Source organism: Methanothermococcus thermolithotrophicus DSM 2095, from assembly GCF_000376965.1.
GTDB classification, from domain to species: domain Archaea; phylum AGJL01; class Methanococci; order Methanococcales; family Methanococcaceae; genus Methanothermococcus; species Methanothermococcus thermolithotrophicus.
In genome coordinates this window covers 57,672-99,433 of record NZ_AQXV01000053.1, presented here as the reverse complement: position 1 = coordinate 99,433, position 41,762 = coordinate 57,672, and the positions used below count along the sequence as shown (strand labels likewise).

At 32.6% G+C, this 41,762-nt stretch carries 42 protein-coding genes (1 of these 42 only partly in view); 14 read left to right on the top strand and 28 right to left on the bottom strand.

What is annotated here, in order from left to right:
* The 4 genes from F555_RS0106940 to cobQ form a co-directional block, all read left to right on the top strand.
* The coding region (locus F555_RS0106940; protein WP_026182999.1) for a right-handed parallel beta-helix repeat-containing protein at window positions 1–291 on the top strand (291 nt) is incomplete at its 5' end.
* A complete protein-coding gene (locus F555_RS0106935; protein ID WP_018154498.1) occupies window positions 288–3,395 on the top strand; it encodes a CARDB domain-containing protein in 3,108 nt (1,035 codons plus the stop codon). The genes F555_RS0106940 and F555_RS0106935, both read left to right, overlap by 4 nt.
* A gap of 34 nt (window positions 3,396–3,429) precedes the next feature.
* Entirely contained in the window at window positions 3,430–4,380 is a 951-nt protein-coding gene (locus F555_RS0106930) for an S-layer protein (RefSeq protein WP_018154497.1), read from the top strand.
* 127 nt (window positions 4,381–4,507) lie between these two features.
* The gene (gene cobQ, locus F555_RS0106925) at window positions 4,508–6,007 is read left to right on the top strand and encodes a cobyric acid synthase CobQ (protein WP_018154496.1); all 1,500 of its coding nucleotides are present in this window, start codon (window positions 4,508–4,510) and stop codon (window positions 6,005–6,007) included.
* A 65-nt stretch (window positions 6,008–6,072) separates the two neighbouring features.
* Here cobQ and F555_RS0106920 read toward each other — a convergent pair whose 3' ends face one another.
* The 9 genes from F555_RS0106920 to glnA form a co-directional block, all read right to left on the bottom strand.
* Complete coding sequence (locus F555_RS0106920) at window positions 6,073–6,465, bottom strand: Zn-ribbon domain-containing OB-fold protein (RefSeq protein ID WP_018154495.1); 393 nt, start codon at window positions 6,463–6,465, stop codon at window positions 6,073–6,075.
* Window positions 6,465–6,638: a CooT family nickel-binding protein gene (locus F555_RS09335; RefSeq protein ID WP_018154494.1), complete on the bottom strand. Its 174-nt coding sequence runs from the start codon at window positions 6,636–6,638 to the stop codon at window positions 6,465–6,467. The genes F555_RS0106920 and F555_RS09335 overlap by 1 nt, the downstream gene beginning before the upstream one ends.
* Window positions 6,639–6,653: 15 nt before the next feature.
* On the bottom strand, window positions 6,654–7,832 hold the full coding sequence (locus F555_RS0106910) for a thiolase domain-containing protein (protein ID WP_018154493.1): 1,179 nt from the start codon (window positions 7,830–7,832) through the stop codon (window positions 6,654–6,656).
* 46 nt (window positions 7,833–7,878) lie between these two features.
* Window positions 7,879–8,928 carry a hydroxymethylglutaryl-CoA synthase gene (locus F555_RS0106905; protein ID WP_018154492.1) on the bottom strand — a complete coding sequence of 350 codons (1,050 nt, stop codon included), beginning with the start codon at window positions 8,926–8,928 and terminating at the stop codon, window positions 7,879–7,881.
* A gap of 87 nt (window positions 8,929–9,015) precedes the next feature.
* The gene (locus tag F555_RS0106900) at window positions 9,016–9,705 is read right to left on the bottom strand and encodes a helix-turn-helix domain-containing protein (protein ID WP_018154491.1); all 690 of its coding nucleotides are present in this window, start codon (window positions 9,703–9,705) and stop codon (window positions 9,016–9,018) included.
* Between the two features lie 146 nt (window positions 9,706–9,851).
* Window positions 9,852–10,922, bottom strand: coding sequence for a DNA double-strand break repair nuclease NurA (locus tag F555_RS0106895; RefSeq protein WP_018154490.1), 1,071 nt, complete (start codon window positions 10,920–10,922; stop codon window positions 9,852–9,854).
* A gap of 156 nt (window positions 10,923–11,078) precedes the next feature.
* On the bottom strand, window positions 11,079–12,311 hold the full coding sequence (locus tag F555_RS0106890; RefSeq protein WP_018154489.1) for a translation initiation factor IF-2 subunit gamma: 1,233 nt from the start codon (window positions 12,309–12,311) through the stop codon (window positions 11,079–11,081).
* A gap of 403 nt (window positions 12,312–12,714) precedes the next feature.
* Window positions 12,715–13,092 (bottom strand): 30S ribosomal protein S6e, encoded by a 378-nt coding sequence (locus F555_RS0106885; RefSeq protein ID WP_018154488.1) that lies wholly within the window; start codon window positions 13,090–13,092, stop codon window positions 12,715–12,717.
* 314 nt (window positions 13,093–13,406) lie between these two features.
* Window positions 13,407–14,753 (bottom strand): type I glutamate--ammonia ligase, encoded by a 1,347-nt coding sequence (glnA, locus tag F555_RS0106880; RefSeq protein WP_018154487.1) that lies wholly within the window; start codon window positions 14,751–14,753, stop codon window positions 13,407–13,409.
* 169 nt (window positions 14,754–14,922) lie between these two features.
* On the opposite strand from glnA, the gene aroA reads away from it, so the two are divergent.
* The 5 genes from aroA to ecnA all read left to right on the top strand — a co-directional run bounded on the left by aroA (window position 14,923) and on the right by ecnA (window position 19,930).
* A complete protein-coding gene (gene aroA, locus F555_RS0106875) occupies window positions 14,923–16,215 on the top strand; it encodes a 3-phosphoshikimate 1-carboxyvinyltransferase (protein WP_018154486.1) in 1,293 nt (430 codons plus the stop codon).
* A gap of 240 nt (window positions 16,216–16,455) precedes the next feature.
* Entirely contained in the window at window positions 16,456–17,481 is a 1,026-nt protein-coding gene (locus F555_RS0106870; protein ID WP_018154485.1) for a M24 family metallopeptidase, read from the top strand.
* Between the two features lie 122 nt (window positions 17,482–17,603).
* Window positions 17,604–18,713, top strand: coding sequence for a cobalt-precorrin-5B (C(1))-methyltransferase CbiD (cbiD, locus tag F555_RS0106865; protein WP_018154484.1), 1,110 nt, complete (start codon window positions 17,604–17,606; stop codon window positions 18,711–18,713).
* A 94-nt stretch (window positions 18,714–18,807) separates the two neighbouring features.
* On the top strand, window positions 18,808–19,308 hold the full coding sequence (locus F555_RS0106860; protein WP_018154483.1) for a hypothetical protein: 501 nt from the start codon (window positions 18,808–18,810) through the stop codon (window positions 19,306–19,308).
* Window positions 19,295–19,930 (top strand): calcium-activated nuclease EcnA, encoded by a 636-nt coding sequence (ecnA, locus tag F555_RS0106855; RefSeq protein WP_018154482.1) that lies wholly within the window; start codon window positions 19,295–19,297, stop codon window positions 19,928–19,930. Before F555_RS0106860 ends, ecnA begins: the two co-directional genes overlap by 14 nt.
* 26 nt (window positions 19,931–19,956) lie before the next feature.
* Here the strand turns inward: ecnA and F555_RS0106850 are convergent, their stop codons facing one another.
* A complete protein-coding gene (locus tag F555_RS0106850) occupies window positions 19,957–20,361 on the bottom strand; it encodes a metal-dependent transcriptional regulator (RefSeq protein WP_018154481.1) in 405 nt (134 codons plus the stop codon).
* Between the two features lie 248 nt (window positions 20,362–20,609).
* Between F555_RS0106850 and F555_RS0106845 the strand changes: the two genes are divergently transcribed.
* Genes F555_RS0106845 through feoB form a run of 3 tightly spaced genes read left to right on the top strand, consistent with a single transcriptional unit; the run spans window position 20,610 to window position 22,952 of the window.
* The gene (locus F555_RS0106845; protein ID WP_018154480.1) at window positions 20,610–20,816 is read left to right on the top strand and encodes a FeoA family protein; all 207 of its coding nucleotides are present in this window, start codon (window positions 20,610–20,612) and stop codon (window positions 20,814–20,816) included.
* A gap of 35 nt (window positions 20,817–20,851) precedes the next feature.
* Window positions 20,852–21,007 (top strand): hypothetical protein, encoded by a 156-nt coding sequence (locus F555_RS09455; protein WP_018154479.1) that lies wholly within the window; start codon window positions 20,852–20,854, stop codon window positions 21,005–21,007.
* 4 nt (window positions 21,008–21,011) lie between these two features.
* On the top strand, window positions 21,012–22,952 hold the full coding sequence (gene feoB, locus F555_RS0106835) for a ferrous iron transport protein B (protein ID WP_018154478.1): 1,941 nt from the start codon (window positions 21,012–21,014) through the stop codon (window positions 22,950–22,952).
* Window positions 22,953–22,963: 11 nt separating this feature from the next.
* Here the strand turns inward: feoB and F555_RS0106830 are convergent, their stop codons facing one another.
* The 7 genes from F555_RS0106830 to frhD all read right to left on the bottom strand — a co-directional run bounded on the left by F555_RS0106830 (window position 22,964) and on the right by frhD (window position 28,809).
* Complete coding sequence (locus tag F555_RS0106830) at window positions 22,964–23,347, bottom strand: hypothetical protein (RefSeq protein ID WP_018154477.1); 384 nt, start codon at window positions 23,345–23,347, stop codon at window positions 22,964–22,966.
* 147 nt (window positions 23,348–23,494) lie between these two features.
* Window positions 23,495–24,808, bottom strand: coding sequence for a diaminopimelate decarboxylase (gene lysA, locus F555_RS0106825; protein ID WP_018154476.1), 1,314 nt, complete (start codon window positions 24,806–24,808; stop codon window positions 23,495–23,497).
* A 130-nt stretch (window positions 24,809–24,938) separates the two neighbouring features.
* Window positions 24,939–25,793 carry a phosphate signaling complex PhoU family protein gene (locus F555_RS0106820; protein ID WP_018154475.1) on the bottom strand — a complete coding sequence of 285 codons (855 nt, stop codon included), beginning with the start codon at window positions 25,791–25,793 and terminating at the stop codon, window positions 24,939–24,941.
* 43 nt (window positions 25,794–25,836) lie between these two features.
* On the bottom strand, window positions 25,837–26,604 hold the full coding sequence (locus F555_RS0106815; RefSeq protein ID WP_018154474.1) for an ABC transporter ATP-binding protein: 768 nt from the start codon (window positions 26,602–26,604) through the stop codon (window positions 25,837–25,839).
* Between the two features lie 15 nt (window positions 26,605–26,619).
* On the bottom strand, window positions 26,620–27,381 hold the full coding sequence (locus F555_RS0106810) for an ABC transporter permease (protein WP_018154473.1): 762 nt from the start codon (window positions 27,379–27,381) through the stop codon (window positions 26,620–26,622).
* Window positions 27,382–27,772: 391 nt separating this feature from the next.
* Window positions 27,773–28,318, bottom strand: a complete 546-nt coding sequence (locus F555_RS0106805) for a hypothetical protein (RefSeq protein ID WP_018154472.1) — start codon at window positions 28,316–28,318, stop codon at window positions 27,773–27,775.
* Entirely contained in the window at window positions 28,318–28,809 is a 492-nt protein-coding gene (gene frhD / locus F555_RS0106800; protein ID WP_018154471.1) for a coenzyme F420-reducing hydrogenase, FrhD protein, read from the bottom strand. Before frhD ends, F555_RS0106805 begins: the two co-directional genes overlap by 1 nt.
* Window positions 28,810–29,212: 403 nt before the next feature.
* On the opposite strand from frhD, the gene selB reads away from it, so the two are divergent.
* Window positions 29,213–30,628 (top strand): selenocysteine-specific translation elongation factor, encoded by a 1,416-nt coding sequence (gene selB, locus F555_RS0106795; RefSeq protein WP_018154470.1) that lies wholly within the window; start codon window positions 29,213–29,215, stop codon window positions 30,626–30,628.
* 2 nt (window positions 30,629–30,630) lie between these two features.
* On the top strand, window positions 30,631–31,608 hold the full coding sequence (mvk, locus tag F555_RS0106790; RefSeq protein WP_018154469.1) for a mevalonate kinase: 978 nt from the start codon (window positions 30,631–30,633) through the stop codon (window positions 31,606–31,608).
* Here the strand turns inward: mvk and F555_RS0106785 are convergent.
* From F555_RS0106785 to aroC, 11 genes are all read right to left on the bottom strand, one after another.
* The gene (locus F555_RS0106785; RefSeq protein WP_018154468.1) at window positions 31,605–31,898 is read right to left on the bottom strand and encodes a nucleotidyltransferase family protein; all 294 of its coding nucleotides are present in this window, start codon (window positions 31,896–31,898) and stop codon (window positions 31,605–31,607) included. The genes mvk and F555_RS0106785 overlap by 4 nt on opposite strands.
* A 100-nt stretch (window positions 31,899–31,998) precedes the next feature.
* On the bottom strand, window positions 31,999–33,126 hold the full coding sequence (locus F555_RS0106780) for a GTPase (RefSeq protein WP_018154467.1): 1,128 nt from the start codon (window positions 33,124–33,126) through the stop codon (window positions 31,999–32,001).
* Window positions 33,127–33,429: 303 nt separating this feature from the next.
* On the bottom strand, window positions 33,430–36,492 hold the full coding sequence (locus tag F555_RS0106775) for a type I restriction endonuclease subunit R (RefSeq protein WP_018154466.1): 3,063 nt from the start codon (window positions 36,490–36,492) through the stop codon (window positions 33,430–33,432).
* A gap of 53 nt (window positions 36,493–36,545) precedes the next feature.
* A complete protein-coding gene (locus F555_RS0106770; protein ID WP_018154465.1) occupies window positions 36,546–36,866 on the bottom strand; it encodes a HepT-like ribonuclease domain-containing protein in 321 nt (106 codons plus the stop codon).
* Window positions 36,867–36,913: 47 nt separating this feature from the next.
* The gene (locus F555_RS0106765) at window positions 36,914–37,222 is read right to left on the bottom strand and encodes a nucleotidyltransferase family protein (protein WP_018154464.1); all 309 of its coding nucleotides are present in this window, start codon (window positions 37,220–37,222) and stop codon (window positions 36,914–36,916) included.
* A 29-nt stretch (window positions 37,223–37,251) separates the two neighbouring features.
* Window positions 37,252–37,344 (bottom strand): ribonuclease HepT family protein, encoded by a 93-nt coding sequence (locus F555_RS09450; protein ID WP_245547913.1) that lies wholly within the window; start codon window positions 37,342–37,344, stop codon window positions 37,252–37,254.
* Window positions 37,345–37,540: 196 nt separating this feature from the next.
* Window positions 37,541–37,696, bottom strand: coding sequence for a HepT-like ribonuclease domain-containing protein (locus F555_RS09550; protein ID WP_018154463.1), 156 nt, complete (start codon window positions 37,694–37,696; stop codon window positions 37,541–37,543).
* Window positions 37,680–37,985, bottom strand: a complete 306-nt coding sequence (locus F555_RS0106755; protein WP_018154462.1) for a nucleotidyltransferase family protein — start codon at window positions 37,983–37,985, stop codon at window positions 37,680–37,682. Before F555_RS0106755 ends, F555_RS09550 begins: the two co-directional genes overlap by 17 nt.
* A gap of 93 nt (window positions 37,986–38,078) precedes the next feature.
* A complete protein-coding gene (locus F555_RS09245) occupies window positions 38,079–39,344 on the bottom strand; it encodes a restriction endonuclease subunit S (protein WP_018154461.1) in 1,266 nt (421 codons plus the stop codon).
* A 42-nt stretch (window positions 39,345–39,386) separates the two neighbouring features.
* Window positions 39,387–41,006, bottom strand: a complete 1,620-nt coding sequence (locus F555_RS0106745; RefSeq protein ID WP_018154460.1) for a type I restriction-modification system subunit M — start codon at window positions 41,004–41,006, stop codon at window positions 39,387–39,389.
* Window positions 41,007–41,066: 60 nt separating this feature from the next.
* Window positions 41,067–41,762, bottom strand: the 3' portion of a protein-coding gene (gene aroC, locus F555_RS0106740) for a chorismate synthase (protein ID WP_018154459.1). Its footprint extends 450 nt past the window's final position; only the last 696 of its 1,146 coding nucleotides appear in the window; its start codon lies off the right edge, out of view — the gene reads right to left on this strand; its stop codon occupies window positions 41,067–41,069.

Here is a 41,762-nt window from a genome sequence, read left to right as displayed (position 1 = left end):
AAGGATCTGCATTTAGCGCATAATGGATTTGGATTAAAGCTTTTAAGAACAAATGATTCAAAAATAGAAAATATAACTGTAAGCTCAAATGATTGTGGAATATCCCTCTGGGGTTCAAACAATAATATATTAACAAACATAACTGTAAGCTCAAACGATTACTGTGGGATACTCCTTGACTGGAACTCAAACAATAATATATTAACAAATAGCAATATAACGAATAATTGGCATGGTTTGTACATTGGATGGGATTCAAATAATAACACAATTATTTCAATAACTTCTTGAACAATTCAGCGAATATATATGCAAACTATTATTCAATAAATAGATTTTACTCACTGGATATGGTTAATTACACCTATGCTGGAAAATATTTCACAAACTACTTAGGAAACTACTATTCAGATTACAATGGAACAGATAATGATGGAGATGGAATTGGGGACGCACCTTACAACATTTCAAACAACTATTATTATTTAATAAATAATCATATAACCAAAGACACAATACCGCCATATATTGAAAATAAATTTAATGCATATGGGTATACAAAACATATATTATCGAATGCTTCAAACTCAATAGTTGAGTATCCAATAGACAACTATCCGTTAATTATGCCGGTAGAGAATTATACGATCGGAAATATTGTCGAAACTACAAATACAACAAATCAACACATCGACTTGTTAGGAAACCTAACTTATAGAATTATAAACGAAACAGAAAATATAACGACCTTTGAAATAACATTAATAGTAATAAATGATGGAAACTCGACTAGTAACGAGTTTAATACAACGATTTATGTAAACAATAACTCAATAAAAACCGAAAGATTATCATTAAACGCAGGAGAATCAAAAGAAATTAAAATCAACTATACAACAAATTTAACAAATAATATTGAAATAAAAGCAATCATTGATACAAATAAAGAAGTTGATGAAGTTGATGAAAATAATAACATTATCATAAAAACCATAACATTCCCAGATGTTGGAATTACATGGGCATACATGCCAACAGCAGTAAAAATAAATGAAACCAAAGATTTAAGATTTGATTTAAGAAAAGATGGCTATGGAACTGTTGAAGCAAACTTAACAGTAAAATTAGACGATAAAATAATACACAATGAGAAAATAACATTTAATGAATGGTATCACGATTATAGATACCGAGAACTACCAATAACATTTAACGAATCTGGAGCTCATAACATTACAATAACCATAACTCCAATAGGGACAAAAGACAGAAATATGGCAGATAACACAAAAACTATAAGTGTTACAGTAAAAGAGGCAAAGGCAGATATTGAAAAAGTTTATGGATTACCATACAACAATATATTAAAGGCGGATGGAGAGTACTGGATAGATGTTCGCTACAATGTCTCAGTTCCAAGTTACTATACAATTAAAATAAACACGACAAAAGGTATCCAAATAATTGGGGATTCTGAAAAAACAAGATACACTTGGAGACATGGATGGACATACTTCAAAATAAAAGCAGTGGATATTTCAAACAATGAAAGTATATCAATAGAGATATTTGACCATAACAACAAATTATTGGCAAATGAAACACTGACTGGTATAAAAATAACTGACCATCCAGTTGAAATTAAATATTCAAACATAACTTACACAAATTCATCAGCGAATTTAACATTTAGAGTATTCAATACAACAGAATACGATATCGATAGGCATGTTGAATATGTGGTAATGATTGGGGAACAAGGAAGGGTTTTAAAAGGAATTGAATATCTTACAGGATATCCACACGGATGTATTGAGCAAACAACATCACCAATGGTTGCATCCATCTATGTTAAAAAATACTGTGATCAAAACAACATTTCAACAACCATTGACTTTGGTTCTAATGTAAATAATGGAATTGAGAGATTAACAACCGGAACCAATAAACCAGAAGTAATCTCAAGTTATGAATACGCATGGGGACTTTGGGGAGCATCATATCCAAATCCAATCCATACAGGTTACGTGTTATATGGATTAACCACTGCAAAAATGAATGGTTATGATGTAAATATGACCCATATTGAAAATGGAGCCAGATATTTGGTAAATTCACAAAATGATGATGGAAGCTGGAACACTGGTTGGACATACTATATGAGAGATGAATATTCAAGCAATGCATTAATAACAATAAGTTTGGCACAAACATACAACATAACAACCAATGAAACCCTAAAACAAGAAATATTCAATGCAACAAACAAATCAGTAAGATACTTAATCAGTCAAACTGTCTATGAAAACAACATCTACGACTTAGGATTCAAAGCATGGGCATTATCAGAAGCATACAATATGGGAATTAACGATTCAGAAGTTAAAGAAGCATTAAACGAAACAATCATTGCGATAGGTAACTGGAAAAATGAACATAAGAATGATGAAGCCATCTCATTATTCAGAGGAACTTCAAGCTACAGCGTCTATGGTGTTGCATCAGAAAGTATTGCAGTAGCTTCAATTGGATGTCAAAAAGCAAATGGCATTATAAACAACAGTGAATATGGAACACTAAACAGCATGCTAATAAACATATACAGTAGATATGGAGGTTCAGGTTGGGGTTCAACAAAATCCACTGGCTTAGCATTAAGGGCATTAACTGAATCAGGAACTGCAACAAACACCAACAATATCCAAATAACGGTAAAAGTTGATGGAAACGAAATAAATACAATAACTGTAAATGCAACAAATCCAAAATTCGTAGGAAAATACTACAACAACACACTCTTAACAAGCGGGAAACATGAAATAGCATTTGAATTTAGTGGAAGTTCCAAGATATTATGTGGAGCTCTAGTATCACAAACAACACCATATTCAATAGCAATAAAGAGTGATGGTAAGGATTATATCGACCCATTGGCAGAAGACTTTAACCTAACAATAACAACAACGAAAGCCATTGTTGGTAGGGAATTTAATGCAACATTTACCATAACTAACAAAGCTACTGAGCCTATTGAAGTAGGAATTATAAAAGTAAAATTACCAAAAGGAATGAATTACACAAACATGACAAAATACATGAATGAATCATATAGTATTAGCTTCAACTCAACAACAAATGAAACAACACTATACATCTATCCTGAAATAGTAAAGGCATCAAGCAGTTTATCAATAACAATTCCATTAAATGTAACAGAAGAAAATGCGAACGATATTGAAGCTGTATTCTACCCAATGTATAATGAAGAAACAATAGCTCCAGCAAAAGCAACAACAACCGTAATCCCAATAAGAAAAATGAATGTAGCACTTCCAACAGGATGGGTAATGGATGTTGAAGAAAAAGAAGATAAAACAATAATAACCATTAAATAAATATTTTCTTTTTTTAAATTTTGAGGTGAAATTAATGAAGTATATTATATTGGGAATGATGCTTTTATTATTGATTCCAGTGGTTGTAGGGGAGGTTAGAGAGATACCTCAAGGGAATGTTGAAATAAATATAATCCAATATAATGTATCGTTCAACTACACGCTTGAAGAAAATAAAAACCTAACAATATTGGAACTAAACACTTCAAAAGAAAGTGATATTGTAGCATATTTTGATAATGAGCCATTATTTTCATATGAAGTTTCTAATGATTCATCAACAAAGACGTATAACACCCATTTATTAAATGGAACAATTGTAATAGCGGGAGTTAATGCATCAAATTATAATAAAATTGAAGGAACCGCAAATTGTACTTTTATAGGATGGAATAAAACACTTGGATATGCATTTTTCTTATTTGATAATATCGGAGAATCAAAATCAGGAATTATTAAGTTAAAATATGAAGAACCACAAGCACCAACAAACGACAACACACCTCCAACTGGTTTTTCAGGTGGTGGGGGTGGAGGAGGTGCTGCTCCAGAGACCCCAACCTACGAGGGGGTATCAGAAGAGATAAAATCCATTAAGATAAAAGAATTCGTATTTAACGCAAAAATGATAGCAGGAAACAATATCGATGGAAATTTCTCAAAAGGACTCAAAAACGCAACAGAATTAGTAAATAAATCACTTGACATAAAAGAAGACTGCATCTTAGTTGGAGGACCTGTGGCAAACCCGCTGGTTAAAAAATACGCATGGACCTTTAAAGTAAAAGTAACCAATGACTATCCAGGAGCTCACAAAGGAGTGATACAAAAACAGATTATTAATGGGCATACTGTAGTACTCCTAGCAGGTTCTGACAGATGGGGGACAAAGGCAGCAGTTGAATACTTCAAAACTTTAGATGATATTCCAGACGAACCTATAATCGTAGAATGGAAGGATGGAAAACCTGTTAAAATAGAATAAATATCTTATTTTTCTTTTTGTATTTTTATGTATTTTAAAGTACTATTGTAATTTATAAATAATGTGTTGTTATATTATTATAAATTTAACTTTAACGTAGTTAATTTTTGGCAAATATGGTGAAATTATGGCAAAGTTTATAATGGTTGTAGGTACTTCCTCAAACAGTGGGAAGACTGTACTGGTTTCAGCATTATGCAGGTTGTTGGCAAATAAGGGGTATAAAGTAGCCCCTTTTAAATCTCAAAACATGAGTTTAAACTCAAGGGTAAGTGTTGAAGATGGTGAAATAGCAGTTGCCCAATACACTCAAGCAAGAGCTGCAAAAACCGAACCTTCCATCCATTTCAATCCGATACTTTTAAAACCAAAAGGAAATTTTGTGTCTCAAGTTGTGGTCCATGGAAAGCCTTACAAAGATATGGATTATAATGAATATAGAAAAAATAAAGATTATTTTTTAGATAAGATAACGGAAAGTCTCGAATATCTAGATAACAATTACGACTATGTGGTTATGGAGGGAGCAGGGAGCTGCTGTGAAATAAACTTACTTGAAGACGATATAGCAAACTTAAGGGTGGCTGAAATTGTAGATGCCGATGCTATTTTAGTTTCTGACATCGATAATGGAGGGGTTTTTGCATCAATCTATGGAACGATTGAATTACTACCAGAAAACTGGAGAAAACTAATAAAAGGGTTTGTAATAAATAAATTTAGGGGAAATGTTGATGTTTTAAAAAGCGGTTTTAAAAAAATAGAGGAGCTCACTGGCATACCTGTTTTAGGTACGATACCTTACGACGAAAGTCTAATATTACCTGAAGAAGATAGTCAGGCACTACAAGGTAGAAAGGTTTTCGGCAATTCAGAAAGCCCTATAGAGGTTAACGTCCTAAGATTTTCAAAAATTGCCAATTTCACAGATGTTGACCCTATTTCAAACGATGTATTGGTAAAGTTTATAGATTTTAAAGAGAACATTACTGGAGATATTTTAATACTTCCAGGAACTAGATGTTCAACTGTTGAGATGTCCTTAATTAAAAAATACGGCATGGATGAAAAAATCTGGGAATTTATAAGGAATGGGGGTATAGTTTTAGGTATCTGCGGTGGTTATCAGATTATGGGGAAGAAGTTAATCGATGAAAAAAACACGGAGGGCGATGTTGGAACAATTGAAGGTCTTGGTATCTTTGACCTAGAAACACACTTTGGAAACGAAAAAGCCATTAAGAACTCAAAGGGAATTTTAAAAATAGATGATATGGAAATTGAAGTTTCAGGTTATGAACTACATGAAGGAATCACCACTTCAAAGGAGGAACCACTTATAAAACTTTTTAAAGGATTTGGAAATAATGGGGACGGTTTTGACGGTGCGGTGAAGAGAATAGGTGAATCTTACGTAATTGGAACTTACTTCCATGGAATTCTAGACAACTATCGATTTAGGAATTATTTGATAAACCTTGCGATAAAAAAGAAATACGAGTCCAATGGCTCCAATAAAGACTTTGAACTCCTTGAACATGACAGCTACAAGGACACCTTTGAAAAGAACATGGATAAGTTGGCAAAAATAGTTAGTGAAAATGTAAACTTGAGCAATATTATTTAACACTGACAAAATTTAATTAAATTATTTATATGTAATTTTTTAAAATAGAAAAGAATTTATTTATTTTATTCGGTAATAGGTACGAATTTATAACCGTAGCTTATTATTCCATCCTTACCATCTTCTTTTATTCTCCTAAATGCTGCTTCCACGGGTATTCCAATAGATATCTTATTAATATCACAATCCACTTGAGCTGTTACTTTAGGGCCCTCTTCCAACTCAACAATTGCTATTACATAGGGCGTTAATTTATTGAACTCTTTTGGCGGTGCGTAAACTATTGAGTAGGTGTAAATCTTACCTTTTCCACTTAACTGAAATTCTTCCAATTCTCCTTTTCTTCTACAGTCTGGACATACGGTTCTTGATGGGAAGTAAACCTTACCACAGGTTTTACATCGTGTACCTATTAAGTTATACCTTTCTTTCATATGCCTCCAGGATCTCACTACCATTATTTCACCAGAAGTATTTTATTGTTATTTAAATCTATTTTTTTTATCTCCCCTTCGAATTCCTTAGTATCTCCAAATAAATCAATCGCTATTATTTTGTCCTCTTTTTTTTCAACTAGCAAGACGTCTTCCATAACGAGTTCATCGTTTAAATATAAGTTAATATTGCACATGATATCACTTTGTGTTTATCTCTTGTCTGAGAGTAAATGAACACATACGGTTCCCCCAGTACCTCCAACATTTGCTGCAATACCGTATCCATTTTTAATTGTAGCCTGTCTATCCTTACATTCTTTATCTTGCTTTAACTGCCAGTATAATTCCCCAACTTGCCTAATTCCAGTGGCACCAAGTGCGTGACCAGCTGCCTTTAAACCACCACTTGGGTTTACAGTTACAAAGTCGTCGTAATCTATTCTTATTTTTCCTTCATCAATTACTTTTCCAGCATCTCCCTTTTTACAGAATCCTAAATCCTCTACTAAGATTAAACCATTTATTGCAAAACAGTCGTGAACTTCTGCAACATCTATTTTTTCAGGAGCTATTTTAGCCAGTTTGTAAGCCTTTTCAGACGCTACTTTTGCAGCGTTTAAAGTTGTCATATCTTCCCTATCGTGTAAAGCTATTGTATCTGAAGCCTGAGTTGAAGCTTTTATATATATAATTTCATCCTTAGGGGCAAATTCTTCAGCTTTGTCTGCGTCACATACAATAAGAGCAGAAGCTCCATCAGAAACAGGTGAACAGTGCATCAATGTAAGTGGATCTGCTACAGGTGATGCATTCATTACCTGCTCAAGTGTAGTTTTAAACCCAAATTGGGCATACTTATTCTTTGTAGCGTTCTCGTGAGCAATAACACTCCACATTGAAAGTTCTTCAATAGTTAAGCCATATTGGTACATATATCTCCTTGCCATCATGGCATACAATGATGGAAATGTAGCTCCAAAGAAAGCTTCCCATTCCTGATCAGATGCTGAAGCTATCGCTGCAGTTGCATCTTCAACATCGGTCATTTTTTCTACTCCACCTGCTAAAACTACATCATGGTGACCACTCGCAACAGATAAAACAGCACTTCTTAAAGCCAAACTACCTGAAGCACATGCTGCCTCAACTCTTGTACATGGAACTGGATTAAGTCCTGCATGATCTGCGATTAATGATGCAATATGTTCCTGACCTACAAAGAGCCCGCCACTCATGTTACCTATGTACATGGCGTCAATATCGCCTCCATCTACATTTGCATCCTTTATTGCCTTTACACCAGCTTCAACAATTAAATCTCTAAATGAGTCTTCCCAGAGCTCTCCAAATTTAGTTTGCCCATAACCTATAATTGCAACATCTCTCATTTTTTCACCATATATTATTTAAGCCATCCGCTAGGTTAAAGTTTAATTAAATTTTAATTTTCCCCCTGTATTTGACATAAACTGCATAATCAATGTATTTTTTCCTGTTTAACAAATCCAATGTTTTAGGTGCTTTATCCACCACTTCTTTTATCCTTTCAGTTACCGTGATGTCAAATGCATCACTTCCTGCACCACTACCATAGGATACAGCGAGAATTCTTGCTCCTTCCTCTGCATGATCCAATATGTTTGACAACCCCAGTGGAACAGCTCCTGAGTATGTATTACCTAAGTAAGGAGTTAATAAACCGTATTTGTACTGTTCATTTGTAAATCCAAGAGATTTAGCAGCTTTTATGTAAAACTTCCCATTAGGTTGATGGAAAACACAGTAGTCATAATCTTTTACTGTAGTTCCCATTTTTTCCATTATTCCCTTTGCTGCATTTAAAACGTGTTTGAAGTAGGCTGGCTCTCCTGTAAATCTACCACCATGTTTTGGGTAAGATTGTCCTTCCCTTCTCCAGAAATCGGGAGTATCTGTTGTATATGAGTAGGTGCCATTAAAAACGGCAATCATTTCGTCCTTTTTATTTCCGATTATGTACGCTGCACCACCAGCTGAAGCTGTATATTCAAGGGCATCTCCCGGAGCTCCTTGAGCAGTATCTGCACCTATTGCCATACCATATTCTATAAGTCCACTACCAACTAAGCCCATACACATTTGAATACCTGCAGTTCCTGCCTTACATGCAAATTCTAAATCCGCCGCCGTAAGATCAGGTGTGGCACCAATAGCTTCAGCAACTGTTGCAGAAGTTGGTTTAACTGCATAAGGGTGACTTTCGCTACCTACATATACAGCACCTATTTTTTCAGCATTAATCCCTGCTCTTTTTACAGCATTTCTTGCAGCTTCAACTGCAATTGTTGCGGTGTCTTCATCTGGAGATGGGACACTCTTTTCATTAACTACCAGCCCTTTTTTAATAGCTTCTGGATCTTTTCCCCACACCTTTGCTATTTCTTCAACTTTTATTCGATATTTTGGAATATAGCTTCCATATCCAACAATCCCAATATCTTTCATTAACTCACCTTCTAATTTAATAACAAAATTATAAATAAATTTAATATCACTTTGTGATAAACAGTATAAAAATATATTATTTAATTATTATTTAATTTCATTGAGTTTTCCTAAAAGTTCATCAACTTCTAAATCTGTAACTAGAAGTGGTATGGCTTGAATCTCAGCTAGTTTTAAGGCCAGCCTATCCAATTCAGAAACACCTTGAAAAATAACAACTCTTGGTTTTATGTTACTTACCCTTATGGCAACCATTGGACTCCTTCCAGAGGAAACTTCTGTAAAAATTAGCGCCCTTTCAGTTGTCCAACCGTATAAATTTAAGAAATCTTGACCATCCATTTCTAAAATTGCCTTTATACTATCAACAACAGTATGGCCAAATATTTGGTTATTTAAGTTCTCTCCATAGATTACTTCCGCATCAATTGTATCTAAAAGGTCTCCTATAGTTATCGGGCTAGCGTATTCCCTAATATTGAGGATGGCTTTCATCGAAGATGGCACATTTAATATCCTCTTCAGAGCTCTTACCATGTGCCCTCCGTTTTCTTTGTCAACCTCAATTAAGGCATTTACATATTTCCTTACCAGATTTACCCCGGGATTTTTTCTCCTACCTACTTCATAGTCACTTATTACAGATGGAGATACTCCCAGGTATCTAGCCATTTCTATTTGAGGTATGCTAAACATCTCCCGCCATTTCTTCATGGCTTTTCCAATGTCTTCAGATAATACAATGTCTCCGATTATATGTAACGCTATTTTTTCCATACTTTTTATTCTAATAACCTATTATAAAAACGTTTCGATTTTATCGTATAGTCATTCGTCATACGTCGACATCGAGGCAACCTCAGATTTCGTCGAGTAGATAAAAAAGGAAAATAAATTAAAAAGTAAGTTATAATAAAAGAAAATTAAACATTTAAATTGGTTTCTCTGTCTGTTTTTTCATATATTCCTACTAACTTAGCATACTTTTTAATGGATTCTTCACTTATCTTAACGCCTTCATGGGACTTCTTTAAAATGTAAGGATAGCCTGAAATAGATATCTCCCTAAGACTTGAAAAGAACTCTTCATTTAGTTTATCAAATGACGTAATTCCTATAACCCCACTATTATCTTCCAATCTAGCAAATTGATAATACAAGCTATCAATTGTCTGACCAAAGGTGTTTAGATATTTAACACTACTATACGAATTGCTATTTACTTCGTCATCTGCTAAATTCAAAGGTTTTGTGTATCCAATTCCCCTGCAATTCTTTGAAAATATGGCTATATCCGGAACCAGTGATTTTTCTTTTTTAAAATAGGCGTTCATCTTTGAAGTTTTTGATATTCCTACAATTTTTTCACGATAGTTCTTTAAAAGTTCCATCAACAATATAAGATACTCCAACTGCTCCAGAATAATTATTTTTTGGTCGTCAGTCTCTCCGTAATCAATTGTAGGGAGTATCATACTGTTATCCAAATCTTCTAAGATTTTATTTTTAATTTCCTTGCCGTAGTCCTTGTAGTACTTAAATATACCATCTTCTACCTTCTTACCTTCAGTTATAGATCCATAGGTATGAGTTTGGATCAATAGAGAGTACAAAGAACCATCAAAGAGATAATAATCAATATCATTATTTTTTAAATTCCAAAGGGCAGTTTTTAGTTCCATGTTTAGCATATAAAGCCTTAATCTATCTGAAACGTATTTGTACGGTAGGATAATATCTGCGTCCCAGTGTGATAATGATTCCTTTATTTTCTTTCCAGGTTCATGGATATAGGAGACCGTTCCAACAATATAAAGGCAATAACCAATATAGTCTATTTTATTGAAACTACCATCCCCCCCTGCAAACACGCAGCTCGAAGGATTATTAAAGTTGCAAGGTATCCAGTAATTTTCATAATCAAAATCCATATTTATGTTACTTATTTTTTTAGATATTGTATCCTTTTTCCCCATCAAATATGAAAAATCCATATGGGCACCCCAGTTTAAAGTGTTAACATATAGAACAACCATAATATAAGATTTAACGATTTTTATATAAATTTATGAAATTGAGGTATGAAGATAATAATAATCTTAATTTAAAAGAGAATAACCAAATTAAAGAACTAAAAAAATAATAAAAATTTACTGTATTATTCCGTAACCTATTAATCTCCATCTTGATCCTACTCTTCTACTCAAAGCAACCCTGTCTCCCTTATCAGCACATACTGGAAGTTTTAACTTGATTTCTGCAATATCGTCTCTCGCAGAGGTTATAACCCCAACTGTTGTAGCGGTCCCGATGTTTAACATTAAAACTTCATTCGTTTTTAGGGGTTCTATTGCAAGTTCGTCCTTTGAACCAACAACTCTATCTAAAAGTTTGGTTTTTATTGTTATTTCATCAAGTGTTGGTGGTAATGTACCAGGTTCTCCTGCAACACTTCCGCTTAATGCATCTGATTTTGTTAATGCAGGATCCAATTCAGTACCAACGCCGACTAAACCTCCTGGACAGGCTTTTTTAACTTTCTTTCCACCGACTCCAAGTGAAACGATTTTTGTAACTATAGGTTTCCAATATGTCTTATTTCCTTCTGAAACTTTAATTCCAGGCCTTATTTCAATTTCCTTTCCAACTTCTAAAACCCCTTGAATAATACTTCCTCCAATAACCCCTCCCTTCAAGCTTTTTATCTCAGAACCTGGCTTGTTTACATCAAAACTTCTTGCAATGTACATCCTTGGAGGCAAGTCTATGTCTTTTTCTGAGGTGTCTATTATATCTTCAATTGCCTTTAATAGAACATCCACGTTTGCTCCATGGTGGGCTGAAACAGGAATAATTGGTGCATTTTCCGCAACGGTACCTTTTACAAATTCCTTAATTTGTTTGTAGTTTTCCATTGCTTTTTCTTCATCCACTAAATCTATTTTATTCTGTACAATTATTACGTTTTTAACTCCTAAAGCATCTAACGCCATTAGATGTTCCTTTGTCTGTGGCTGAGGACATTCCTCGTTAGCTGCAATAACTAAAATAGCACCATCCATTAAAGAAGCTCCAGAAAGCATTGTGGCCATTAAAGTTTCGTGTCCTGGAGCATCTACAAAAGAAACCCTTCTTAAAACTTCGGTTTTTGAACCGCAAATTGGACATTTTGCCTGTACAGTATAGCACTCAGGTTCTGGACATTTTGGACATTTTTTTATCTCGCAGTCGGCATAACCTAATCTAATTGAAATACCTCTTTTCAACTCTTCGCTGTGTGTATCTGTCCAAACTCCAGTTAATTTCCTTGTTAAACTTGTTTTTCCATGATCTACGTGTCCTACCATTCCAATATTTACTTCTGATTGTTTAGCACATGCCATGATATCCCTCAATATATGTTTTACAATGCCTAAATTATTGTGGTGTGCAATTTTCATTTCCTTTGTAACCAAAGGTACCTGGAAGTGGACAACTTTTGCCCAACTAACTAATTGACATAGTATTTGACATATTATAAATCCAAAGATAATTATAATTATTCATTTTAAATTTTAAAAATCATTATTCATTGGAATTTCATTATATTATTTGTTTAGTATTATGCACACCATATTAATCGTAATTATAATAAAAAACGATCTAAGATTATATTCCCTTTATAGTTAATACTTTATATATTTTTATTACTCCATTAAATAACTTTCAAAATCGTGAAAAAAGTGCAAGTATTAAATTACAGAAAATAGAAAAAGATAACATAATATTAAATCGATTAATACAAACTTATTCAGATTGTGAAATTAATTCTGAGATTGGTTTTTCTCCGTATTCTACAACCTTCGTGTTTACTTGAACGATATCTGCGGATATAACATTTCCTCTTACGCTTTTTCTTCTTCTTATACCTTTGTCCTTTTGTTTGTATCCTGGACCTTTACTTAAAAGTACCCTTAACTTCATACTTCCATGGACATCATGTCTCATTGCAAAACCGCATTTGTCTGCTCCGCCTGTAATTTTCAATTTGTATCCTTCCAATCCTACAATAGAGCCGCTTATTTCATCACCAATTTTTTTACCTATTAAGGTATTGTCGTCTATTTCAAATTGGTATGATTTTGCTTCTTTTGGATCTGAAACCACTACTTTGAACTTTGCCATGTTTATTCCTCCTTTTTAACTACTATTGAATATAATTCAGTTTTTGAACATGTGTAGAATGTAAAACTTGTTGCAACAAACCGTTGACAACTCGGCGCTGTATTAAATATTATAATTCTCATGTTTCCATTTCGTTACCCGTCTTTAGATCTATTATAAATTATCATTTTTATACTTTTTCATACAATCTCTAAAAAAGCCTTAAGAAACCAATGATACACATAAAATTAACGCACATAAAATAAAATATAGATTGAATAATTATAAATTATTTGAATTTTATTTAAATAAAATAAAAAGAGTAAAATCTAAAATTAGATTTTTAAGTATGCTGTAGTTTCCCAGTCGGTTACTGAAGTTCTGAAGCTGTCCCATTCTGCGTTTTTGATTTCTAAGAAGCTTTCGAATATGTGTTTTCCTAATGCATTCTTCAATACATCGTTGTTTTCTAATTCATCTAAAGCAGCTTTTAAGTTAGCTGGAACTGATTCAATTCCAAGTTCTTTTTTCTCAGCTTCACTCATTGCGAAGATGTTTCTTTCAACTGGTTCTGGTGCGTCTAACTTGTTCTTTACACCATCTAAACCAGCAGCGAGCATTACTGTGAATGCTAAGTATGGGTTACATGATGGGTCAGGAGCTCTGAATTCGATTCTTGTTCCTTTTCCTCTAGCTGCTGGAACTCTGATGATAGCACTTCTGTTGCTGTTTGCCCAAGCAATGTTTACAGGAGCTTCGTATCCAGGAACCAATCTCTTGTAGGAGTTTACGGTTGGGTTTGTAATAGCTACTATAGCTTTAGCGTGCTTTAAGATACCTGCAACGTAGTTCATACAGGTTTCACTTAATTGGTATGGAGCGTTTTCATCGTAGAATGATGGTTCTCCGTTTAACCATATACTTTGGTGGCAGTGCATACCGCTTCCGTTCATTCCGAAGAATGGTTTTGGCATGAATGTAGCTTTTAAGCCGTGTTGTTCAGCAATTGTTTTAATTGTTGTTTTGAAGGTTATTACACTGTCTGCTGTTTTAAGAGCATCGTCGAATTTAAAGTCCACTTCATGTTGTCCAGGAGCAACTTCGTGGTGGGAAGCTTCTACATGGAATCCTAAGTTTTCAAGTGCAAATACTATATCCCTTCTGATGTCTGGAGCTTCGTCCATTGGTTCTAAATCGAAGTATCCACCATCGTCTGCAGGTATGTACTTGTGTGGGTTGTGTGGGTCTTTTTTCAATAAGAAGAATTCTGGTTCAGGACCTACAAAGTATTCTCCGTTGAATTCTTTTTTGAATTCTTCCATAACTCTCTTCAAGCATCCTCTTGGGTCTCCTTCGAATGGCTTACCCTTTGTTGTGTAAACGTCACAGATAACTCTTGCAACTGATTTTTCTGAAGGTCTCCAAGGGAGTACTGAGAATGTTGATAAGTCAGGTTTTAACATCATGTCTGATTCGTTAATGCCTACGAATCCTTCAATTGAGGAACCATCGAAGTATAAACCATTTTCTAAAACGTCTCTTAATTCTTCAATACCTTTTTCCCCAGCTTTTATAGGAAATGCCACGTTTTTTGGTACTCCGAGAATGTCTACAAACTGGAATCTCATGAATTTTACGTTGTTGGATTTTACATATTCCAATACTTGCTCCACAGTGCTCATTGTATACCTCCTCAAAAATATAATCGGAATTAGATTTCCGATTCTGAGTATATATATTTTACGGTTAGAATACCGCTAAACGAAACTTTTATTTAAAATTAAATAAGTCCTATATTATACTTTGTTTTAGTATGTTATATGATTATAGGTTTAAGTGTTAGGTGATCGAATGCTGGTAATTAGAAAAACTGAAAAAATAGAAGGAACTATAAATGCCCCTCCATCAAAATCATACACCCATAGGGCGGTGATATCTGCATCTTTAGCTGAAGGTACTTCAGAAATTAGCAGTCCTTTAGCCAGTGCTGACTGTTTATCATCTGTTCATGGATGTAAAATGTTAGGTGCAGAGATTGAACTCGAAGAAGAAAAATGGGTTATAAATGGGGGGAATCTAAAAACTCCTGAAAATATCATAGATATAGGTAACAGCGGTACCACTTTAAGAATACTAACTGGAATATCTTCTCAAATACCAAAAGGTTACACGATACTAACTGGCGATGAGTCCATAAGAAAGAGACCTATGGGGCCACTTTTGGATGCATTAGGACAGCTGGGCATCGAAGCTTTTTCTTCGAAATTAGACGGAACTGCTCCAATAGTGGTTAAAAGCGGAAAAATAAAAAATGATATTGTTAAGATAAGAGGTGACATGAGCTCCCAGTTTATAACATCTTTAATGATGACCTTACCATTCAGTGAAAAGGATTCAAAAATAGTTCTAACAACTCCTTTAAAATCAGAGCCGTATTTAAAAATCACAATGGATGTTTTAAGCAAATTTGGAATAAAAATAGATGAATTAAAAGAAAAGAACGAAAAAGGATTTTTCATAAAAGGAAATCAGTCATACAAACCTTGTAACTACACAGTTGAAGGAGACTATTCTTCAGCTTCCTACCTTGTGGCAGCAGGAGTTTTAATGAATTCAGACATAACTATAAAAAATTTATTTAAAGACTCTAAACAAGGGGATAAGGAGATAATAAATATTGTTAAGGAAATGGGGGCAGATGTCAAGGTTAATGACGATAAGGTTGTTATTAATGGACCATATAACTTAGAGGGAATAGACGTTGATGTGACCAATATACCGGATTTAGTTCCAACAATAGCAGTTTTAGGATGTTTTACAGAGGGAAAAACCACAATATATAATGGAGAACACGTCAGACTGAAGGAATGCGACAGATTACACGCCTGTGCAGTTGAATTAAACAAAATGGGAGCAAAAATAGAAGAAAAAAGAGATGGATTAATAATAGAAGGAGTAGGTAAGTTAAAAGGAGCAGAACTTGAAACTTATCACGACCACAGGCTTGTAATGGCATTTACCGTTGCCGGAATGATGGCAGAAGGTGAAACAATAATCAAAGGCGAGGATGCTGTTAAAATTTCATTCCCTAACTTTGTAGATACTATGAAATCTATCGGAAGTATGATCGTTTCACGAAGTTAATACATTTGTAGAACGACTTAATAATGAAAAAAGTATAGTCGTTTGCGCTATAACTACCAATCTTCAAGAATTAAGGTATAATTATTCTTTTTAAAATTTTGTTGTGGTTGAATAAGTGCAAAAATTCCGAAAACGACCATGCATGTTAGCGAGCTCCCAACATCCATAAACTTTTTTTATTTTCATAACGATACTTAGTCATGACTATATACCTTTATTATACATGTTGACGGTGGTAGAGTGAAACTAACTAATTTTTTAAACTATCTAAGTGAGAACAATATAAAAAAGGCAGTTATTTTAAAAAGAGAGAATATAAATTATTTTTTAGAGAGGTATCCGCCTAATTTTTCAGTTTTAATCTTTGATGTAAAAGAGAATAGGGCAATTCTAAAAGTTCCAAAGTTGGACTATAGAATGGCTGAAAGTTATAAAACTAAACATTTGGATATTGAATTATTTGAAAAATGGGAAGAGGTATTTAATGGCTGTGATGGAGTCGAAGAAACTCTTCCTATTAGATTTTTAAAATATCTGGATAAAAACTACAAAATAGTATCCGATAAAATAAACGAGATGAGAGAGATAAAAAATAAAAGAGAAATAGAGCTCATCGAAAAGGCTGCAAAAATTAGTGATAAAGCAGTTGAATATGTCATGGATCTCGTTGAAAATTCAAACAAACCAATCACTGAAAACCAGCTTGCCGCAGAGATTGAGTATGTCATGAAAAAAGAAGGAAGTATTAAACCTTCATTCGATACCATTGTTATATCCCATAAAAAAACTGCATTCCCCCATAGCATGCCGTCAGATGACACAGTTAAAAATATTCTCTTGATGGATATCGGAGCTACTTTTGAAGGTTACTGCTCAGATATAACTAGAACCATCATTTTAAATCCGAAAAAAGAATATTTAGATGTTTACGATTTAGTTCATGGTGCAAAAGTTGAAGCTGAAAAAAATCTAAAAGAGGGAATTTCAGTTAAAAAACTTGACTCCATAGCTAGGGAGTATATGGGAGAATTCAAAGAATACTTTATCCATTCTTTAGGGCATGGTGTTGGCGTTGAGGTACATGAAAACCCATCCGTATCTTCAAGAGCTCAGGAGGATAAGGTTTTAAAAGAAGGGATGATAGTTACGATAGAGCCAGGTATTTATTTAAAGGATTTTGGAGTTAGGATTGAAGATTTGTATTTGGTTAAGAAAAATGGATTCAAAAAACTCAGTAATGCGAAAATATGGTCGTTCTGCGAATGAATGCATAGATATATAATTTAAATTTCAATTAATACTAACTTAATACTTACTTGGAATTTTTACAATATATATTGCAGAGCACTTTTATGTACTAATTTTTAATTTTTCTTATGTGTGGTACTATGGAGTATGATTTTAGACGGGAAAAAAAGTTTGGATATACCACTGGCTCTTGTGCTACAGCCGGAGCCTATGCCGGACTTTATTGTTTAAAAGAAGGAATTAAATTAGACCATGTGGAAATAATCAACTGTAAAAATGAGACTTTAATAATACCAATAGAAAAAATCGAAATAGATAAAACAAACAATAAATCCATAGTTACAGTTAAAAAATTTGCTGGAGAAGACATTGACATAACAAATGGTATTGATATTGTTGTTGAAGTAGAGCTCTCAAAAAATATGGAAAATGAAAAAATTAATGGAAATAATAATGATGGGGTTATTATATTGGGGGGTCAAGGAATAGGGACAGTCACAAAGGATGGATTACAAATAAAAAAAGGAGAACCTGCAATAAACCCAAAACCAAGGGAAATGATTAAAAACAACTTATCAAGACTTTTAGACGAAAACGAAAAAGTTGTTGTGAAAATTTCTGTTCCAAAAGGTGAAGAACTGGCGAAAAAGACTTTAAATCCAAAACTCGGCATAGTTGGGGGAATATCGATCCTTGGAACAACAGGAATAGTTAGACCTATGTCCAATGAGGCCTACAGAGAATCCCTTGTTCCGCAAATTGATGTAGCTCTTGCAAATGGTTATAAAAATTTAATTTTTACGCCTGGAAATATCGGAACAAAGTATGCAAAAATACACTTAAATGCAAATGACGACCAAATAGTAGAAGTATCTAATTTTTGGGGATATATGCTCGATAAAGCCGCTGAAAAAGGTGTTAAGGAAATAACCATATTTGGTCACTCTGGAAAAATAGTTAAACTTGCTGAAGGAATATTTGATACCCATTCAAAAGTTTCAGATGCAAGGAATGAAATATTAACCGCTTATTCTTGTATGTATATTAATGAAAAGGAGATTTTAGAGAAGATACTTTATTCAAATACAACTGAAGAAATTATATATATCTTGAATGAGAAAAAAATATTAAATAAAGTTTTTAATCGTATTGCAGAAAGGGTCGTAGAAAGACTCTCCAGCAGATGGGAAGGCATAACATTCAATTGCATAATTATAGACATGAAAGGAAATATACTCGGTAGATGTTAATTTTTATATTATAATTTTTGTATATTTTTGATAACCAACTATGATAGTTAAAAAACGTACGTCCATATTTTTAACAAGTATATATGGTGAAAATATGTTCAAAAAAATGATTTCTTTAATTGGGATTCTGTTGTTAGTTGGTACAGTTTATGGAGAAGCAATATACATAGGAGATTTGACAATTAAAGATAGTAATAATTATGAAACTACAAAACCATTTACCATAAATAAGGTTGAAAATCAAGCATATGATTTAAGTTTTGTACATTATGGGAATGTGGACAATATAACCGTGGTTTTATATTTAAATAATTATTCCATTTTTATAATAAAAAAAGATCACCTAATCAATTTTGGCAATAAAAATAAACCAACAATTTCAATAGATATAACTGATAGAATTGTAAATGGGAAAAATAATATTTCATTAAAGTTAGTGGAAGGTAATCCCGCAAAGAACCAGTGGTATAAATTAAATAGGATAACTATATCAACACAAAATCCGCCAATAAAGACCCCAGTACCACTTGGAGCAATTGCCATCTCCTTAATTGGAGTGTTGATACTATTGGTGAGACATCATGAAAATAACTAAAATATATCCAGCTTTAATACTGTTTTTCATTTTATTGAGTGGATGTATCGAATTTAACGATAGTAACTACACTAGCGACAGTAGTTATAGTAGCTATGACAAATATAATTTTATACAAACACACGAACACTTTTATGGGTCGGTTTATAGGGTTGTAGATGGAGATACCGTTTATGTAGTCGCTCCAAATGGGACAGAATATAAAATAAGACTTCTTGGGGTGGATACCCCTGAAACATACATAAAAAATAAACCTTATGAATATTTTATAGATGAAAACACTGCTATGACAGATATAAACTATCTAAAAGAGTGGGGTTATAAAGCTACAGACTTTGCAAAGGAAAATCTAGAAAATAAAACTGTAATCGTAGTTTTCGATAAACTATCCCCTAGAAAAGGGAAATATGGAAGATATTTAGCTTATATATTTATAAATAACACCACCTATGGGATTCAAAAACCGAAGGTTTTCGTAAATTTCAACGAAGAGTTGGTCAAAAATGGGTATGCCAGGGTTTATATAAGTAATTTTGAACTAAAAGATGTTTTTTTAGAGTATGAAAAACATGCAAAGTCCCAAAGAATAGGAATGTGGAACTGGAGTGGTGCAAATAACTAACTTCCAAATTAATTAGTATCCACTTCCTATTGTTCACATATATCCTTACCATGGGGGCACTTTTTAGGCCGGCCCATAAATTCATGCAGCCTTTCAATAACTTCATCAGAAACCGCATGTTCTATTTTGCAGGCCTCCTCCTGAGCATAATCCAAATCAAATTTAAGATATTCTGTAAGAAACGTTTCAATTATTCTGTGTTTCCGTATAATCTTTTTGGCAATTTCCTCTCCTTTTTTATCCAGTCGTATTCCCACATAGGGCTCGTAAATTATATACCCCTCATTACTAAGTTTTTTAGCCATGCTTGTAATTGCCGCAGGTTTTACATCCAAAATCTTTGCCAATTCCGTAGTCCTCACAGGTCGTCCGTTTTTCTTTATAAATATGCATATTTTTTCAAGATAATCCTCTATATTTGAAGAAACCATATTATCACCATGGGGAAAACTATATATATTTGTAAAATTATTTTATATTTAAATTTAAGTGAACTTAAATTATTTAAACATTGTTAATATATATAATTTTGGTTCTCAAGATAGAAGCAAATTCCTTTGAATTGAACAAAAATTTGAGATAATTTTTTAGCTCATCAACGAAGTTGGTGATTTGCTGAGAAACGAGAGAATTTAAAACCGAAGGTTTTAAGTCACCTTCACTTCGTTCGGGTGATTATATGAAGAGCCTTTTAGAAATGGGTCCAGGATCCTATACAATTGTAAAAATAGACAAACACTGTAGAAGATTTTACGAACTTGGAATAGTTCCAGGTAGTAGGATAACAGTTATATCATCAAATCAAAGGGGTCCAATTCTTGTAAGAATCGGAAATTCAAAAATAGCACTTGGTAGGGGTATGGCAAGAGCTATTTTTGTTGAATAGAGTATTGAAACATATGGATGATTATTGGTGAAATTATGGAAAAAAACGGAGTAGGAGGGAATACTACATCAGGAGCTATTGAGAAACTTTTAACCAAGGTTTCAAAATTAATTGTGGGGTATTCATGTTCATGTTGTTCACATAAGGATAAATGTGGTAAGAAACATTGGAAGGATGATAAACAGAGGTGAAATAATGTCTAAGGGACACGACACTGTGGCTCTATTAGGTCAGCCAAATGTCGGAAAAACCACCCTTTTTAATTTATTAACGGGAATGAAACAACGAATCGGCAATTGGCCAGGAGTTACCGTTGAAAAAAAAGAGGGATCTTTTAAATACAAAGATAAGGAGTTTAATGTCATTGATTTGCCGGGGATATATTCTTTAATGTCCAATTCAATTGACCAGAGAATAGCCCGAGATTTTCTAATGGAAAACGATGATTTAATAATAGTCGATGTTATAGACACTCCGAATATCAACAGGAACCTTTACTTAACAATACAACTCCTTGAGCTCGGAAAATCTCCAATAATTTGTTTGAACTTAATAGATGAAGCTGAAAAACATGGTGTTTATGTTAACTATAAGAAACTAAGTGAAAAGTTGGGTGTCCCAGTAGTAAAAACCTCTGGAAGACTTAAAATAGGTGTGGATGACCTGAAAGAAGAAATATACAACTACGAATTTAAAAAACCAAATGAAATAAAATACTCCGAACTTTTAGAAAGAAATTTAGAAAAGATAATTAAAAAATTGGACGAGCATAATTTAACTGATAAATTCAAATCAATCCCAAAAAGATGGGTGGCCCTTTCTTTACTTGAAAACGATCCAGAGGTAGTATGTGAATTTGAAAACGATAAAGAATTTTTGGATTTTTTAGATAAAATAAAGAGTGACATAGAAAATGAGATAAAACACGACGTTGAAAGCTACATTGTTGAACAAAGATATAGAAAATGTGATGAGCTCCTTGAAGATGTTTTAATAGACAGCGAAATATACGAGGATATAGACACAATAATACTACATCCAATTTATGGTTTTGTAATATTCGGAATAGTTATGTACACAATGTACAACTTCGTTTTTGGAGTTGGTGGTGTATTTTCAGAACTTATTGCAGCATTTTTTAAATATCTTGGAAATATACTAACAAATACACTCCCACCAGCTTACGTGGGGGTAGTAGTTGATGGATTGTTGAATGGTGTTGGCGGTGTTTTAGAGTTCTTCCCCCAGATACTTTTAATAATGTTCTCATTGTCTATCTTGGAAGATTGTGGATACCTATCAAGGGTGGCTGCCTTAACACACTCTTTAATGTCTAAGATGGGATTAGGCGGAAAGTCATTTATTCCGTTAATCACAAGTTTTGGTTGTAGTGTTCCAGGTTTAATGGCTACAAGGTTCATATCAAGCCATAAGGAAAGATTAATAACATTACTTGTAGCCCCATTGATCCCGTGTTCAGCCAGGTTTGTAGTTATTGGATTTTTAGCTTCAGTGTTCTTCCCAAACCATACAAGCCTATTTACTTTAGGAATATTAGCAATAGTATTTAGTTTATTGTTTGGGGTGTCATACTTATTCAGTAAATTCATAAAAGGAGAAACAGAAGATTTAATATTTGAATTACCAACCTATAGAATTCCTGATTGGAATAATATTTTAAAAATGACTTGGGAAAGAAGTAAAGAATTTTTAAAGAAGGCAGGAACCATCATAGCTGCAGGTTCTCTTATATACTATTGGATCTCAAACTACCCCTCCCCAGATGCAAGCTATGCCATGACTATTGGAAAGATGCTTGAAAGTATAACATTGTTGATGGGGTTGGATTGGAGAGCTGCAATTTCGTTGGTATTTGGGATCTTTGCAAAAGAACTTGTTATATCCACTTTGAATATCCTGTACAATGGTGATATAAGCACACACATGACCCCATTAAAAGCCTTTGTACTTACTATTGTGTCTGTACTCTATATACCTTGTCTAGCTACATTGGCTTCACTGTATCTTGAAACAAAGAGTCTAAAATGGACTTTATTTGGGGCGGGATACAATATATTACTTGCAACTGTAGTTGGGATTGTGATTTATAATTTAGGAAAGTTCCTTGGATTTTAAATTATAGAAAATTATTTTCTTTTTTCTTCATTAATCGATGGCTTTTTTAGTTCAAAATCTTTCCAGTACTTATATGTTGGCTGAACATCCAATTCTTTTATAAATCTTACCTGCTTGTCAATTTCATCTAATTGCCGAGTATATAATTCTTTAATATAGTCTTCCAATTTACGATTGAACGGCTTTGGAACTATTGCGACCTTATTCCACAAATCCAATTCTATAATACAGTCTGTTTTCTTCAAGCATATAGTATATTCACTAATTTCAATATCTCTCAACAGGTATAACAATTCCAGGTTATCCCTCATACTTTCATATCTTGCACGGGCGAGATCTTTATCTTTCAACCGCATTGCTTTAATTATATGAATTTTATTTATTTTTGTTATCAAGTCAATCCCCCTAGAGATATTTCATATAATTAACCCTAAAAATTATCCACTGAATAATATATATGGATATTCAATAAACGTTATTTAAATAATAACAATCAAAAAAATAGAAATAATAGAAAAAAGAGAAAAGAAGTAAAAAAGGATTTATAATAAATGGTTAGGTATTAAGTCTTTAGCAACTAAATCAGCAAGTGTTTCTCTTTCTCTTATTATGTAAACCCCTTCTTCACTGGTTAAAATCATTCTTGGTCTTCCTCTTGCATTGTAGTTGTTGGCCATACTTATACCGTATGCTCCAACATCCAATATTGCTAAAACATCGTTTACTTCTACTTTAGTTAATTCCCTATCTCTTCCAAAGACGTCTGAACTTTCGCACAATCCCCCAGCAATATTTAAGACTTCTTTTTCGCCTTCTCTAATTACACAAGGTGTTATTTCATGGTAAGCTTCGTATATTGCAGGCCTCATCATATCGTTCATTCCTGCATCTATCATAACCCATTTAGCAACTGGTGTTTCTTTTATGTGGTGAACCTTACCAAGTAAAACCCCTGCAGTAGCTACAATACTTCTTCCAGGTTCTAAAATTAAGTTTGGCATTTCAACTTTATCTTCATATTCGAGCATTGTATTTATTATTGCATCTGCCAGATCATTTTGTACAGGTATTTCTTTGTCTTTGCTGTATGGTACTCCTAAACCACCACCTAGGTTAACATCCTCTATTTCTATTCCTTCTTTTTTCAGCTCTACCACAAAGTCCATAACTTTTCTTGTTTCTTCAACAAATGGACTTATGTCTGTTAATTGGGATCCGATGTGACAGTGAACCCCTACAATTTTAATATTTTCCATTTCTGTAGCCATTTTAATTGCCTTCATGGCAATTCCGCTTCCAACGTCTAAACCAAATTTATTTTTCTTTAAACCTGTTGATATTTTTGGATGGGTTTTTGCATCTACGTTTGGATTTATCCTAAATGCAACATTGGCTACCTTTCCCATTTCTTTCGCAGTTTCATTTATCAACATGAGCTCACTTATACTGTCAACGTTGAAAGCCCTTATGTTTGTTTCAATTCCCATTATTATTTCTTCTTTTAGTTTACAGTTTCCGTTAAAGACGATTTTTTCTGATGGAACTTTTGAAAGTTTTGCAGTGTAGAGCTCTCCTCCACTTACAACATCAGCACCACAACCTAATTTCGAGAGTAATCTAGTTACAGCCAAATTTGAATTTGCTTTGTAGGCAAAGGCTATGATAAATTCTTTTCCTGTTTTTTCTTCGTATTTCTTAAATGCATCCATGTATCTTGTGTAGTTTTTTGTAATCTGGGTTTCACTCATAACATAGAGTGGTGTACCATACTTCTCAGCTAGTTCAGTGGCATCATGACCATCTATTTTTAAGTTTCCATTTTCTATCGTTATCATTTCATTCCCTAAGAACCTCATATTTTCACCTATAAATGTATTAAATTATGTCCTTTAAAAACTATTGGATTAACAAATATAGTAAGTAGTAACAATTAATAGTATTTAATATTTAATTTTATTTAATTTTAAATTAATTATTATAATTTATTTAAATTTTGAAGTTCTTTACAGATTCTGGTACCTTATTTTGAGGAATATTATAATGGAACTCCCTTGCAGATTCAAATATTTTTATACATCTATCCCCAAATCTCTCAACGTCTTTTAAAAACATTCCAAATTGTATGTAGTAGTTAATATCTGCTGATCCTCGGGATTCATCTTTAGATATTTTCTCCATTATTTCACTCAGTTTTTCATGCAGTTTCGTCTCCAATTCATAAATTTTAAATTCCATTTTTTTGTTTTCCAATAAATTCATAGCATTTATGAACATTTCCCTTATTATTTGGTAAATTTCAACAACATCCTTCATAATACTTGGTTTTATGTTTAATCCATTAACAATTTCTTCAGCTATGTTTGAAATATAATCCCCACATCTCTCAATATTTGATGCTATAAATGAAATTAACATAGCCTGCTCTGTTGGAAAGTACTTTAGAGCATTCATTTTGAGGACAAGATTAACCTCATCTTCCATTTTATTCAACGCATAATCCTGGAGAATTATGCCTTTAGCAGTATCTAAATCTTGATTTTCCAATGCCTTGAAAACTTTGTCTAAATTTTGCAAAACATTATATCCCATTTTCTCAAATATGGTCGAAACATCGTCTAAAAACTTATTAATATCTTGGTAAATACCCAATTCAGATAATTTCTCAACATCTACCACATAAGGATGCTTAACGGCACCATTTTCCATTAAAGGTTTTAAAAGCTTTGCAACATATCTCCTGCTAACATTCAGTTTGTTTGCAATGTCATCCTGTGTTTCAGGTTCTTCTTCTATTATTACTTTTATTATTGCAGCCAAAGTGGCCTCTTTCCCTCTTAACATACTATCCACACTATTTTATTTTATAGATACTATATACTATTCATCATTTATAGGACTTAAATACTTCACTTTTTAACTCATCGATTATTCTCTTTTTATATTCCAAAAACTCTAAACTGGTTCTTTTTCTAGGTCTTTCCAAATCAATATCAATTACACTCTTTATTTTTCCAGGTCTTGCAGTCATTATAATTACTCTATCTGATAAATAAATAGCTTCTTCTACACTGTGTGTAACAAAAACAACTGTTTTCCTATCCTTTTGCCATATTTTTAGCAGATGATCTTGTAGTATAGCCCTGGTCTGTGTATCGAGAGCTCCAAATGGCTCATCCATCAACACAATTTTAGGATCGTTTGCAAGGGTTCTTGCAATTGCTACCCTTTGTTGCATCCCTCCACTTAATTCATAAGGGTAGGCCTCTTCAAAACCTTCCAAACCTACCATTTTTATAAATTTCCTTGCGATATCAATTCTTTCAGATTTGGGCATTCCCTTAACTTCTAAACCAAATGTAACATTTTCTAAAACGGTTCTCCAAGGTAGTAATGTATATTGCTGAAAAACCATACCCCTATCAGCGTCAGGTTCATTAACTTCCTTATTCTCAAGTAGTATTTTTCCAGAGGTTGGAGTTTCCAGACCGGCAATCATTCTTAATATGGTTGATTTTCCACATCCACTGGGACCTACAATTGACAGAAATTCATTATTTCTGACCTTTAAACTAACATTATCCACTGCTAAAATCTCTTTTTTCTGACTAAAAAACTTTTTTGTAATATTTTCAAGTTCAAGTATTACCGCCATACATCCACCTTAATCCTATTTCATCATTACTTTCCATTTGAAGTATTTACATTCAATAAACCTAAGTCCTTTATCCAAAAATATGCCAATTAACCCGATAATTACCATAGATGCTACGACAACATCCATTCTACTCAAAGAATAAGCATACATAATAAGATAACCTAAACCGGCATCACTACCTGGCAGCATTTCAGCGGCTACAACACACATCCATGCAATACCAGCTCCGACCCTTAACCCAGTTAAAATACTTGGTGAAGATGCAGGGATTACCACTTTTAAAAGGATATCCTTCCCCTTTCCGCCTAATGTTTTTGCAGCTTCAATCATTATTTTTGGAACGCCTTTAACTCCAGCAATCGTGTTTAGTAATATAGGAAAAAATGCACCAATAAAAATAATAAATAACATTGATATCTCCCCAATTCCAAACCATGCAAGTGCAAGTGGAACCCAAGCCAGTGGGGGAATTGGCCTTAAAAGTTCTATTGGAGTATCTAAAAGTTCACTTATCAATGAGTAATACCCCATAAATATTCCCAAAGGTATGGCAACTACTGCAGATATCAAGAATCCTGACAAAACTCGTTTAATACTTACTATTGTATTTTCCACCAAGTTTCCAGTACCTAAAATTCCAACATAGGGATGCATTAAGATGTTAATAACATCCTCTACCCTTGGTATTATAACAGGATTATTTAGATAAATGGCTATTGCTTCCCATGTAAAAACCCCCAACAATGGTAAGAATAAATTCTTTAGAATTTTCATATCTATCACCTAGAAGCCGAGAACTACAACTAAAAAGTTTTCGCTCAATTCTCCTTTCATGAAATGTAATATTTCTGTATGATATTCTCGTATGATTATGGTTAAACAAATTTATATTATTTATTAATATTTTAACTACATTTGAGCAAAACTTAAATACTTTTACATATCCGGAAAAATCGTATATAAACATATATGGCGAGGAAAAAAAGAAGCATACAAGTTGGGGCCAAATATGAGGTATTTAGAATATATTTGATTATAATACCAAACAATAGGTGAATTACCCTCCCTTACGGAAGGGACTTCTTGCGGAATAAGTTAAAAAACTAAAAAGGATCAAAAAGTTATACTGCCTCCTATAAAGACTGGAATAAACCTATACCCATTATTAATTCAATATGGCAATTATAAATCTCGTTTCAGCTTTATCAAGTTCTTCTAAGGAGTTTCCTTCAATTAAGAACGTATTGTTATATTTTTCAATTGTTGCAGATCTATTACCTCTAACTATTTCAATAACCATAGTTTTATTACTGGCCTTAACTGCATTTATTTCATCTGTGTCGTTAAATATACTTTTATCGGTTATAACATGTGGATAATAATTATTAAGGAATGTTAACTTCATTATTAAATCGGTGACCGTTACACCACCCTCATTATTTGGCAGGGATTCGTTAAATTCTAGATATATTATTTTATGAGCCATATAGTAATTTTTTATATCACTGTCATTTGTGTTTATTAACACAGTGCTCATTGAGTTATTTATAGTAGTTCTCAATGGAACTGGAACGGTATTGTTTCCCAACTCCGCATATAAAGTACTACCATATTTTTCAAGGTTTTTGTCGCCATTATCCTTTACATCAATACATAAACAGAAAAAACTACTCAGGAGAATTAATAAAATTCCCAGTGTTATTTCTTTCATTATTTCACCGGAGTTTTTATTTCATCCAGCACCATTTCAGCAGCTTTATCAACGGCTTTTTTAACTTCTTCAGTTAATCCCATCTTTATTTCTGGTGCAGATACTTCCTTTGCCTGACATCCTATGATAACAACCTCTATTCCTTTATTGTGAGCGTCAATTAAGTAAGTCGATAATGGCATGTCGTGGGCATCGAAGTTGTACTTCTCAATCTTTGGGAGCTCCTCAATACTAACCTTCTTTAAAGTACCTGGTGTTAGTTTAAAATCTATGACATCAACAATTATTATCTTTTTAACTTCAGAGTCTTCATCCATTATAGACATTAGATAGTAAGGAGCTCCGGTACCTGCATCTATGATTCCAACATTTTCAGGTAGGTCCATTTTTTCCAGTTTTGAAATTACCTCATAACCAAATCCATCATCTGCAAATAGTAAATTACCACAACCAAAAACCAATATCTCCTTTTTTAAAGAACTAGGAACCAAATTATCACCATACAATAAGTTTTATCAGAATTTTTACATTTTATTTTTTAATATAACATGAACTATATAATCAGTGAATGTATAGTGGTGTGTATTACTTAACTAATTAATAACAGGTAAGTTTTATTTAAACATATAATAAACTGTTAAATTAAATTGAACTTATTTACTATAATATTAATTTACAATATTATTAATTAGTTCATTTAAAATTACACATTACTATAAAATATCATTTATTATAAATTACTACAGTATGTCGTGATTGATAAAAATAGGCTAATTATAATCGTTCTACAACATGTAATATTCTAACATATTTAATATAATTATATCACCCATTCACAGAACGACTATATCTAGTCAAGATTACTATAATCATCATAATCCTGAGGCTGATATTATGGATAGTACAGGCATTAAAAACATTAACTTAGGTATTTTTGGACATATAGATCATGGAAAAACAACACTTGCAAAGGTTCTAACGGAAATAGCCTCAACTTCTTCATTGGATAAGCTCCCAGAATCTAAGAAAAGAGGAATAACAATAGATATTGGCTTCTCATCATTTAAAATTGAAAACTATAGGATAACCCTTGTAGATGCTCCAGGACATGCTGATTTGATAAGAGCTGTTGTAGGTGCTGCAGATATTATTGATTTAGCGTTGTTGGTTGTAGATGCAAAAGAAGGGCCAAAAACACAGACTGGAGAACACCTTTTAATATTGGACCACTTTAAAATACCAACAATTGTAGTTATCACAAAAGTATCAAATGCCGCTGAAGAGGACATTCAAAGAACGGAACATTTTATTAAATCAGTTTTAAGTTCAACTAATAACCTAAAAAACAGCAGAATTTTAAGAACCTCTGCATTAGAGGGGGTTGGAATTGAAGAATTGAAAAAAACTATAAAAGAAACACTGGATAACTTGGATATAAAAAGGAATGTTGATGATTACTTTAAAATGCCGATAGACCATGGATTTCCTATAAAAGGAGTAGGTACCGTAGTAACCGGAACAATACACAAGGGAAAAGTTAGTGTAGGGGATGAACTTACAATCCTACCTATAAATATGGACGTTAAAGTAAGAAGTATCCAATGTTTTAAAGAAAGTGTTGAAGAAGCTCATGCTGGAGATAGGGTAGGAATGGCATTACAAGGAATTGAAGCTAAGCAGATTTTTAGGGGATGTATTTTAACATCAAAGGATACAAAGTTGAATATTGTAGATAAAATCGTAGCAAAAGTGAAAATATCCGATATATTCAAGTACAACTTAACCCCAAAAATGAAGGTTCATTTAAACGTAGGAATGTTGATCGTCCCTGCCGTAGTTGTGCCATTTAAAAAAATAGAATTTGATGGAAAGTTAGAGAATATTATATTAACCGAAGTAGTATCTGGTGATGAATTCTACTGTGTATTTGAGTTGGAAGAAAAAGTAGTAGCTGAAGTTGGGGATAGAGTATTGTTAACAAGATTGGACTTACCACCGACAACATTAAGAATCTGCGGGCATGGAAATATAGTTGACTTTAAAGGAATAAAAGATCTCGATATTAAAAAAGAAGTAGTCAAAGAAGGTAGCGTTAAAATCGAAAAAAACAGAGTGGTAATTGAAGGTTTAGCTCAATCAAAAAAATCTGCAGAGAGACTGATTGGTGAAAAAATCACAATACCTTCAAAAAATATTACAGGAACCATAAAGGGAACATTTGGAACTAAGGGACTCTTGATGGCTGAATTTGATGGAGAAGTACAGAACAAAGACAAAGTTACTTTAAAAAGGTTGAGAAGATGGGGATAAATTTGAATCCGGTTAAGATAGAAACACCTTCAAAAGTCATATTGTTTGGAGAACATGCTGTTGTTGATGGATACAATGCAATTTCAATGGCAATAGATTTAAAAACATATGGAAAAGTATCCAAAAACAGTGATATCAATAGAATAATCATTAACCTTAAAAATCTAAACAAAAAAATTGAAGTTCCCATTGATGAAATATTTGATATAAAGAACAAGAACTACTGTAACGATTTAAAGTATGTGGCTTATGCACTAGAGAATACGTTTGAATATTTAGTTGAAAATAATTTATTAAATAAAATGGGCATAAAACCTTTTACATTGGATATTTCCTCCGGAATTCCTGTAAGCTGTGGTTTAGGCTCTTCTGCATCAGTTGTAATTACAACCATTAAGGCAATTTTAGCTATCCATGGTGTGGAATTGGAGAAAGATGAATTAATAAAAATCGCCCATGCAGTTGAAAAAGAAGTTCAGGGAAAAGCTAGTATTACTGATACTGCAACCATAACCTACGGCGGAATGTTAAAAATTAAAGATGGAGCTGTTGAACAGATTAAAGGAAACCTAAATGATATTATTAAAGGATGTGATTTTTTAATTGTTTATGCTGAAGAGAGAAAGAAAAAAACAGCTGAGCTCGTTAATGAAGTTGCAAACCATCCACAAAAAGATGAAATATTTAAATCCATCGGAGAAGTTGCAAACAAGGTTGAATCAGTGAAAAATATAACTGAGCTCGGAATACTGATGAGTAAAAACCATGAGTTATTAAAAGAACTTGGAGTCTCTACAGAAAAAATTGATAAAGTCGTAGAAGTTGGGAAAGAATACGGCTACGGTGCAAAACTAACTGGAGCTGGTGGTGGCGGAGCCGTCCTTATTTTGGTGGATGAAAACAATAAAAAAGAATTATTAAAACAACTTGATGTATTGGGAGTTATTGGAGTTTTTGAATGTAGAATGAGTGATTATTAAACGTATTCAATTTCTTTCAAAATATCTTCTTTTATATATTTTGATAAACTTTCTTTTGTTAATAAATCAATATCCTCTCCAAAAAGTTCTTTTAGATAATAATAAAGGTTTATAAAATTATCATAGTTCTTTTTACCTTCCTCAAATTCAACAACTATATCAATGTCACTACCTTCTTTTGCGTCATTCCTTACGTAAGAGCCAAATAAACCGATTTTTTTAACTCCAAATTTTTTAAACTCTTTTCTGTTTTCAATAAGTTTTTTTAATATCCTTCTTTTTGTTAACATTTCCCACCCGACCTTTTAAGATTTTTAAAATGCCTTCTTTTAATTTTGGCATTATAATTTTTTGGCATGTTAACGCCCCTTATTATATTTTCCCCATTTATTAATTCTTTTCTTCCCCAACGCCTATGAACATTCTATTTTTACCAACTCTTCCCTTAGCCATTGAGTACAACTCTATATTATTTTCTTTTGAATATTCTTCAACTTTTTTTCTTCCAGCATCTATTGTTTTTTCACCAAAGGATATAACTACGATAGAATCATCTATCTTTTTTGAACCTATTACTGGTTTTGTGGTCATGTTTGCCAATTCATCACTTTCACTTAGATGTGAAGCTATCATGTTTGCATCATCAATAAATGGAAAATCTTTAAGATACTTTACAATGAAATCTATATTTTTCTTTCTCTTTTGGCCATACTTTTTTATTTTAACCTGGTAGTAGTTGAGTTTTCCACTTTGAAAATCCTTAATTATGCTTTTAGCGGTTCTTTTTAAATCGATTTCCCCGTTTTTCCCTAAAAAGTTTAATTTTTTGCCTATTTTCTCGACTAAGTCTTCGTCTATTTCATCTATTTCATTTATGTCAATACCATAGTAGTTTTTAAGTATGTCTTTATTGAAGGTATGCAGTCTTTTCAATATCTTTAATGCAGGTGGGACAGGATTTTCAACTTTTTCATACCTCAGAGCTCCGGATATAACGAGCTCATCCTCATCTTTAGGTTCAATTACTCCAGGAGTATCGAGTAGTTTTATATTTTTTGTTAATTTTATCCACTGCTCTCCTTTTGTGAGTCCTGCAGTTAATCCACTTGGTGCACTCTTTTTTCCAGTTAAAGCGTTTATTATTGAAGATTTTCCAACGTTTGGATATCCGACAATTCCTACCTTTCCTTCCTTGATGTTGTTTATCTGGAGATAGTTCTTTATCTCATCCCTTAGTATTTTTGTCCCTATTTTATGTTTTGCACTTATAAAAACCACTGAAGAATTTGGATTCTGTGTTTTAATAAGATTTTTCCATTTTTCTAAAATATCTTTTGGCACTAAATCGGATTTATTTAAAACATAGATTAGTTTTTTATTTGAATCTATTATTTTATTCTCCAATTCTAAGTTTCTTGTAGTTTCTGGATCTCTTGCATCTAAGACCATCAAAATAATATGGCATTCTCTTATTATCCTGTTTGCTATTTTCTTTGCTGGAACTTTTTTATATCTCATAAAATCACCTAAACGTAATGAATGTAAGCTATGAAAATCTGAAGGAATTTGTTCAACCGTAGCTCACGAAGTGAGCAAAGGGCTACAAACACGAAGTGTTTGTTCAATCACCTAAACGTAGTGATGATGACTTAAAAAACCTTCGATTTTCATTCATCACTAAAATCTAAAATTGTTAAATGGTATAATCAACTAATAATTGCTCAAAATCTAAAGGTGTGTTTCTCCCTAATTTAATATGGATAATTATGACTATCGCTGAGCAACTATAAAAAGTTAAAAATAGAAAAACCAATATTTTGTTTATGCCATTAGTGGATAATCCCCATATAGTTCCACGGCCTGTTTAAAAATTATGTCTGTTAATTCATCCATGTTTTTCTGTTTTAATATTTTATGTTTTACTCTATATTTTCTCAATATGCGTTTTATGGATGCCCTAACTTTTGCCTTTGAGCTCTCATATTTAAACCAATCTGTGGATAGATTTTTCTTTATTTTTTCGGTAATTTCCCTTACAATTTCTATAATTATTTTCATTTCGTCGTCGTTTAAATTTGAATTGCCATATAAATATATTAAAGCATCATAAAATACTTCCTCTTCATCGGTTAAACCAAGTTTTTTAGCATTATCTGATGAATACCTCAATTCCTCGGCGATATTCATAAGCTGTTCTATCACCTGTTCAACAGTAATCAATCTATTGTTATACTTTCTTATAGCTTCCTCTATTTTTTCTTGAAAAGATTTTCTTTTAATTCGGTTTCGTTTAAGTAATACTCTTACTTGGTCATTTAGTAGTTTCTCTAAAACCTTAATTCGAACATCTTTAACCTCAATATTATCAAGGTATTTTAAGAATTCTGGATCAAATATAGATATGGGGTTATCATCTTTTAGTCCAAAAATATTAACAATATCTTTTGCTTTAATACTTCTATTTACGAGCTCAATAAGTGCATCTTCTAAGGAGTCGGATATTTCGTTATTTTTGGTGTAGATATAATTTCTAAGATTTCTTGCTACCAATTGGAAAAATTCTAAATCATCCCTAATTTTCATTGCCTCAGGGTGTGGGCTCACAAGTGCATAAACCTTTGTTAATTCCGATACTAATTTTAAATAATTTCTTAAAGTTCCTTTTTCTTTTTTATCCTCCTCTGTGATTTTATGATATGCTATCTGTATAAGTTTTGCGAGCTCCGTATTTGATAAAGATTTCCAATTGGAATAATCTATTTTATTTAAATACAACCTTACTATATCATACTTATCTTTCATTAGCTTTAACGCTTCATTAAGTGGGAGCATGGTTTCTTTTACAACCTTTCCGCTGTATCTATCAAGTGATTTTTTAAGGTCGTCGGTAATTCCAATATAATCTATTATCCAGCCCCCCACTTTATTAGGATAAACCCTATTTACTCTTGCAACTGCCTGTAATAGATTGTGATTTTTCATTGGTTTATCAATATACATTCTATCCACAACAGGCACATCAAAACCTGTGAGCCACATATCTACAACTATTACAATTTTTAAAGGGTCATCGGGATTTTTGAATCTTTCTGCGAGCTCCTCCAATTCATGCTTTGTTCTTATGTGCTCCCAAAATTTCTTAGGGTCGTGGCTTTTATTTCCAGACATTACTACGGCTATTTCCGGGCAATCTTTTATTTTTTTCATATAGTTATACATTTCTACGGCGGCATTTCTGCTTATACATACAACCATGGCTTTTGTGTCCAATTCTTTGCCGTTAAAGTGGGTAATAATATCTTTTGCTATTTTTTCCATTCTTGATGGTGTTGTAATAAGGGTTTCAATTGCTGAAAATCTCCTTTTTACATTTTCTTTCTTTGAATTTTCCAATTCTTTTGTGATGTCTTCAAAATCTAAATCTAAATATTCATTTGAAAGATGGAGCTCTGAAAATCTTGCCTCATAGTAAATAGGAACAATAGCTCCATCCTCTGTCGCATCCTTTATTGTATATATTCCTGCATAATCTCCAAAAGTATTTGTTGTAGATTTATCTTCAAGTTCTATTGGCGTTCCTGTGAATCCAATAAACATTGCATTTGGTAGAGCTCCCCTTATGTTCTGGGCAAGTTTTTTATACTGGCTTCTATGTGCCTCATCTGCAATTACTATGATATTATTTCGATCTGAGATTTTAGGGAATGTATTATTTTTATTCTCTAATTCATCCTTTGTTAGTTGGAATTTTTGAATGGTTGTAAATATTATGTCCCCTGATTTGATGTTTAACTTATTTCTAAGGTCTTCTATTGATTCTGCCTTTTTTCCGTATGCTCCTAACTCAGTTTTTATAAAGGTTTTATAGATTTGATCGTCTAAATCGTTTCTATCGGTTAAAATTAATACTGTTGGATTGTTTAGTTCTGGAAGTTTTATAATTTTTCTCGTGTAAAATAACATGGATAAAGATTTACCGCTTCCCTGTGTGTGCCAAAATGTCCCGATTCTCTTATCTTTTGAGTTTATGGCTTTTAGTGTTCTATTTACTGCCTTTCTAACATCGTAAAACTGGTGATACATGGCTATTTTTTTAATAATTTGTTTTTTGTCAATCTCATAGACAATAAAATCCTGAATATATTCTAAAAGCCTTTTTTTATTGAACAATCCTTTAATTAAAACCTCTAATGAAGGGGTTGTTTTTTCCTCGTAGTCGTATTTATCGTTAATTCCTCTCCATTTTGAAAATCTTTCGTAATCTGCAGTGATGCTTCCTATTTTAGTTTCCAATAGGTTGCTTATTACCAATATTTCGTTGTAGTAGAATATTTGGGGTGCGAGCTCCTTATAATTTTGAATTTGTTTATATGCACTTTTTATGGATGAGTTGGCTGGATTTTTAAATTCAAATAATGCTATTGGTAGTCCGTTAATAAATAGGGCTAAATCAAATCTTACTCCATCCTTATTTTCTTCCTTTACTACAAATTGATTTGATATTAAAAAAGAGTTATTATTTATATTGTTAAAATCTATTAATTTTACTATATCGGCTTTTATATTGCCTTCTTTGTCTCTATATTCTATAGATATTCCGTTTATAAGTAATCTATGAAAATTATAGTTTGCCTCTTCTATACTTATGTTTGATAAGGATATTATTCGATTATATGCTTCTTCTAGTGCGGCATCTGGAATATTTGGGTTTAATGTTCTTATAGCCTTTATGAATCTTTCTTTTAAAATCACATCTGCGAAGGTTTCCCTTTCTCCTTTTTCTGGAGTGAGCTCCCTACCATGTATATATTGATACCCCTCCCCCTCACTTAACCAATTTATAGCTGGCTGTTCCACTATCGTGTCTTCGCTGATACTTCCCATTCCATCACCTAGTATATAGTATATATTGTCCCCTCGGAGCTCCGACTTATATATCATTTGTCGAGCTCTTTTAAAATTTTTTCAACAGTTTGTTTTAGTTTTGGGAGCTCCTCTTTAATAATAAACCATGTAGTTTCATAATCTACTCCAAAGTATTTATGAATTAAAATATTTCTAAATCCGATTATTTTTTTCCACGGGATTTCAGAATATTCCTCTCTAATCTCAACGGGCACATATTTTGATGCCTCGCCTATTATTTCTAAATTTCTTGTAATGGCATCCACTAAAAGCTCATTTTTAATAAAATCTTCAAATTCAATGTTGTTTGTCCATCTTTCTATTTTACTTGCAGAATTTAAGATGTCCCACAAAAATTTTTTAGCATCCCTTTTCAGGTAAAATCTACGATTTTACTACTCTACGCTTCGCTCCGATAGACATATATTAAATCCTCCTCAACGGATTTTTTTAAATAAGGATTTTGTATTGATTTTTTAATTATTAAATCAACCTCAATATTAAGTATTTTTTCTAAATATTCCTTTAAATCAACTATATCTAAGCCGATAGGTTCATAAAATTCAACTAATATGTCTATATCTGATGTTTCTTTCTGTTCCCCCCTTGCATAACTGCCAAATATTCCGATGGTTTTAACCTTATATCTTTCTCTTAGTTCTTTTTTATGTTCTAAAATTATCTTTTTAATCTCGTTTAAAGTTTTCATATTATCCCCTCGGAGCTCCGATTTATATATCATTTGTCGAGCTCTTTTAATATTTGTATAACATCATCTTTTAGAGGTGGTAGTTTATTCTCAATAACATCCCAAATAATTAAAAGATTTATTTTAAAATAACTATGAATTAAAACATCTCTAAATCCTGCTATCGGAGCTACGAAGTAGCGAAGAGATACAAAATCACAAAGTGATTTTGTTTAATTTTTTTCCAATCGCTGTTAGGATATTTTGATTTTATTTCGTCGGGAATTTTTTTAACCGCATCGGAGCGAAGCGGAGAGCTACAAATCCGTTAGGATTTGTTCAATCATCAATTATCATTAGGTTCTTAATTACTGCATCTTGAACTATTTGCTGCTCTAAAAATTCATCATAGGTATTAATATTATAAGTGTAATTTTCTATTCTTTCTATTGCATCTAAAATATCATTTAAATATAATTTATAATCCCTCGGCATATTCAACCTCATTTAGAATATACTTTTTTAGCTCTGGTTTAATATCATCTTTAATTACTAAATCGACTTTTTTATTGAATAAATCCTCTAAATAGTATTTTAATCCCATGTAGTTATCAAAATTTATATATCCTTTTTCAAATTCAACTAATATGTCTATATCTGATGTTTCCTTCTGCTCCCCTCTTGCATAACTGCCAAATATTCCGATAGTTTTAACTTTGTATTTTTCTTTTAGTTCCTTTTTGTGTTCTAAAAGTATCTTTTTTATTTCGTTTAAGGTTTTCATGTTAATCCCCCGGAGCTCTGATATAAAAATTTTAGATATAAAATTTTTATCATCAAAATTAAAGTTAATAATTATTTTGTAGTTAAATGTTTATTAAACTCTTACTCTAATTTTCCCTGTGATGAGTTTAGGTAATAACGTATCTCTTATTTTAGTTAAGGTTTGGATTTCTTTTTGATTATTTAAAATTTGGTTAAATATGGGGTTTGCAATTTTCTTAAATTTTTTAATTATATCTATTTTAGGAATTAAAATATCTAAATTCTTTACAATACTTACATTCAAATTTTGCTGTGCCGCCCCAGAAGCTAAATTATTTAGATATTCCCTTTGAGATAGTAAATATAAAAATAAATATTCATATGATACCATTTCTTCATTTACCACCATCCCACAAGCCGCCTGATTAAAGGTGGCTTCTTTTGATAATATCCCTAATTTACCAACAGTGGGGGATGCATAAATGGCCATCACTACGCTATTTTTAGGAAATAATTTTGCAGATGATTTATATAATGCCTCTTCTGAAATTTTTTCTTCAGTGTCTAATATATAATTATCATTTAATTCTTTGGTTTTTGCCCAAAGAATATCTCCATTAAAGAAGTTCTCATTTTTCCTTGATGGGGTGCCCCCTGATGCCAATTTTAAACATATATTTTTTAGTTTTTCAACTCTCCACCCCTTCGGTATCTCTCCGAGCTCACTATTTATAAACTCTCCACCAGAACTTTTATATGGTTTTCCTTCTTCGTTTGGAAATTCAAAATCTATAAACCATCTTTTAAAAATTGTTTTTGCCATTTCTTCTAATGTTTTATTCATTTTAATGTTTAATTCGATTTTCTCATCTAAACTTGATAGTATTTCTGCTATTTTTTGCTGTTCTTTGAGTGGTGGTAAAATAACTTGAAATTGACTTAAAACCTTAGCATTAGCTCCAGCTTGTGCGGAACCAGATTTCACATTTTTTATATATTCCCACCATGCATTACTTCTCATTTGATACCAAACATGCTTAGGATGGGCTAATTTTCTGTTTATTCTGAACCTTATTAAATATGATGCAAACACAACATCGCAATCTTCATCAAAAAAATAATTTTCTCCCGTACTATTTCCTGTTCTTGCGACAACAATATCTCCATTTTGAAGCTTATATTTTTCTATATCTTTTTCCTCTATTTTACAAAATGGTACTTCCTCCCAATTAACAATTCCACCATTAATATCAGTAATTCTAAGAAACTTAATTTTCCCTTTCTGGACTGCTGATGCGGTATATCCATAATTAACACTTTCTGCAACTTCTCCCAATTTTCGAACTTCCCAACCTTCAGGTAAATTTAAATCGTCCATAGTATCACATTATATAAATTTATTAATGATAAAAATTAAAATTTATATTCGAAATCCCAATTCACTTAAATTATTCTTTATTCTCTCTTCGAGCTCCTTAGATTTTTTAAATTGTTCCGATAATTCCTTAGTCAATCTTTCCATTTTCTCTTCAAAAGGTTCCGAATCTTCTTCAACATCTGCAATTCCAACATAACGCCCAGGAGTTAAAACATAGTCCTGTTCTCTTATTTCATCTATTGTAGCAACCTTACAGAATCCTTTTTCATCCTTATACTCTGGATAGCCCTCTTCTCCCCTATAACTTCTATAAACATCAGCTATTTTTTTAATCTGTTCCTCTGAAAATTCATTCTGATTTCTAGATACTGGGGTGTAAATCTCCCTTGCGTCTATAAATAGAGTTTCCCATTTCCTACTTCTAAACCTTCCATTCTCTTTGTTTTTGTCTATTACCCATATACAAGCTGGAATTTGCGTAGTATAAAACATCTTATTAGGTAGCGATATTATACAATCTACAATACCCTCTTCTATTATCTTTTTTCTTATCTCCCCTTCTTTACCACCAGCAGATAGGGAACCATTAGCCATAATAAAAGCAGCTATACCATCATCCGATAAGTGATAAATAAAATGCTGTATCCATAAAAAGTTTGCATTCCCACTTTTTGCATTTTCTGCCTTTTTTGGAACGATTCCATAGGGAAACCTTACATCCCCTTCCAAAACCTTTGGGTCATAATCCTTATAGTTAAACGGTGGATTTGTAATAATATAGTCTGCCTTTAAATCCCTATGTTTATCATTTGATAGCGTGTCTCCCTGTTTTATCTGGTCATGCGGTAATCTATGTATCGCAAGGTTCATTTTACATATTCTAACATTTGAAGAATTCAACTCCTGACCATATATTGCTAAATCTACACCATTTCCATTTTTTATATACTCCTTCACAAACTTAGAGCTCTGAACAAACATTCCACCACTACCACATGCAGGGTCGTATATTCTACCTCTTAAAGGTTCTACTAACTCAACAAGCAGTTTTACAATACATTCAGGAGTAAAGAACTCACCTCCTTTTTGCCCCAATTTCTGGGAAAAGTTCCTCATAAAATACCCATAAATTGTTCCGAATACATCCCCTATACTCTCATCCTTGTTTTCTATGAATTCCTTATAATTAATATTATTAAATAAGTCAAGTAATGCCCCTAATTTCTCATGTGGAATTTCTGCTCTTACATATTCTTTAGGCAATACTCCCTTTAATTTACTGTTGTGTTTTTCCAGTAAAATCATAGCATCGTCCAATAACTTGGCAATGTTTGGATTTTTCGCATTTTTTATTAAATAATCCCATCTTGATTTTTCAGGAACATAAAAAACATTTTCAGAAATATATTCTTCCTTATCCCCCAAAAGCTCTATTTGCTCCTCCTCTGTTTCACAGTAATATTCACTATCAGGATTTTTAGACAAATTTATTAATTCTTTTCTTCTTTCTTCAAACATATCAGATGCATATTTTAAGAATATGATGCCCAATACTATATCCTTATATCTTGAAGGGTCAACACTGCCCCTTAATTTCTCCGCACTGCTCCATAGTGTTTTTTCAAGTTTTTTTAATATTTCCTGTTTCTTCTTTAGCTTCATTATTCTCCTCCTTAGTTTATAATATTACTAGGCCATCAAAATATTTGTATTAAATATTTTTTAGTTCATATTTAGCCTGCATGGATGAATAAATCCTCCTCTAATCATCAAATCAGCAAGGGTTATTGCAACCATAGATTCCAAAACTGGAATAGCCCTTGGAACTATTATCGGGTCGTGTCTTCCCCCAATTTCTATTTTTTCATTTTCTTTAGTTTTTAAATTGACTGTATCCTGTAGTTTTGAAATAGATGGAGTAGGTTTAATAGCAGCTCTTAATACTAAAGGAGCTCCACAACTTATGCCCCCCAATATGCCACCGCAGTTGTTGGTTTTTAACTTAATGTCTTCATTTTCGTAGTAGTATTTATCGTTCATCTCACTTCCGTAAAGTTCTGAGCTCTCAAAACCTTTTCCAATCTCTACACCTTTAACTGCATTGATATTCATCAGAGCTCCTGCAAGTTCTCCGTTTAGTTTTCCAAATATCGGGTTTCCAATACCTGCTGGAACATTGAGTGCCAATACTTCAACAACTCCACCAACGCTGTCTTTATCATCCATGGCTTTGAGCACATAATCCTTCATTTCATCGGAGTTTGAAGAAGGGCATCTAAGCGGATCATTTTCAATCTTTTCAATTAATTTATCCAACTCCTTTAGTTTATTGGTATTATCCAAATTAAACAATTCTGGGTTTTTGTAATAGTCAAAATCACCTTCGATTTTTCCGATTTTTGTTGTGTATCCGATTAT

What these genes read in the sequence shown, in the direction of transcription:
- F555_RS0106930 (WP_018154497.1), top strand. Translation starts at nt 3,430, where the DNA reads ATGAAGTATATTATATTGGGAATGATGCTTTTATTATTGATTCCAGTG.
- cobQ (WP_018154496.1), top strand. Translation starts at nt 4,508, where the DNA reads ATGGCAAAGTTTATAATGGTTGTAGGTACTTCCTCAAACAGTGGGAAG.
- F555_RS0106920 (WP_018154495.1), bottom strand. Translation starts at nt 6,465, where the DNA reads ATGGTAGTGAGATCCTGGAGGCATATGAAAGAAAGGTATAACTTAATA.
- F555_RS09335 (WP_018154494.1), bottom strand. Translation starts at nt 6,638, where the DNA reads ATGTGCAATATTAACTTATATTTAAACGATGAACTCGTTATGGAAGAC.
- F555_RS0106910 (WP_018154493.1), bottom strand. Translation starts at nt 7,832, where the DNA reads ATGAGAGATGTTGCAATTATAGGTTATGGGCAAACTAAATTTGGAGAG.
- F555_RS0106905 (WP_018154492.1), bottom strand. Translation starts at nt 8,928, where the DNA reads ATGAAAGATATTGGGATTGTTGGATATGGAAGCTATATTCCAAAATAT.
- F555_RS0106900 (WP_018154491.1), bottom strand. Translation starts at nt 9,705, where the DNA reads ATGGAAAAAATAGCGTTACATATAATCGGAGACATTGTATTATCTGAA.
- F555_RS0106895 (WP_018154490.1), bottom strand. Translation starts at nt 10,922, where the DNA reads ATGGATTTTTCATATTTGATGGGGAAAAAGGATACAATATCTAAAAAA.
- F555_RS0106890 (WP_018154489.1), bottom strand. Translation starts at nt 12,311, where the DNA reads ATGGCATGTGCTAAACAATCAGAAGTAAATATTGGAATGGTAGGACAC.
- F555_RS0106885 (WP_018154488.1), bottom strand. Translation starts at nt 13,092, where the DNA reads ATGGCAAAGTTCAAAGTAGTGGTTTCAGATCCAAAAGAAGCAAAATCA.
- glnA (WP_018154487.1), bottom strand. Translation starts at nt 14,753, where the DNA reads ATGAGCACTGTGGAGCAAGTATTGGAATATGTAAAATCCAACAACGTA.
- aroA (WP_018154486.1), top strand. Translation starts at nt 14,923, where the DNA reads ATGCTGGTAATTAGAAAAACTGAAAAAATAGAAGGAACTATAAATGCC.
- cbiD (WP_018154484.1), top strand. Translation starts at nt 17,604, where the DNA reads ATGGAGTATGATTTTAGACGGGAAAAAAAGTTTGGATATACCACTGGC.
- F555_RS0106860 (WP_018154483.1), top strand. Translation starts at nt 18,808, where the DNA reads ATGTTCAAAAAAATGATTTCTTTAATTGGGATTCTGTTGTTAGTTGGT.
- ecnA (WP_018154482.1), top strand. Translation starts at nt 19,295, where the DNA reads ATGAAAATAACTAAAATATATCCAGCTTTAATACTGTTTTTCATTTTA.
- F555_RS0106850 (WP_018154481.1), bottom strand. Translation starts at nt 20,361, where the DNA reads ATGGTTTCTTCAAATATAGAGGATTATCTTGAAAAAATATGCATATTT.
- F555_RS0106845 (WP_018154480.1), top strand. Translation starts at nt 20,610, where the DNA reads ATGAAGAGCCTTTTAGAAATGGGTCCAGGATCCTATACAATTGTAAAA.
- F555_RS09455 (WP_018154479.1), top strand. Translation starts at nt 20,852, where the DNA reads ATGGAAAAAAACGGAGTAGGAGGGAATACTACATCAGGAGCTATTGAG.
- feoB (WP_018154478.1), top strand. Translation starts at nt 21,012, where the DNA reads ATGTCTAAGGGACACGACACTGTGGCTCTATTAGGTCAGCCAAATGTC.
- lysA (WP_018154476.1), bottom strand. Translation starts at nt 24,808, where the DNA reads ATGAGGTTCTTAGGGAATGAAATGATAACGATAGAAAATGGAAACTTA.
- F555_RS0106820 (WP_018154475.1), bottom strand. Translation starts at nt 25,793, where the DNA reads ATGTTAAGAGGGAAAGAGGCCACTTTGGCTGCAATAATAAAAGTAATA.
- F555_RS0106815 (WP_018154474.1), bottom strand. Translation starts at nt 26,604, where the DNA reads ATGGCGGTAATACTTGAACTTGAAAATATTACAAAAAAGTTTTTTAGT.
- F555_RS0106810 (WP_018154473.1), bottom strand. Translation starts at nt 27,381, where the DNA reads ATGAAAATTCTAAAGAATTTATTCTTACCATTGTTGGGGGTTTTTACA.
- F555_RS0106805 (WP_018154472.1), bottom strand. Translation starts at nt 28,318, where the DNA reads ATGAAAGAAATAACACTGGGAATTTTATTAATTCTCCTGAGTAGTTTT.
- selB (WP_018154470.1), top strand. Translation starts at nt 29,213, where the DNA reads ATGGATAGTACAGGCATTAAAAACATTAACTTAGGTATTTTTGGACAT.
- F555_RS0106785 (WP_018154468.1), bottom strand. Translation starts at nt 31,898, where the DNA reads ATGTTAACAAAAAGAAGGATATTAAAAAAACTTATTGAAAACAGAAAA.
- F555_RS0106780 (WP_018154467.1), bottom strand. Translation starts at nt 33,126, where the DNA reads ATGAGATATAAAAAAGTTCCAGCAAAGAAAATAGCAAACAGGATAATA.
- F555_RS0106775 (WP_018154466.1), bottom strand. Translation starts at nt 36,492, where the DNA reads ATGGGAAGTATCAGCGAAGACACGATAGTGGAACAGCCAGCTATAAAT.
- F555_RS0106765 (WP_018154464.1), bottom strand. Translation starts at nt 37,222, where the DNA reads ATGAAAACTTTAAACGAGATTAAAAAGATAATTTTAGAACATAAAAAA.
- F555_RS09550 (WP_018154463.1), bottom strand. Translation starts at nt 37,696, where the DNA reads ATGCCGAGGGATTATAAATTATATTTAAATGATATTTTAGATGCAATA.
- F555_RS0106755 (WP_018154462.1), bottom strand. Translation starts at nt 37,985, where the DNA reads ATGAAAACCTTAAACGAAATAAAAAAGATACTTTTAGAACACAAAAAG.
- F555_RS09245 (WP_018154461.1), bottom strand. Translation starts at nt 39,344, where the DNA reads ATGGACGATTTAAATTTACCTGAAGGTTGGGAAGTTCGAAAATTGGGA.
- F555_RS0106745 (WP_018154460.1), bottom strand. Translation starts at nt 41,006, where the DNA reads ATGAAGCTAAAGAAGAAACAGGAAATATTAAAAAAACTTGAAAAAACA.